This is a genomic window from Paenibacillus sp. 05T425, from assembly GCF_056396205.1.
The window spans coordinates 1-57,671 of the sequence record NZ_JBFTLA010000017.1; the positions used below are offsets into that span (position 1 = coordinate 1).

Consider the following 57,671-nt stretch of genomic DNA (forward strand, 5'->3'; position numbering starts at 1 on the left):
GGGAACGCATCATACCCGGATTCGGTATGCCGGAAGTCAAAAAGAAGCTTACTGAGATGTTCGAGAGACGCTATTCACAATCTAACGATTAACCAATAACTCCCAAATCTATGGTGGGGCTGACCCCCTACCTGTAAAAACGTCAGAACATTCAGACATAACAGTTACCCATCGTCTCGATGGATATTCCTACCTTCTTACACAAACTTCTTGACGCTACCTACTTCCTTACTTCTTTTCGCATTTTTATTTCTCATTTATATTTCTTATTTAGCATTTGGTATTTCATATTTCTTAATTCTTATTTCTTTTTTCTTATTTTGTGTTTCTTATTTCTTTTTTCTTATTTCGTGTTTCTCATTTCGCTCTTCAAGTATTTTTGTTTATTACTTGTATTCTGTTTTTGCATGCTCCTACGTCCCAGTGTTGCAAATAATAAGTTTCTAGTTTTATTGTTCCCTTTTCATTCCCCCTGCCCCCTGCTCGCTTAATTGCTTCTGTATTTTACGCCTTCTCTATTCCTCATCTCATTGCTTCCCAGCTTAACCGCTGCGATCCTTGTTCATTTTTTTTGCTGCGCACTGCAATTATCTTCTAGTGTTGTCCGTGCCCTTTCCTTAGGAAATAGATAAGTGAGCTGCTTCCGTTCCTGAGCTAAGGGGAGTGTGATAAAGGATTGAAAAGCATACATAGGATCGGCCCGTTTTTGATTTTGATTACCGCCAGAAGAGATTACCTTACGTCTCACCATTAGATAGGGCTTCATTCATTCCTGAGTTGTAGGGAGAGTGTGATAAAGGCAAAAAAACACCTAATATAGAACAGCTCATATTGATGGGCCGCTCTGTATTAGGTGTTACCACTTCTAATGGCTATGGCTAACAGGGATCTAACTGCGATTATAGAGATAACGCTATTTAAGTATAACCGTGCTGTATGGTGGGATGGATAGATTGTCGTTGGTCAGCGACGCAGTGGGATCAGTTTGGTGTGCGATTGTTGTGAATGAGCCGTATCGGTCCGATGGAGTTAGAATGGCTGACTGGAGCTCGCTTGATAAATTGTGAACGACGAGAACGCGCTCCTTCTGGGTGATTCGGACGTAAAGGCTTAGCTTCGGATTAGCGGACTCAAACGTATATTCGGCGATGGTTCCGTCGCGTAGCGCAGCCTCTTCATTGCGCCACTTAATAAGCTTGCGATAGTGGCTCAGCAACGATTGTTCATCTGTTTGCTGAGCTTGCACCGATATAGCTCCTGCAGAAGTGTTGTGCTCGGAAGTCTCCCAGGTTGTTTGGCCTTCACCACCTTGAGGATCGCTATACCATACCATTGGCTCACGAATCAATTCGTCTGGCTTCGCCCCCTTCATCCCAAGTTCTTCACCGTAATAAATATACGGATTGCCAGGGAGGGTTAATAGAATGGCCGCTGCCATCTTCGCCTGCGATACATTGCCGTTCAGGACACTCATCGGTCGATTCTGATCGTGGTTACTTAGGAACGGTGCATCCACGAAGCTGCCTCCCGATGATTTCTCGTAGACGCTATATGCTCTAGCTAACGAGAAGCCGAAGTCAGCATCTCGCTCATTGGCCGCCGCGCCTAGTATGCGTCCCGCTAGATCAAAGTGGAAGGCGGAGTTAAACGCCTTATCGAAGTAAGGCGCAATGACCGATAATGAATCCCATACTTCACCAATTAAATACGCATCAGCATTTACTTCGTTCAGACCCGAGCGGAACTGCTGCCACCAGGATTGATTAGCCGCCTGCACATCCGGCGTGCTCATCGTCGATGAGAAATCGCCGTATATATGCTTGGCCGCATCCAGCCGGAAGCCGTCAACTCCTTGCTCCAGCCAATACTGGCCAATCTTTATCATTTCCTCGCGCACTTTCGGCTCATCGAAATTCAGATCGGGCATGCCTCCCCAGAAGACGCCCAAATATTTGTCAGCTCCTGACTCATGCCAAGGGTTGCCGCCTACAGCGCCATCTGCTTTTACCTTCTCGTCCTTTGTCACGATCTGATACCAATTGCGGTAAGGGCTGGCTGGATCGGCAAGCGCATCCTTGAACCAAGGATGCTCGTTGCTCGTATGGTTCACGACCAGATCCGTAATGATGCTGATGTCGCGCTTGTGCGCTTCTGCTATTAGATTCTTCAAATCGTCAAGCGTACCGTAATCGGGATTAACAGCGTAATAATCGGTCGTATCATAACCGTGATAGCTTGGAGAAGCAGTGATCGGCATCAGCCATATGCCTCCGACACCAAGCTCTTGCAAGTAATCAAGCTTGGCGGTCACTCCATTCAAGTCTCCAATACCGTCACCATTCGTATCATAGAAGGAACGGACGAATATTTCGTAGAACACTTTCCCAGGCTGCTCATCGACTGCAAGCTCTGTCTGAACTGGCCGAGCAGTGGCAGGTACAGCAGTTTCGGAAACGTTATTCGAGGGGGAATTGCTTGAACAGCCTGTTGTTATCAAAACGGCAGTCAGCAAAAGAGCTGCGGCAAGCCGCAGCCCTCTTTTTATTGAAGCTACTCGTCTCATACCGTCACCCTTTCGAAGCGCCTGATGTAAGACCCTGAACGAGAAAGCGTTGCAGCAGCACGAACAGCAGTGTAATCGGAACAGCAATGAGCACAGCGCCGGCGGCAAACATGGTGAAGTTGCTATTTTGATAAGAATTGACTAGATCCCACATACCGACTGCCAGCGTCCACTTCTCCTTCGTACGAAGCACTAGATTGGCGAATATAAAATCCACCCATGCTCCGGCGAACGTAGTAAGTGCGACGTAGATCAGGATTGGGCGACCTAGCGGCAGCATAATGCGGTAAAAGATTTGCAAATGATTGGCCCCGTCGATACGCGCCGATTCGTCCAAACTACGCGGAATCGTATCAAAGAAACCTTTGATGACAAAACCGTTGAATAATACAGCACCTGCCGCGTATACGATAATGATCGCCGCATGTGTATCAAGCAGATTAAGCTGCAGCAAGAAGATGTAAACGGGAATAAGGCTCATGAAACCCGGGAACATACYGAGTACGAGTATGGTAGATAGAATCGTCTGTCTGCCTTTGAAGCGGAAACGCGACAATGCATACATGCTTACCGTGGACAGCAATGTAGAGAAGATCATCGACAACGTTGCAATCTTCAGTGTGTTCAGGTACCATCTGCCGTACTGAAAAACTTTGGAGTGGAACAGCTCGTAGTAATGATCAAACGTGATCGTTTTCGGAAAAAAGGTAGCGCTGTACAACGACGTGCCTGGTCTAACGGAAGAAACGAGAACCCAAAGAGCAGGATAAATGCAGCAGATCGCAATCACGATGAGAAACAAATAGCTAAGCGTCAAGCGTACGCCCTTAGTCATTGGATCATATCCTCCTCTTTAAATGATTTCGTCCGGCGGTAGTTGATGATCGAGAACGATGCAATAATGATGAAAATAATGATGCCGATCGCAGATGCCATATTGAACTGGCTGTTGTTGAGCGTCAATTTGTAGAGCCACGTGACGAGCAAGTCGGTACTGCCCGCATACTGATAATCGCCGTTAACCGGGTTACCGTTCGTCAGCAGGAAGATCAGATTAAAGTTGTTAATGTTGCCCGCGAACTGAGTAATAAGAATCGGTGCTGTCGTGAATAACACGAACGGCATCGTGACGATGCGGAACTTTTGGAATGCAGATGCGCCATCAACGTCGGCTGCTTCGTAGAGATCTTTCGGAATGGCCGTCAGTACTCCCATAATTAAAACCATCGATACCGGAATACCTACCCACATATTAACGACAATCGCAGTAACCTTCGCCCAGAACGGATCGGTCAGCCATGGCAGTCCGCCAAGACCGAAGCTAGACAAGTAATTATTGATCGGCCCGAATTCGCCGTTAAATAAATTTCTCATTATTAGCAGCGATATGAGCTGCGGAATGGCATAGGGAAGAATGAATATTGTCCGCCATAGCTTCTTGAACTTCATATCCTTCTGTTCAATGATTAGCGCAACGAACAGACCGCCGAAGTAGCAAGTAATCGTAGCTACGACCGCCCATATAATCGTCCAAGTAAATACGCCTAGAAATGTTCTGCTCCAGGTCTTGAGACTAAGCAAATCAATAAACGTCTGAAAACCGACCCAGTCAACCAGCTTGGCTGGCGGAATATGTTGAGGCATCGAGTAATTCGTAAACGAGAGCAGCACCATGAATATAATCGGCATAATGGTTAGAAACAGTACGCCGAGCCCAGGCACAGCCAACATTAACAGCGGAAACTTCCGATCTGTGATGTAGGCAATGGTTTGCCTGAAGGTAGCGGATTCCTCGCCATTGTCCCTCTGCTTTCCCGTACGATACGCGTCGCGAATGTTCATCATATAAATGATAAGAAATACGACCAAAAGAAAGATAGCTATAAGTCCGTCTATTAACAGAAATATGGAATGATCCCCTTTAATTGGCTCATACATCTTGCCGACTTTCACAAATCCGCCCGTCTTCTCGCCGAGCGTCACAATTCCCCAAATGGCTTGGGCCAAATTCGGTATGAAGTATCCGAGCGAGCCGGCGCAGGTGATCAGCAAAATAAGTCCCTTCCAATATTGCCGGTTATATAACTGTCCAAGTCCCATGAATAGTCCGGACAAAACGGCCGCGGTGTTGCGATGACGATTCATACCGCCTGGCTCCCTTCCATGATGTTCACCCGCCGAAGCATTCTTCGGCGGGCGAACGATCATTCCTGTTATTGTTTATTTCGTTGCGCCGGAGTTGGCATCTTTAATTTGTTGTACCGCATTGTCGAGCGATGTTTTTGGATCTGTGCCTTTGTCCCAAATGTCGGAGAGCGCTGCGCCAACTGGCGTCCAAACGTTACCCATCTCTGGAATCGAAGGCATAGCTTGCGAATTAATGAACTGTGCTGCGAATGCACTCGAGATCTCATCCGCCTTGAACGTTGGATCTTCCATCGCTTCCTTGTTAGCAGGAATAGCGCCTGTTGCTGCGAAGTCTTTCAGTTGATTCTCTTTGTTCGATACGAAACTTGCGAATAACTTCGCAGCGTTCGGATATTTCGTGAATGTGTTAACATACCAAGCTTTAACGCCGGAGAACGATACGGCAGGTTTGCCATTAATCGTTGGCAGTGGAGCTACGCCGAAGTTAATGCCTAGGTTTTTGAAGTCGCCTACTTTCCATGGACCAGTAATCGTCATTGCGAGCGATTTATCTTGGAATTTGCCTTGGATGATGTCGGCCGAAGCATCGCCGGAGTTGATCGGCAAAATTTGTTTCAATGCTTGGTAAGCTTTCAAACCTTCTACAGCACCGTCGTTGTTCAAACCGATGTCTGCTGCATCTTGACCATTGCTGCCGAATACATAACCGCCGTTGGAGGCGAAGAAGATATAGTTAAAATAGAAGTTTCCAAGTTCCCACATGAGCGTATACTTTTTGGCTGCTGCGTCATTGAAGGTTTTGGAGAACTCCATAAGCTCTTCGAATGAAGCCGGCGGCGTTTGAACAAGGTCCTTGTTGTAAAATAAGCCATATGTCTCAACGGAACGCGGGTAGCCGTACAAAATACCGTCAACCGTTACTGCATTAACAGCAGCTTCAGCGTTGTTCGCGATGGTTTGATCGCCGTAGAAGTCGTTCGGCATAACAAGACCGGCAGCAATCGCTTTACCTAGGTTGTCATGCGGGAACGTTACAACGTCAGCGCCGATATTAGCTGGACCATCCGTAGTCAGCTTGCCAACTTGGTCCGGCGACTCTACTTCTTCGATTTTCACTGGAATGTTGTATTGGGCAGTGAATTCTTTGGCGATTTCTTCAAGCACGGTGCGTTGGTTTTTGCTATCCCACACAAGAAGCGATGCACCTTCTTCTGGAACGATATCCGTCGATTCTTCTACTGCCGGTGGCGCTTCTGTTGCGGCACCTGCGTTATTCGCTTTGTTCTCTGTGTTAGTACCGCTGTTTGCATTCTCCGTATTGCCCCCGTTATTCGTGCCTCCACATGCAGATACGATAAACAAGGCAACGATTAATGACATCACAAACCACTTTTTCATACGTAAAGATCCCCTTCCATAATGTGTTGGCTGTACTCCTGAATTACACGCCCTACTTACTCGCCAATAATCCCCTTGCACGATTAGCGCAAACGTTTGTACAAGTTTCGAGAAAAAACGACGTAAATAAGCATATTTGCTGTTTTACATCGTTTAACTGGCGGTTATTAAGTAATGTAAGCGCTCTATTCGTGTCCTCATCATACAACGCGGATGTGTTTTTGTTAAAACGTTTGCACAGTTCATTCTATCGAGAAAATAAATTGATTTCTTCGATTTTCGTCGATTTGCTTGAATTCTATTAGTTTTTCACGGTTTTTGCAACGTTTACTTAAGATATATATTTACTTTTGAGCAACAATTGCATTAGGATGAAGCATATAGAACAAACGATTGCATGATGGGGGCAGAAGTCATTATGGTAACCATTAAAGATATTGCAAAAGTCGCCGGGGTATCCCCTTCCACAGTATCCAGGGTCGTCTCCAACCACCCTAGAATAAGCAAAGAAACTTCACAAAAGGTCAAACGAATTATGGAGGAAATGGGCTATCATCCTAATGTCATGGCCAAAAGCCTCGTTTCCAAGACGACGCAAACGCTTGCTATCGTGCTCCCCCGCCCTGCCGAAGAATTGTTCCAAGACTTCTTCTTTGGTGAATTGCTTCGCGGTATATTGACGCAATCCACGAGGGCCGGCTACGATATGCTGCTTACCGCCGCAACCTCTCCGCATGATGAAACGGAAACCGTGTCCCGGCTTGTGTTCGGCAGACGGGTTGACGGTATTATTTTGCTATCGTCTAGGGTTAACGATCCTCTGATCGATATGCTCGATAAGCATAAGTTCCCTACCGTCCTTATCGGCAGAACCGATGAGCATCCGAACATCCTGTCTGTGGACAATAACAATGAACAGGCTGCTTATGATGCAACACAGCATCTTATCGTGCAAGGACATGAACGTATTGGCTTCGTCAGCGGTCCGCCAACGCTAACCGTCGCTCGGGATCGGATGCAGGGCTACCAACGCGCGCTTCGCGAGGCGAGTCTTCCGTTCCGCTCCGAATGGGTCGTTGAGGGTGAGTTCCTGCAACAAAGCGGCTATCGCGCCATGTCATTCCTAATGGGTTTGCCCGAGCGACCAAGCGGCCTTGTCGTTATCGACGACGTTGTCGGCTTCGGTGTTCTACGCGGCTTAACTGAACTGGGCTACAAAGTACCGGATGATCTAAGCCTCGTCAGCTTCAACAATATTGCGCTGTCCGAGCTGGCCCAACCGCCGATCAGTTCCATCGATATTGGAACGTACCAGCTCGGCTATACCGCTTCGCAAATGTTAATTCGCCTTATCCAGGAAGAGAGTGTACATCAGCAACGGATGATTATCCCTCATCGGTTAGTCGTACGTCAATCATCTATCCATACCGTCCCAAAAAGGAGCTAAATTTATGAATACAAACAAGCCTTATCTTATCGACGCTATAATCGGCAATTCCAAAATGCTCGCTTCGCTTGGCCGTACGGGCAGACTGTACCGCCTCTGGTGGCCGAACATCGACATGCCTCAGCATGTCGATGCCATGCGTACCGGCATAAAGCTGCCGGACAATTCCTCCGTATCATGGTTCGACAGCGAGACAGACGGCTGGAAACACGAAATCGCTTATGTTCCAAAAACGAACATTGTTAGCATCGGAGCTCGTTCTGAGCAACAGCCGATACAAGTGGAAAGCTTGCACTTTGCCGTTCCAGAGCAAGATATGCTCGTGCGAGAATACCGCTTTACAAATACGAGTGAATCAGCTGTTTCATTTGAATTCATCGTGCATTCCTCCTTCCTAGTCAGTGAAAATCGTTTGTACAATACGACGACCTTCAACGCTACTGCTGACGCTTTAATTCATTTTAGACATACGTACTTTTTTGCGTTTTCGAGTGCAAACGTATGCACGAAGTTTCAAGCAGGACTAGGCTGGGATTCCGTTCAAGAGGGGCAACTTGCCGGCAACGTCATTGATATGCGCCCGGACGGTGCTCTATCATGGCGGATTGAGCAACTTAAAGCCGGTGATTCTGTAGTTATTCCGCTTTACATTGCGGCTGGACGCGATGAGGCTAGTTCACTTGCTCAACTGGAAATAGCGAAATCTAAGGACAGCTCAGAATGGGTTAACGAAACGTCTGACTATTGGCGTCAATATTTAGCCGCTGCTGCTCCCTCCCCGGTCGCTAATGAAGATATGACCGACTTATATGAACGATCCGTTCTTATGTTCAAGCTGATGGCTGATCATCAGACAGGAAGCATTATTGCGGCTCCCGAGTTCGACGAGACATTCTCCCGCTGCGGCGGCTACTCCTATTGCTGGGGAAGAGACGCAGCGTTCATTACGACCGCTCTCGACAAGGCGGGGCTTGGTGAGCTATCTGACCGTTTCTATGCTTGGACGCTTACTTCTCAATCGCCGGACGGCTCTTGGCAGCAGCGTCATTATCATGATGGCAGCCTCGCTCCTTCCTGGGGCTTGCAAATTGACGAAGGCGCATCTATTTTATGGGGCATGTGGCAGCATTACTTGGAGGGTCACAATATTGAATTCGCCAAGCAAGTATGGCCGGCTGTCCAGAAGGGCGCTAGCTTCCTAGCCAGCTTCCTCGATCCGGAATCAGGTTTGCCGAGACCTAGCATTGACCTGTGGGAGGAGCGCGAAGCTTCCCATACCTATTCTTCAGCAGCCGTATATGGCGGGCTGACCGCCGCTGCTAGCTTCGCCCACCTGCTGGGCAATAATGAGGCCGCAGAACAATGGTCTTCTGCCGCTAATCAGATTTCTGCCGCTATCCTTGAGAGCGGATGGAATGAGGAGCGCAACAGCTTTTATCGCGGCTTAAACATTTCGGTAKGTGCATCCGCATACGAGGAAGCAGTCGCATCAGGCAAGGATGCTTCCATCATCGAGCTCGACAAAGGTTATCGCAAATATACGCTGCGGCATGATCCGATGATTGACATCAGCCTTCTAGGCATATCGATTCCGTTCAACGCCGTACCTAAGGATCACGACTATATGCAGCGTACTGCCGATTCGATTGAAGCGGCGCTTACTGTGCCGGGTGTCGGCGGCATTAAGCGTTACGAAAACGATCATTACATCGGCGGGAATCCGTGGATTCTTACAACGCTTTGGCTGGCACACTATCGCATCCAAACTGGCAGCTTGGATAAGGCGAGGGAACTGCTGCGATGGTCAATTGAGCACCGCACCGAAACAGGCTTATTGCCTGAGCAGGTAGACAAGGAAACAGGCGCAACCGCTTGGGTCGTGCCGCTTACGTGGTCTCACGCCATGTACGTATTAGCGATCTTTATGCTGGCGGAAGCTGAAGAGAAAGAAGCAGCCGCCCAGCAATTGCAAGGAACTAACAAGCTATAAGTCAATTGATGCGAAAACGGAAGAGAGCTGCTCTCTTCCGTTTTTTTGTATGATATGCATTGACAATTCCCTTTTAGTTTGTAATAATTATAAATAAGGAATTGATCTAAATATTTATGATTGGTTAGTTATATTAGTCTGCATTAGCTAAATAGATGTATGGATTTCCCATTAGCTACAAACACTACTTTTCGGAAAGGATGATCGAAATGAGTACGATACAACAACATTTGAACCGTCAAATTGCCAACTGGAGCGTCCTGTACATTAAGCTGCACAATTACCATTGGTATGTGAAAGGCCCGCAATTTTTCACCTTGCATGAGAAATTCCAGCTCTTCTACGAAGAAGCCGCACTGCATGTTGACGAAATAGCTGAGCGCCTGCTTGCCGTGAAGGGCCAGCCGCTAGCGAGAATGAGCGACTACCTATCGGCCGCAAGCATTAAGGAAGCGTCCGGCGAAGAAACAGCCGAGCAAATGGTCGATCAATTGATCGCCGACTTCACCATAATTATTGGTGAACTAAAGGAAGGCATGGAAGCTGCTCAAGCGGCAGGCGACGAAACAACCGCCGATATGCTGCTCGCGATCCATACTACACTCGAGAAACATGTGTGGATGCTGAGCGCATTTAACGGAAGATAACTTGAATTGTAGTTGTGATACGATGAATCAGAAAAGCGGATGAGCTTAGGCTCATCCGCTTTTCTGATTCATTATTTAGACAAACTTGACTATGCAGCTCCCGAGTTTTTGTTCGCCCCAAAAACCTTCCAAAGTGTCGCCATCCGCCAGCGCGGCTACGCCAGCAGGAGTGCCGGTATAAATGATGTCCCCCGCTCCAAGGCCGTAGTTCGTTCCTATAAACTCAACGAGAGTAGCAATATCGAAGATCATATCGGCAGCTTGGCCTCGCTGTGCCTCTTGGCCGCTGCGAATGAGCGTAAAGGTTTGCTGTTCGATTGCGGCTTGACCAGGGTAATCGATCCACGCTCCGAGCGGCGCTGAACCTTTGAAGCCTTTGGCAGGAAGCCAAGGCTCGCCTTTCGCTTTAATCTTCGACTGCACATCTCGTAATGTCAGATCGAGTCCAAGCGTCATGCCGCTGATGATCTCGTCTGCATGGATGCCAGGCTCGTAGTCACGCCCGATTCGAAGAACAATCTCCAACTCAAAATGAATCTCGCCTACACCGCTCGGCAGTTCAACAATGTTGCCATTCATAGGAGCAAGCGCATGTGTCGGCTTTGTAAATACCATAGGGGATGTCGGAACAGCGTTCCCGAGCTCCAATGCGTGCAGCCGGTAATTGCGGCCAATGCAATAGATGTTGCGAATATCGTTAGCGCTCATGGTTGAGTGAGCCTCCCTTTATTTGTTCTGTGCGGCGATCTTCTCCGCCAATTCGTTCAGTTCCGTCCAGCGATCCATCAGTTGCTCCAGCTTCTCTTCCAATTGCTGCTGCTCGGCGGCCAGTTCCTGCAGACGCACCGAATCGCTGCTAGCAGCTTCCATATGCTCGGCAACCTTAGCTAGCTCTGCTTCAGCCGCTTCAATCCACCCGTCGATCTGCTCGTAATCCTTCTGCTCTTTGTACGACATCTTCAACGCCCGCTCCTTGCTGCCCTGCTTAGAGGTTTCCTCAGATTGCGGCGTTCCCGCTGCCTTCGATGACGATTTGGCTGATCCGGCAGCTGATCCGGCAGATGCGGCCGATCCAGCCCCGTCCCGCTTCGCGATCGTCTCCTGATAGTCCGAGTAATTGCCCGTGTGATGCGTAATAACGCCCTCACCCTCGAAGGCAATAATTTTGTCAACCGTCCGATCCAGGAAGTAGCGGTCATGGGAGACAACAAATACGACGCCCGGGAAATCGTCCAAATAGTCTTCGAGAACGGTCAGTGTCGCTATGTCGAGATCATTCGTCGGTTCGTCGAGAAGCAGCACGTTTGGTGCGTTCATCAGTACTCTCAGCAGCTGCAAGCGGCGTTTCTCGCCGCCGGACAGCTTCGCGATCGGCGTCCATTGCATTGTCGGCGAGAACAAGAAACGCTCCAGCATTTGCCCAGCGGAAATGAGCGAGCCGTCAGCCGTCTTTACCTGCTCGGCATCCTCACGAATGTATTCGATGACTCTTAATGACTCGTTCATTTCTTCATGCTCTTGTGAAAACCAGCCAAGCTTCACTGTCGGCCCGATATCAACGGTCCCTTCATCAGGCCTCAGCTTCCCGGCAATCAACTTCAGCAGCGTCGACTTGCCGCTGCCGTTGCGGCCAACGATGCCGACCCGATCCTCCGGTACGGCAATGTAGCTGAAGTCTCGAATCAACTTGCGACTGCCGTAGCTCTTCGCCACATCTTCGATCTCCACGATCTTACGTCCGAGTCTGGAGGATGCAACCGATACATCGAGCTTGCCCCCAGCTTGCTTCGGCGCATCTGCCTTCAGCGCCTCGAAGCGGTCGATACGCGCCTTCTGCTTCGTCGTCCGCGCCTTCGCGCCACGGCGAATCCAAGCGAGTTCATTGCGCAGCAAGTTCTGGCGCTTCGACTCGGAAGCGGCCTCCCGCTCCTCGCGCTCCAGCTTCAGTTCAAGGAAACGGCTGTAGTTGGCTTGGTAGAAATGCGCCTTTCCCTTATCTAATTCAATTACCCGATTGCTGACGCGATCGAGGAAATACCGATCATGCGTAATCATAAGCAGCGCGCCGCGCCGCTTCTGCAGCATGCCTTCCAGCCAAGCGACGGAATCGTTGTCGATATGGTTCGTCGGCTCGTCCAGAATGAGCACGTCGGACGGCTGCAGCAGCGCCGCAGCCATCGCGACCCGCTTGCGCTGTCCGCCGGAGAGCGTGCCGACCTTCGCTTCATAGTCGTAAATACCGAGCTTCGAGAGCGCGACCTTCGCGTCGTTCTCCAATTGCCAAGCATCCAGCTCATCCATCTTCTGATTCGCTGCGATCAACTGCTCCTGAAGCGCCGTGTCGTTCGGCTTCCGTTCAATAGCCTCCATCGCCGCGGCATAAGCCCGCACGGCGCGAAGCTGCGGCGACTGGCCGCCGAGCACGTGCTCCAGCGCCGTCTCCTCCGGTTCGAATGCCGGGTCCTGCGCCAGCATTCGAACCGTGACACGCCCGCCGATTGCCACAGAACCGGCATCGGCAGGCTCTATTCCGGCAATGACCTTCAGGAAGGTCGACTTGCCGGTACCGTTCACGCCGATAATGCCTACTTTATCGCCGTCTTCAAGTCCGAACGTCACGTCCTCGAATAACAGCTTCTCGCCATAGCTTTTCGTTATATGTTCAACCGATAATAAATGCATAAGACAAACCTACTTTTTTCGTTATTAGAAATAGGCTGCTGCTTGCTGTGCAACCATTCGTATCATACCATAATCGGACGCGATCTTCACTTCGAAACGGATGTTGGCGCTCCTATCATCGCCACTGCCCAAGATGCCGATATAATAGGTATATGAGAGGAGTGATTCTGCATGAATAACCCCTATCTGTTCATCTTCACCGGCACAAGCGGCTCTGGGCGCAAGACGTCCGCACACCGCGCGCTGCAAGGCAGCGGCATCGTTCATATCGCTTCCTTCACTGACCGCCCGCCGCGCAATAAAGAGCGCCCCGATGCCGACTACCGCTACGTAACCGAGCAGCAGTTCGATAGCTTGTACCATAATGATTTTTTCGCGGAATTTGTTCGCATCGATCATCACCGCTACGGCATCGGCAGACGCGACCTCGATCAAGCGATGAACAGCGGCAAGAGCGTCTACATTATCCTGAACAGCGAAGGCACTGAACGCATTCGCAGCCTGTATGGCGAACGCGCCGTACGCATCTTCATTTATACGGATAAGCAAACCGTGTCCGAACGTCTCGAGAGCAAAGGAACAAGCTTCGAGATCATGGACAACTATTTGAGCCACTACACGGAAGAAGTGACTTACCGCAAACATTGCGAGCACATTATCGAAAATATGACGATTGATCGAACCGTCGAGCAAATAAAAGCGATTGTGAGCCGTTATCTCGGCTCGAAATCGTGACGTTTGCCGAGCACGGTACGGACACAAGAAGCCGGGTGCAGACTCCTTATGGAGCAGTACCCGGCTTCTTTTTGTACAAGGCTATTCGTTAGCGCTTGCCAATCATATTCTCAGGACGAACGAATTCGTCGAATTGCTCAGACGTGAGCAGGCCGCTTGCAATAGCCGACTCCTTCAGCGTAAGGCCTTTCTTATGGGCATTCTTCGCAATTGCAGCCGCGTTCTCATAGCCGATATGCGGGTTGAGCGCGGTTACGAGCATTAGCGATTGATCCAGGTTGCGCTTGATAACCGCTTCGTTCGGCTCAATGCCGACCGCGCAGTTGTCGTTGAACGATACCATGGCATCAGCCATAAGCGCGACCGATTGCAGGAAGTTATAAATAATGACCGGCTTGAACACGTTGAGCTCGAAGTTGCCTTGGCTTGCCGCCATGCCGATCGCCGTATCGTTGCCGATAACTTGGCATACAGCCATTGTAATCGCTTCGCTTTGGGTTGGATTAACTTTGCCCGGCATGATGGAGCTGCCCGGCTCGTTCTCGGGAATAACGATTTCGCCGATGCCGCAACGCGGACCGCTTGCCAGCCAGCGAACATCGTTCGCAATCTTCATGAGGTCAGCCGAAAGCGCCTTGATCGCACCATGCGTGTACACGATTTGGTCATGGCTTGTAAGCGAGTGGAACTTGTTAGCTGCCGTAATGAAGGTTTTGCCTGTCAAAGCCGTCACTTCTTCGGCTACCGCTACCGCGTAGTCCGGATGTGCATTAAGGCCTGTACCTACTGCCGTGCCGCCGAGCGCCAGGTCGCGCATCGTTTCTACGCTTTGAACGAGCATTGCGCGCGTACGGTCAAGCATCGAATACCAGCCGCTAATTTCTTGGCCAAGCGTAATTGGCGTCGCGTCTTGCAGATGCGTACGGCCGATTTTCACCAAATCAGCGAACTTCTCCGACTTCGCGCGAAGCGTTCCGTTCAGGAGGTCAAGCGCGGGCAAGAGGCGATCTTCAAGCGCAATTACGCCGGCAATATGCATCGCTGCAGGGAATGTATCATTGGAGCTTTGGGAGCGGTTCACGTCGTCATTCGGGTGAATGCGAGCTTCGCTGCCTCTCTCCTGAAGAATTTGGTTGGCGCGGTTCGCAACAACCTCATTCACGTTCATGTTCGTTTGCGTGCCGCTGCCTGTCTGCCATACGACGAGAGGGAAATGCTCATCCCATTTGCCAGCCAATACTTCGTCAACCGCTTCGCCGATAACAGCCGCTTTCTCTGCATCGAGTACGCCTAGCTTATTGTTGGCAAACGCGGAAGCTTTCTTAATAATAGCCATCGCATAGACGACTTCGATCGGCATGCGCTCTCCGCTGATTTTAAAGTTTTGCAGGCTGCGTTGCGTTTGCGCGCCCCATAGCTTGTCTGCAGGAACTTTAATCTCACCCATTGTGTCCTTCTCAATCCGATAATCCATTCGCCTAACGACTCCTTCTGATCTATGATTGGTCTCTCTTAAACAGTCCTGTTTCTGTTATAACGCTATTCGCCGTCAGAAGCAAGCTTGCCAGCGCTGTTTAGCTCCGTTGCAGCCTGCCATCCCTCGTGGTCATGGGGATAAATACAGCCCTTTCCTCCGTCAGCTTGTTCGGAGCATGAATAGACAACATCAGTTGCCCCTCGAACGTGCGGAACAGCATGCCGTGACCGCCGTCCTCCGCGAATAAAGGCGTTTCGTCCTGCAGCCATGGCCCTTCAATCTTTCCCGACTCCGAACGGGCAATGCCAATCGCATAGCCGGTCTTCGAGCCGCTGGACCAAAGCATGTGCAGCTCCCCACTCTCCGTATGGTACAAGTATGGACCGTCCGTCACATAGTTCGAGGAGTCCTTGCCCGCGGCAGACCATGGCGCCTGCGAAGCCGTGAACAGCAAGATCGGTTCGCCGGCCGCCTCACGGAGATCGTCCGACAGAGGAATCGCGCACATTTTGCCATCCTGAACCTGAATCCATTCATGACAGAACACCATCCACGGTTTGTTGTCTGGGTCTACGTAAAGCGTCCCATCCAGACACTCCCAATCCTCCGGCGTGACCGGCTTGTCCGTTAACGTGCGGAACGGTCCAAGCGGATGCTCGGCGGCGAGCACCTGCGTGCCGCGGCAGCGATCCTCCGACTTGAAAGAAGCGAACATATAATAACAATCATTGTATGCATAGACCTCCGGCGCCCAAAAATTCCGATCCGCCCAAAAATCCGGCTCTGGACGAAACGCCTGGAAAGGCCCTTCCCAGTTATCCAGATCTCTGCTGCTATAGACGTCGAAGCCCGTACCCGGGCCGCCCCATGTATTGAGATCGGTCGAACCGTACATATAATACAAACCATCGTTTTGAATAGGCAATATAAAAGGGTCCCGAATTCGGATTTGCTCACGTTTCAGCATGACGTAATTCTCCTCTTCAACTATATATGTATACAAAAGCGCCATTCGGAGTTTGTTGCCCCTATGGCGCTTATTATTTCTATTTGCCGCTAAAGGCCTTTCGCTTCGCGATAAGCAGCGATATAGGCTGCTGCCTTCTTCTCGATCAGCGAGAAGTCGCCCGTCTTCACCGCATCCTTCGTCAAGTCGGAACCAATACCTACCGCAACTGCTCCGGCCTTGATCCAATCCTTCAGGTTATCAAGCGATACGCCGCCCGTAGGCATAATGTTCGCTTGCGGCAACGGTCCTTTGATGGATGGAATGACGCTTGGAGAGTAGAGGTTGCCCGGGAACAGCTTCACCACGTCAACGCCCAGCTCAAGCGCGCTTTGAATTTCGTGAATCGTCATTGTGCCCGGCATAACGGGAATCGCATAACGGTTGCAAAGCTTAATCGTGTCCGGGTTTAACGCCGGCGCAACCACATATTCGGCGCCTGCCAATATCGCTGCGCGAGCCGTCTCCGGATCAAGCACCGTGCCCACGCCAATAATAGCGAAGTTATCCGCATCAGGCGATACATCGCTCGAGTATTCCTTCGATAATTGCTCAATTGCGCGGAGCGCGAATGGAACGGTCATCGTAATCTCAATCGCTTTAATGCCGCCTTTGATTGCACGGCGCGCCATTTCTGCTACTTCCTCCGGGGAGTCTGCGCGCAATACGGCTACAACACCCGCTTCTGTAAGCTGCTGCAGCACCTTAAGCTTCTTCATCCTGTTAGCCCCTTTTCCCTTTGTGTTCCTATTTGTTCGAAAATGTTCGTTCTATTGCCCATTATAGGCGGTTTAGAGCAAATCTTCAATCTTTGTTCGGTTTCGTATAATCGATTTCCAAAAACTTCTCCACTTCCGTTGCCCAGCGTTCTTGAACGAATTGCTGGTGAAGCGGATGCTCGTTGTACGCCTCATAATCGGCCTGACTTGCGAACTCCATGGCGAAGCCGTAATCATAGTCGTTTTTCACACTAACCTGGTTATAGACGTGGAAGTTAGAAACTACCGGAATCGAAGTCAATATCCGTTCCCCATCCGCTAGAAACTTGCGTGCTGCCTCCGATCCTTTCTCATGCTTCAAACTAAAAATAACCGAATGCAATATCCACTGCTTATTCGTTTCCGACATCGATATCTCTCCTCTAATCTAGCTAATTTTATAGTTTTAAAATACCATAAATAGGCTGGCGAGAGCTAGCTTCGCACAGACTGAATATACAGCCACGCAACTTACGCAAATTTTCGAATAAACGCTGACAGACAGTTGTCAGGGTTCAGCGGTTATAATCAAGACTATACTAGTAAAATCCGAATCTTCAATTAGAGGTGATAGGCAATGAGGACACTCACTGAGCGAGAACTGAACCGCGCGCTGCTCGCGAGGCAGATGCTGCTGCAGCGGGAGAGCATCACTCCGCTCGAAGCGATCAAGCGGCTTGTCGCCATTCAAGCGCAGGCGCAAGACCCGCCGTATTACGCGCTATGGACGCGGCTTGAGAGCTTCAAGCAGGAGCAGCTGTCGCAATTGCTGCTCGACCGCCAAGTCGTGCGCATCGCGCTTCACCGCTCCACGATCCATCTCGTTACTGCGGAGGATTGCCTCTCCTTCCGTACCATTCTGCAGTCTATGCTGGAGCGCAGCCTTCACAGCCCGATGCGCAACAGCCTTACCGACTCGGAGCGTCGGGAGCTTCTCTCCTGCGCGCGTACGCTAACCGAAGAGAAGCCGCGAACGCTCGACGAGCTCGGCAAGCTCCTCGCCGAGAAGCTGCCCGGCTACGCCAATGCGGATCTGGCTAACGCCGCCCGCAATCTGCTTCCGCTCGTGCAGGTGACGCCGCGCGGCATTTGGGGCGCCGGCGGCCAAGCATACCACACGACTGCCGAAGCATGGCTTGGCAAGCCGCTTGCAACAGAAGCAGCGCCGGACGACATGCTCCGGCGCTACCTGGCTGCTTATGGCCCTGCCTCCATCAAGGATATGCAAGTATGGTCGGGCATGACCAAGCTCAAAGAAACGATGGAGCGCATGCGTCCCACCTTGCGCACCTTCCGCGACGAGCAAGGCGTGGAGTTGTTCGACGTGCCGGATGCGCCGCTGCCTGACGGAGACACGCCAGCTCCGCCGCGCTTTTTATCCGAATTCGACAACATGCTGCTCTCCTACGCCGACCGCAGCCGCATTATGGACGATTCGTACAAACCGCTCGTCTTCACGGTCAACGGCATTATCCGCTCCACCTTCCTCATCGACGGCTTCGTTCGAGGACTATGGAAGCTGGAGCAGCGCAAAGGCGAAGCTACCTTGAGCATCCAGCCATTCGAGCCGATCGGCTCGGAGGAGGAACGGTCCGAGCTCACCCTCGAAGGCGAAAAACTGCTCAAATTCGCAGTCGGGGACGATTGCTCGCACCGTATCCTTTTCCTATAATTGCACGCTCTGCTCCTGCTCGCCGCCAGCCGGTCTTCCTGCTGTTMGCGCTTTACCGCTGAGCGTCAAATATGTCCACATCCGCAGAACTCGCTCCAAAGGACCATTCTTGAGCCGCCGCAGCATGAAGCTCGTTGCGACTGCCTGCAAACTATAGATCAACAAAGCGAGCAGCAAGCCGCCCAGCACGCCGATATCGCCGAACCAGCCTAACCCATAACCATAAAATATCGTCGTGCAAATGACGGTCTGCATAATATAATTCGTCATCGACATCCGCCCAATGCCCTCGAAGGCTGATACGATGATATTGCCCTTAGCCAACGATCCGAGCACAGCCGCCATCGTAAAGATATACCCTAAGGCGAGTACCAGCCCGCCTACCATTATCAACGCGTAACTCCATGACGTTGACATCTGCCATACCGCGACCGTTTTCAATGCTAATCCAATCGGGACGAACAAGAGGGCACGCTTTGCATTCGCAATGCGCTCACGCAATGGGTTGTGGAACCATTGCTTACGAGCGGCAGCAATGCCGAATAAGAACATCGGCAGCAGCATGAGCGGCGTAATGACAACGGATACCAAGATGACGCCTAACGGCAATCCAAGCGGATCTTCATTTAGCCGAAACTCCATAATTTCCGCATGGCTGCCTCCCCCATATACGGAAATCGACCGCTCCACGTATTCGCTCATTCGGGCAATCCCTTCCGCCGTCTCTTCCTCCGGCACGAGACCCGTTAACAGCATCACCGAGCATAATGCAATTCCCCAGATGACAAGCGTCTTGACCTTACGATTCACGAACAGGAGCAAGACGAAGCCCGTAACGCCATAAGCGAGCAGAATGTCGCCTTCCCACAAAAACAGACTATGCAGCAACCCGAATCCGATCAGCAGCAGAAAACGTCTGACAAGCGGAGCCCCCGGCCGCAGCCCTCTCTGAACCAAGCCCTCTCTCAGCTTGAACAAGCTGTATCCGAACAGGAACATGAAGATCGGCATGAAGCTTCCTTCCACGAATACAGTCAACAGCTTATGCATCCCTATATCCAGACTTGATGGATCGAAGTGCTCCATTTCATCCTTGCCGTAAATCCCATACTGGAAAATAAGCATGTTCGAAATCAAGATTCCAAGTAAACTAAACCCGCGGATCGTATCGATTATTCGCACGCGATTTCCCGTTTCCAACCTATCGTTCATCCTCTCATCACCTCGATCCCATCGTAATCCTTCCCTCTGAACTTGAAACAAACAACACCGAAACATTACCTTAATTTTTCCAAAACCGTTCAACTCCCGTTAAGGTTTATATGCTAGCATGATGTTATACAGCTTATTAAAAGGCGGGATTTCCTTATGTACCATCATCGAATCGTAATCGTCGATGACGAGCTCTCCATTGTGAAAATGGTCCAGCTTGTGCTTCAAAAAGAAGGCTTCCAGCATATTCATACGGCCAGCAGCTGTGCGGAGGCGCTCAGTTCCATCGCCCGCCACGGAGCGGATATTGTGCTGCTCGACATTATGCTGCCGGATGGCAGCGGCCTTGAGCTTTGCTCGAAAATCCGAGCTTTCGGCAATCCTCATATTTTGTTCATGACGGCCAAAGCATCCGACCTTGATATATTAACAGGCTTCGCGATGGGTGGCGACGATTATATTACGAAACCTTTCAACCCGCTGGAGATTGCAGCCCGTATTAAAGCAAGGCTGCGACGGCTCGACGAAACGAACGGCTTCATCCCCTTGTCGAGAGAGCTGCCACTGCACACGCCGCACTCCACCGCTCCTCTTGTATATCGCTATGGTCGATTCCAATTAAGCGAAGCTGCCGGCGAGCTGCTTATCGACGGCACCTCGGTGCCCTGCCCCGCGCAGGAATTTCAACTGCTGCTGCACTTCTGCAAGCATCCGGGCATCGTTTTCTCGAAGGCGCAGCTCTATGAAACGGTTTGGGGAATGGACGGACTAGGGGACGACAACACCGTCATGGTCCATATCCGCCGCCTTCGCGAGCGCATTGAGCTTGATCCTAGCGTACCTACTCGTCTGCTAACCGTTCGCGGACTCGGCTACAAATTGTCAAAAGAGCAGGCAAACGTATGAAGGTCGGACGACGGATGGCCTTTCACTTTACCTATCAGCTGCTCATTAATTCAGTGTTCCTGCTCATAGCCGTGCTCGTCATTTTCATGATTCTATACAATCAGTTGTCCAACAACGAGATTAAACGCAACTTTCCTTCCGGCGCGCTTGATTCCATCGTCTCCGAAACCTATTACGAAGACGGCGTCGTGACGCTTCCGGCTCATTGGAAGAGCTTCATCACCGAGCATCAGGTTTGGCTGCAGGTCGTGGATGAGAACGGGAAAGTGGTTTATGCATGGAATACAGAGGCTCAGCAGCCTACCTCCTATTCAGCCGCTGAGCTGCTGACGATATCGGACACGGGGAGATATGATCATTTTGCGGTAGAGACCGAATTCGATCTTACTTATTCGTCTCCTATTCTGTTCCTGCTTGGCTACGAAACCGAACAGCTGGAGCTGTTGACGGGATGGTTCGACCGCTATCAGAAAGATGGGCTAGTCGCCGAAGAGCATCTGCCTGACATGCATGCCGAGCTGCTGCAATCCGGCAGCACCTTAACGATTATTGATCGTTTGGGCAAAATCATTCAAAAGATCGGCGCGTCTCGGACCGACTCCGGCGTCCAAAGCTATGCGCCGCTCGAAGTGCTCGCCATGCGCCAAGCGCCAGGCGAATACGACGCTGCGATTACCGTCTATCAACATGACGATCAATCGCCGACGTGGATTGTCCATGCCCCGATAGAGCCGGGAGTGCTCAAGCATCAGCCCGTCATGCAGGGTATTATTCGTTTATTGATTGGGATCGGCATCGCTTTTCTTTTACTCTCCATCGGTATTACGACGTGGCACGGCTACCGTTACGGCCAACCGCTCATAATGTTCAGCGGATGGTTCGAGCGCATGGAGCAAGGATACTACGAGGAAGTATTGACGAGTCGTGACCGGCGACGCGTATTCCGCAAGAACGGCAAGCTGCGAATGCGCTATCGTCTGTATAAAGAGGTCATCCGGTCCTTCTATCGAATGGCCGAGAAGCTGGCACAGACGGAGAAAGACCGTGCCGAGCTGGAGAGAACGCGCGAGGAATGGATGAGCGGCATATCCCATGACTTGCGTACGCCGCTTGCTACCATCCAAGGCTATGGCTACATACTGGAGAGCCCCTCCTCTGACTGGAATCAGGAGGAGCTGCGCGAGATGGGACGCATGATTCGCCAGAAAGGCGACTACATGCTGGAGCTTGTGACCGATTTCTCTCACGTATACCAGTTAAAGCATCACTCGGAAGCTGTGGAGCGGCATGAGTTGGAGCTTGGCGAGCTGATCCGCAGAGCCGTGCTTAAGTATGTCAACGACGCAACATTGACGGGATACGAGTTCATTTATGAAGACGACGAGCTGCCTATTCCGCTTATCAGTAATGCCACTTGGCTGAACCGCCTCTTGGATAACCTATTGTCGAATGCGGTGAAGCATAATCGTCCCGGCACAACGATCACCGTCACGACGGGAATGATCAATGACGAGCCCTTTATTAAAGTAGCGGACAATGGACAAGGGATGGACGAAGAAACGAGCCGCAAGCTGTTTGATCGTTATTATCGAGGCACGAATACCGATCAATCGTCCGCAGGCTCCGGTCTTGGCATGAGCATTGCGAAGATGATTGTAGAAGCCCATCACGGACGTATCGAGGTGCGGTCAGCGCCGGGCAGCGGCACGGAAATCAGCATTTTTTTCACGGTAGCAACGAAATAAGAGCCCTTTATAGGGCTCTTTACTTGTTATTAAAGGCTGACTATAGCTACAACCTATAAACAATATAACTTTTATATATTTCCACAAATATTGCTCCTTGTGTAGTATAAGGCATAACCATTACAAGGGAGGCATGAACATGAACCCTATCGTGAAACAGCAATTCGACGCCGTGGCGCAACAATATGACCAACAGAGGCGCCAGCTAATTCCGTGCTTCGACGACTTCTATGGAACCGCGGTTCAATGGCTAGAGCTTAATACACCGCAGCCGCGCATCATCGATCTCGGCGCAGGCACCGGCCTGCTGTCCGCCTTCATCCTCGCGAAGTACCCGCAGGCTCATGTGACCTTGATCGATTTCAGCGAGCACATGTTAGAACAGGCACGACGCAGACTCGCCGCCTATGAGAATATAACCTATATAGCGGCGGATTATTTGAACTACCCTTATGAGCAGGCCGGAAGCTATGATGCGGTCATATCCTCCCTGTCCATCCATCACTTGACCCATCCGGACAAAAGATCACTGTTCCAAACGATATACCACTTGCTGAAGGACGGAGGCCTCTTCGTTAACGCCGATCAAGCCGAAGGCTTGACCCCCTTCATCGATCAACGCTACATGGAGCTATGGAAGCAAGCCATTCACGCTACCGATCTTCCGATTGAAGCGATCGAAGCCTCTATCGAGCGGCGAAAACAAGACATCAATGCCAAGGCATCCGATCAGATCAGCTGGTTGCTTGCGGCAGGCTTCACGAATGTCGATGCCGTTTATCGTTATCATGAGTTTAATGTGTTTTTCGCGCAGAAGGCTTAACCGGTTCTGCTGCCAGGAAGCGGAAGCAGCTGAAGGCAACAACAACAAGGCTTGCAATGACGATAACGAGCGGCAATGCCGTATCGTTCCCGCCAATACCTACGAGCGGCGCTGCCAAGCCGCCGATAATGAAGCTAAGCATGCCAAGCAGTGCCGAGGCGCTCCCCGCGGATTGCCCTTGGCTTTGCAAGGCGAGCGAGGTCGTTGTCGTCGATACGAGCCCGACGCTTGAAACAAGCAGGAAGAAACCTGGAATAATCAAACTCAGACCAGCATTCGTCCATATGGCTAACAGCAGCAATACCGCGCCGGCCGCTGTCAATGTGAGTCCGCTTGCCAGCAGCTTGCGCGCAGCCACACGGCCAGCGAGCCTCCCCGCTACTTGGCTGGCGATAATAATGCCCGCGCCGTTCATTCCGAAGATGAGACTGTATGTGCGCGGCGACACGCCGAACAACTCCTGCAGCACGAAAGGCGAACCCGAGATATAAGCGAACATAGCCGCCATGACGAACCCTTGCGTTAGCGCATAACCCATAAACACGCGGTCGCCGGCTAGTCGGCGGAAGGTTGACAGCGTGCCCCGAATACCGCCGCTAGAGCGACGATTCACCGGCAGCGTTTCCTTGAGACCGAACACAACAGCTAATAGCATGAGCGTGCCAAGCACGCCTAGTATAGCGAATACACCTCTCCAAGACGTAAATACAAGTACCTCAGCCCCAACAATCGGCGCTAATATCGGTGCAGCACCATTGATAAGCATCAACAGCGCAAAAAACTTCGTTAGCTCTACGCCTGAATACAAATCACGTACACTCGCCCTTGATATCACGATGCCTGCCGCTCCTGCAAGTCCCTGAATGAACCGAAGGCCGACGAACACCCATATATTCGGTGCTAAGAAACAAAGAGCCGAGACGATTGCATATACGGCTATGCCTACAATTAGYGGAAAACGGCGGCCCCTAACATCGCTGATCGGCCCCGCGATTAACTGCCCCAGCGCAAGACCCAGCATACATGCGGTTAAGCTCAGCTGCGTCGCGGAAGTCGTCGAGCCAAGCTCCTCCGCAAGTGCCGGCAATGCCGGAAGATACATATCCAGCGACAACGGGCCTATCGCCGCTAAAGAGCCCAGCACAATGGCGATCCACAATCGGCTGCCGCGCTGCGCAGGCACTGCTATTAATTCGGTATGATTCATGAATTATTCCCCTCATTTCCCTGCCTTAAAAACTGTTATTCATGTTATCACTGAGGGCAAAACGATTCAACGAAAACTTTTTGTTAAATGACTTGCAACTCCTATAATTCCGAGTATAATACTAGGTAAAGATACATAACGATGATTGGAGCGGTTAACGATGGCGAATTCGGCGAAAGAAATAGCAACGAAATGGGTAGACGACTATCTAGATCTATATAACTTTGCAACCCAGATCGGCGACGCCGAATGGCAGCATGACATTCTTCAAGCGCTGCGCGCCAAAGACAACCATATCAATCTCGAGATCGAGCATGGCTTACGTGTTGACCTATGGCTTCGGTTCGATGCGATCAATCGCAAAATGTTAGATATATACGAGCAGCTTCGGAGAAATCAGGACGAGGCGCAGCAGCGTCAGCTTCGGGAGAAAGTGTGGGAGTTCAAGCTTCAACGCGTCATGATCGCCAGCAAGCTGAAAACCTTGAACGCATTTTAGCATCTAATTATGCGTAGAAATAAAAAAAAGCGTCGGCATGCAGCGGTCTGCTCTGCCAAACGATTCGCGGTTGTTGCACTTTCGTAACTTATGGCATGCGGATATCCGCTCTGCCGTTATGGATAGGTACTGCTTCGAGCTATGAATGGCCAGATTCATAGTTCGATATGATTACATCGATACTTGCTCCATATTGCGCATCATGTTCATCATCATCGTCGACATTTCGTCGCACTCTTGCATCTTCATCATCATCATGTTCATATCCATGCCGTCCATCATGTTCATTTCCATCATCATGTCCATCATCATCTTCATGGACTTCATCTTGCACATCATTTCGTCCATGCACATGTTCATCATCATTTGCATTGCCATTTTTTCCACCGTCTTTCACCTCCCTTATTTTTTCCACATATTGAAGATACTACAGTATCGCGAAAACCACAATACTTTTCCGAAAATTTCTGTTGCCTTGAATGATTCAAGTATGGTATAAATAAGTTTTGTGCTTTTAATCCATATTTCTCCGCTTGGATTTATGGCCTTGCTCGGGAAAGCTAATCTTTCCCGATGACATAACCGTTCAACTGAATATGAGCCTCGAACATTTCCTTCGTACTTGGCCTTTCCTCACGCGGCAACCACGTTTCGGCATCCCATACTTTGGAAAATTTCAGCGCGCGCGGACAATGAACAAAACACTCCTCAACTTCCACTTTAACGAGATATAATGGCGATCGGCCATTAATCTGCATGCTCTCCATCAACGCTTCATTGCGTATAATCGTTGCCTTCCCGTTAATCCGCAGCACCTCTTCCATCCCCGGCAATATACAAATCATGCCCAGTCTCGGATTCGCAAACAGATTGTGCATGGAATCGATCCGTCTATTCCCCAACCGCTCCGGAAATGCCAGCGTCTTCTCATCCAACACTTTAATGAAACCAGGCTCATCGCCTCGCGGCGACACATCGCATAATCCTTCTCCGCTCGCTGTCCCAAGGAAAAACAACGGACACTTCGCCAAATATCCTCGAATATGATCATCGATCACCGTTACTGTTTTTTTCACGACCGCCTCATGCGGCATGCCGACAATCTCCTGCAACTGCTCTAACGAATGGATAACCTCGTCCTCTAAAGGATTGTAGTTCATGCTGTCTTCTTCCTCTCTTCATCTACTCAAGTATACACAGTGTAACAAATCTATCTCCCGTACAAAAGCAGTACAAAAACCTCATACACTCTGCCAATCCTTTACAAATACTAAACGATTTCAAAATAATGGGATAATAATTGATTGCTATGATCCATATGAAATCGAATCAATAGTCGATTAGTCCCATACCACTTAACGATGAGAAAGGTGACCGATTCCATGCAAATGAAAAAAGTGCTGGCTGTCTCCATGCTGGCGGCAACTCTCGGCGCAACCGCCGTCAACCCTGTTTTTGCCCAAACTCCGGTCAAGCAGGAAGCTGTCCAATTCAGCCAAACGACATTCCTCGTGAATGCCAATCCAGCCGTTCTCCGTACGATTCAAGGCGCTTCAGGCACGACGCTCGTCTCCGTACGCGATTTCGCAAAGGCCATTGGCGCAGCTCTGCAACCGGCAGCCGGTTATGTAACACTCACACTGGAGGGCAAGTCGGTGTATGTTAACCCGGGCGCAGGAACCATTGCCGCTAGCAGCACGTCGCCTGCTCTTTCATCAGATGTGAAGACGGTCAACTACACGATATTCGCAGACCCATCTGCACTGGTTGAAGCACTTGGCGGTACATATGAAGCGGATGCCGATGCCCCTTCTATCGCAACGGTTGAGCAATTGACATTCGTTGAGCACGCGGTATGGGCCGGCGGTACACGCCTAATCGTATCGAACAGCTCCGACAACGGCCGTGAAGATTACCTCGTAAATGCGGCTAACGGCAAGTATGAGCTGCTGCTCTCCTCCGCTGGCACTTCGGATCTCGTTGTTTCGCCGAATGGTCAAAACGTGGCTTACACAGATGCCAATGGCGCTGTATATGTCATCGATCTGAACAGCAAGGAATCCAAGCAAGTAAGCACGGACAGCTCGATTAAGAACGAGCTGCAATGGTCACAAGACGGAACGGCTCTCTTCTTCCTGCAAGGCGACAAAAACTCGATCATTGCCAGAGTGAACTTGGCCGACGGAACTGTGTCCAAAGTGCTTGAAGATAAGGTCGATTATAAAGCGAACCTCGACGTGTCCGCGGACGGCACGAAATTCGCTTTCACCGTTAACAAGCAACCGAAAGTAACCGCAGACAGCAATGTCGATGTCGCTCTGGACGACGTGGCCATCGATGCTGCCGGAACGGAAGCGCAAATCTACTTCTATAACGCGGCAGCGGCAGACAACAAGCCGGTGCAACTGACGAAGGACACGGACGACAAAGTGTTCATCGAGCTTTCGGCTGACGGCTCCAAAGTGTACTACGTAAGCGTAACGGCTGACGATGCAAGTATCGGCAAAGCAGCATCCGTCTCCACTGCCGGAACAGACGCTGCTTCGACCAGCGTATTCGCGCAAAAGGATGTTTATCAGCTCGCACAAGGTGCTGACAGACTGTACCTGCTGACATCGAACGACGATTCATCGAATGCCATCTATGAGATTGATACATTAATCGGCGGAAACAAACTGATTGCAGCCGTATCGGATAACGTATCTGAAATCATCGTATCGCGTTACGGGCATCTTGCTGCTCTGATCGACGGCCAGCTTGCCGTATCGGTTAACGGCCAATGGAAGAACATTACTCAATAATTAATGGAGGGATATTTCAATGAAATGGTTTAAATCACTTACAATCGCCGTACTCGCAACCGTTATCGGCTTCAGTTCGCTAACAGCCGTGCACGCGGCTAGCAAGCTCAGCGGCAAGATCGTCATCAACGGCTCTTCCGCCCTGCTGCCTCTCACGCTTCAGGCGGCTAACGAATTCAAAAAGCTTCACCCGAAAGTGAAAATCTCGGCGTCGGCAGCCGGCTCCATTACTGGGCCGCAAGCAGTTCGCAAAGGAATCGCACAGATCGGCGCGGTAGACTGGGACGCTTCGAAGGACGTACCAGGCTTCAAGAAATTCGAAGGCCAAGTGGCACATAAAGTAGCTGTCATTCCTTTCGCAGCCGTCGTGAACAAAAACGTAACGGCAACGAACTTGACGACGAAGCAGCTGCAAGGCATTTTCTCCGGCAAAATCAAGAACTGGAAAGAAGTTGGCGGCAAGGACGCCGATATTATCGTCGTTAACCGTACGTTCGGCTCCGGCACGCGCGTTAACTTCCAGGATAAAGCGCTGCAAGGCACGGATTTCATGACTAAAGGCGACAATTATAAAGAAGTGAAAACAAGCGGCGATATGAAGACGGCTATCGAGACGACGCCTAATGCTATTGGTTACATGGACCTTGCTTATGTTACGGACAAAATGATCGCTGTAAAAATCAACGATATCGCGCCAACGGAAGCTAACGTCATCAACGGCAAATACAAAGTGTGGGGCTACGGCTACTACATGACAAAAGGCGAGCCTACTGGCGCTACGAAAGAATTCATTAAATACGTTCAAAGCACGAAGTTCCAGAACGGATCGCTTAAAAAGCTGAAGTTCATCCCGATCTCGGCTATGAAATAAGCATTATCTGAAGGAATGGAATGACACGAAGAGAGCGGCTGGCAGGCGCATGGAAGCGCCTCGCCCGCCGCTCTTTTAGAGAGAGGAGACCTTTATTATGCTAGATTCAACCCCTGTCGCCGGCAAAGCGCCGCTTCATGCCGAGCTTGGCCGTACGCTGCTAGCGGGCAGCGGCAAGAAGTTCGACCGCCGTTCGCGCTTGTTCGCGATGAACCGCATGTTCCGTTACCTATGTGTCGCTGCTGCTGCTTTCGTTTGTCTGATCCTATTTCTTATTCTATTTCTTATGCTTCGGACCGGCGTTCTTACGTTCAACCATATCTCGTTCGCCGACTTCTTCTTCTCTACCGATTGGACGCCCGAGAACGAGCAATATGGCGGACTTGTATTCATCTTCGGCACCTTCGCCTTAACGGCGCTTACGCTGCTGATCGCCGTTCCTCTTTCGCTGATGATCGCGATCTTCCTATCGGTATTCGTCCCGCCATGGCTGAAAAACGCGCTTCGCCCGATACTCGACCTGCTGGTCGGCATACCGTCGGTCGTCTATGGCTATCTCGGGTTAACCGTCCTTATTCCGCTTATCCGTACCGTAACAGGCACTGGCATGGGCGACGGACTGCTCGCCGCGGCACTCGTACTCACGATCATGGTGCTCCCGACCGTCAGCCGGATTAGCGACGACGCTATTAGCGCCGTACCTGCCAAATTCAGCGACGCCTCCTACGCTCTCGGCGCTACGAGATTCCAGACCGTTTGGAAGGTTTTGCTGCCTTCCGCGAAAAGCGGCATTATGTATGCCGTCATTCTCGGCATGGCTCGTGCCGTCGGCGAGACGATGGCTGTCGTGATGGTTATCGGCAATACGCCTCAGCTTGCAGACAGCTTACTGAAGCCGACCTCCGTCTTAACAAGCAATATCGTTATGCAAATATCGAACGTTCCTTTTGACTCCACCTGGAACTATGCTTTGTATCTGATGGGCTTCCTGCTGCTGCTTATTTCACTTCTGATGATCGTGGCCGTTCGCTGGCTGCAACGGAGAGGAGCTCGCATTTCATGAAAAACCATATGAGTGCCGGTGCCGGTGCGACCGCTGCCGCTAATCCGTTCCGCCGCAACAACAAAGGGCTTAACCGGATCAACGACCGTTTGTTCTCCGGCGTGATCTGGACCGCAGGCGTCCTTATTATCGCATTTATCTTCGGACTTCTGTATTTGATCCTCCAGGATGGTCTTCCGAAGCTGACGTGGGATTTCCTATTCGGCCTCCCAAGCGAGATCGATGAAGGCGGCGGTATTGGCCCTACGCTGCTCAATTCCTTTTACATTCTGTTCCTGTCGCTACTTATCTCCATCCCGCTCGGCATGGCCGCAGGCATCTACCTCGCCGAGTTCGCACCGGACAATAAGCTCATCGCTTTCGTACGCGTATGCGTGGAAGGCCTTGCATCGGTACCCTCGATCATATTCGGCTTGTTCGGCATCGCCTTGTTCGTCGAGATGTTCCAAATCGGACTCACGATACTCGGCGGTGCGATCAGCCTCGCCTTCCTCAATCTCCCGGTATTAACGCGAGTTACAGAGGAATCGATCCGCGCCGTGCCTGCGGACCAGAAGAGCGCCTCCTTCGCGCTTGGCGCAACGCATCTGCAGACGATAACTCGTGCGCTTATCCCGGCCGCGCTGAATGGCATCATCACCGGCATCTGCCTCGTCGCCGGCCGCGCCTTCGGCGAGAGCGCGGTTATTATCCTAACCGCTGGCGTCACTACATCCGGCGAGATGTGGGACTTCAGCCTGTTCTCTCCCGGCGAGACGCTTGCCGTCCACCTGTGGTACGTACAGTCGGAAGCGATTGTATCCGACGCGCAAGAAATTGCGCAGAAAGCAGCCGCCGTTCTCGTCTTCGTCGTCCTGCTCATTAATCTAGTATTCCGTATCCCCCTATGGTTGAATAGCCGCAAGACGCGAAGTTAGTGCGAGAATTCAATAAACGCAACAAGGGCTGCACCGTTTGGTCTGTTTCAGACCATTTGGCGCAGCCCTTGTTAACGTTAATACTCTACTAGAAAACGATTAACGATTCGTCTTTACACTCAAAGCAGTTGAAGAACCTTCATAAAGCCCCTCTTCTACTCTCAGTCTAAATTTGTAGCTCGTGTAGGGTGTTAGACCATCCACCGTAGCCGTTACGCTATCAGTCGATAATTCGATAGAAACAGCGTCAGCCCAATCTTGACCGTTACCCACATACTCAATATACACTTTTCCRGCCCCAGTTACAGGCTTCCATTTAAAGCTCGCGGTATTGGCTGTCTTGCCCGTAGAAGCAAAACCAGATATCGCAAGCGACTTCGTCCTTACTTCTACTTCATTCGATTTGCCGTCATTGCCCCCACCAGAAACGTTTAAGCGATAAGCATAACTTGTGTTCGGAGTCAGCCCTTTAATCGTTACAGACTTCGCGGATACCGAAAGCTTAATACCTGCTACAGGTTGCCATCCGCCTCCAACATTTTCCTGAAGTTCAATTGTAGTCGCCTTGGAGGCCGCATCCCAAGCCAACGTTACACTGTTTGTCGTCGAAGAGCTTTCTCTTAACGAATCGACTGGCACAATCTTTGTACTCTCTTCTGCAATGTTCGAATTACCAGCGTTCTGACCGCCAGTTATCGTAATACGGAAATCGTAATCCGTACCTGATGCAAGTCCCGTAACGACCGCGCTGCTGTCACCCGGCAATAAAGGCGACGCTACTTTTGCGGTCGTCCAAGACTTGCCGTTCAGCGATTGTTGAATAACTACCTTCTTAGCTCCGATTGCTGCCGTCCAGTTCAACGATACCTTGCTTCCCGTAGTCTCCCTTTCATCTACCGAAAGATCTGACAACGGCAATGGAATGGTTGTGACCATTACGCTATTGGACGGGCCTTCGTTTTGACCGCCGACAACATTCAAACGGAAATAATATTTCGTTGTCGGAGTCAGTTCTCTAACCGTTGCACTTGTTGCAATTGGATTAATGCTGTCTGTTATAGCCGTTGCCCAATCTTTGCCGTTAGTTGATTGTTCAATTGTCAATGAAGTCGCACCGACAGGCAGTGACCATTTGAATTCAGCCGATTCTGCCTTTAGATTCGTTCTGCCCGTGCTTGCAAAAGATTTCAAAGGAACCGGCTTCGTTACGCCCGCTGCCGTATTGGAAGTTCCCGCATTAGCTCCTTCAGCAACTTGAAGTCGGAATTGATACTCTGTATTAGGAAGCAAACCTTTTACGGTTGCCATCTTAGCGGTTCCGGACACTTTAAGCGCTTGTTCTTTCCAGCTTGTGCCGCCATTAGCCGAGTACTCGACGTAAATCGTTTTTGCCCTAACTGCAGCAGGCCATGCCAGAACAGCCGAATTAGATGTCGTGCTGCTTACTCTTAGCTCAGATACAGGAACAGACAACGTCGTCGAACTTGCAACATTGGAATTGCCCGCATTTCGTCCACCTGTTGCGACGACTCTGAATTTATATACGGTACCCGACAGCAACCCAGTTACTGTCGCGTTGCCTGCATTCGGAGCTAAAGCTCCCGTAACCGCATTTGTCCACGAGGTGCCGTTAAGCGATTGCTGCACGACAATGCTCGTCGCCCCTACAGCAGGCGTCCAAGTCAATGCCGTACTATTGCCAGTCGCTCCMGAAGCAGCCAAATCCGCGACACCCACTGGCGTAATCGGAACGCTTAAGATCGTCGAATATTGAGTCGATGTATAAGCCGTACCGCTCACACCTAATCGGAATTTATATGTTTTACCAGTTTCGAGATTGTTAACAGTAGCCGACGTACTTTCAGGCGTCAGACTTCCCGAAATCGAAGAAGTTAACCACGTTTTTCCGTTATCCAGAGACTGTTGGATAATTAGGTTATCAGGTACATCCGTTACGCTCCAATTGAATGTAGCAGTATCGTAGGTTTTAGATCCCAAAATAAAAGAGTTTATTTTGCCTGGCGTCAATTTTGTAGATACTATATTAGATAATCCTTCATTCTTGCCATCATTGACTGCTAAAGCAAAGTAGTAAGTTTTTCCCGTAGGAAGAGCTATCACAGTTACCGAGTTAAGATTCGGATTTGTAAGATCGCCAAGATCATACCATTCCGAATTATCGTAAGCTAAAAACAAACTAACCGAAGAAGCTCCGCTTACTGCCGTCCACTTTAATTGAACGGTATTTGCTGTTTGGGCCGCAACTCTCAAATCGCTAATCGGATCGCCCTCAATGCCTACCGCTGTCCATGCCTCCGAAATCGCTTTTTTGACCGTTTGACGTTGCGCAGTGGTTAAGCCGCTGACCGTTTCTGCCGCAAGCCAATAAGCATTCTTCATATCTCTGAAATCAGATGTTTCAAATAGAAAATATCGTAGCGATTCATAGGTGAGTTTGCCTAATAAATCTCTGCCTTTAAGCCCTAGCGCATTAAACTTCCCTGCCATCAAGTAAGCGGCACGGTTGGGAATTCCGCTATTAACATGAACGCCGCCCCAGTCTTCTTCTTCCGTATCCTCTAAGTCTGCATAATCATCCATATGTCCAGGCTGATTGTGGTTTTCCGGTTCTGCCATATCTCTAAGCGTCATGCCCGTATCTTCGCCAATGAACCAATCATCCTTATCGATTACGGAAGCCATTATATCGGAAATAGATTCATTCAAAGCGCCGGATTGAAAGCGGTACTCCAAGCCAGCCGTAAACTCCGTAACGCCATGCGTCAGCTCGTGAGCTACGACATCTAGTCCACATGATAAACAATCGAAGCCCCCACGGGATGAGCCCGATCCGTCCCCATAAAACATGGCTTCCCCGTTCCAATACGCATTGTCCATAATATAGGCGTTGCCCTCGTCATCAAACTCAGGCACATGAACAATAGAGTAAACATCCATCCCTGCACCGTCTATACTTTCACGACCGTAGTTGGATTTATAAAAGTCATACACGATATCCGCATTATAATGCGCGTCAACCCCATCTGCATTATATGGATTGTTGAATATATTATTCGAGCTGTATATATCATCAAAGTATAAATATTCATCATCCCAATCAATAAGGTCAAGCGTATAAATATCACCAATATGAGTTTGGTCCCACAAAATATATTGCCCGTTATATTGTGTAGTGTTTAGTTTTTTACTTTTCCCATCATTTCCGTACCCGGTTCCTGTGGCATGTTGAAGCTTATTGTACTTATCAATTACTTGGCCCGTATGCGCATCCACGTACCCAATCCAATTACCGGCCGTAGGGAACATGAATATTATATTGACCTTATAAGCCAAATAATTCTTTCCATTAAAAGGATAAATAATTGTAGAGGCGGTCGGTGCAGACACTTGGTAGGATCCTGCCTTCGTCTCCAACTGAATTTCACCGTTCAGCCCGCTTTCCAAATCCTTCTTGAATGCGCTAATAGCTTCATCCGCTGTAAGTGATGGTGAAGTATTCAGAGCAGATAGGCTCAAGCCATTATCGGATTTATCCTGAATGGCATAAATCTGATTTGCCTTATTTAAATTAATTTGCATATAGCGCCCATAAACTGGAACACCTCTAAAAGATTGTTGAAGAATGTAGTGATCCTGGTCCAGATTATCTGTATCCTTACGAGCGATTATAAATTGTTTGCTGCTCGCCGCAATCCCTTGTCCCTTGCCTTTGGAGCCCGCAAATTGCAGCACTTCTTGATCGCTATTTAGTGCACCTGACAAAATACCCTCTGTGAATGTAGTGCTAGGCAATGAAAGACTGCTGCTAGACGAGGCAATCTTTTTGCTGTCAAGCGATAGCTCCTCCATTTGGCCTTCAGCTGCGGCAAAAGCTTGTGATGCAGGGAAAACTAGTACCAAAACTAGCAATCCGGTCAACCAAGTTCGAAATCGTTTCATAACAAGCGGCTCCTCTACCAATAAATAAATGCTGTAGCGCTAGTTCTTCATTCCTAATCTATTTAAGTATATCGAAACTAAAGTCCAGGAATGATAGATAGCTTAACGAATATATCAAATAATGGATATAGATGTTGTCGAATGATGTCGGTTTAAAAAATGTTTAGAATCTATATATAACTTGCAGTAAGATATAGTTAATATTAAGATCCAAGAAAGGGATGGATTACCATAGAACAAAAACCTACTATCTCCCTCACCAAATCTAGCATGGAACGATGGATGGACTGGGTATGCATTTTAGTTCTGATGTTTTCTTTCTTATACATGCTTCTCAAATGGACCAATCTCCCAACCACAATCCCTATCCACTTCAACGCCCGAGGCGAGGCTGATGGTTGGGGAGATCGGGTAACGCTTATCATTTTGCCGATCATCGCCATTATGCTGTATGTCGGACTATCGCTGCTGCGGCGCATTCCCCATCATTTCAACTACATTGTGCCAATTACGGAACAGAACGCCGAAGCCCAGTATCGTCTATCGCTGTTGCTCCTGAGTTGGATCAAGCTCGAAATAGTGATCTTATTCGGTTACATTTCATGGTCATCCATTCAGAATGCGGTTGGATTATCGTCAGGACTAGGCATTTGGCTCCTTCCCGTATCGCTCATCATCTTGTTCGGAACAATTGCAGTAACGATGATTCGTATGAGAAAAGCCCGGTAGCTATTTTTAAGGTTAAAACAAAAAATCCCGCTCCTCCAGCAGCAATTCTGCGAGAAGGAGTCGGGATTTTTTAATGTTATAGTTGAATCACTTGCTCGGATTGCTCAGGCTGTTCCAACTGCTTCTCCTGCAGTCTTCGCACAAAAGCATACAGCAAGGAAAACCCGATAATACCAAGTACAGATAATGCGCCGCAGATGAAATACATCGACTGCGCTCCCGATTGCTCGAACATCAGGCCACCGATGAAGCCGGCTGCCATCCCCGACAACCCTCCCCAAGTGAGCGCGTACACCGCTTGGCCTGACGAGCGCAGCTCGGCAGGCACCAATAATACCGTCAATTGCGTCCCGATATAATAGAAGCCGCCGAACGTGACGCAGTGCAGCATTTGAATGAAGATGACCTGCATCGCGCTTGCCGCTCCCGCCATCAAGAACCATCTTAATGCGAACAGACAGCTAATAACAACGAGACAAAGCAGCATCGAGCGTATGTTACGCTTCAAATACCTGTCCAGCAGCAGGAAGATCGGAATCTCGAAGATCGACGAGAGAAAGGCCGACCATCCTACCAAGCTTTCTCCTCCGCCCAATTCCTTAATATATAAGGCGACGAATGTCGTATTCACGGAGTTCGGAATCGAGAGCACTAATCCGACGAACAGGAAGATGAAGAATGCCCGGCTTGCGAATAAGGAGCGATAATTTACTTTGCCCGCTTTTGCAGCCGAGTTCTTCGCCTCGCCGCGCGGCAGCGCGAAGGCGAAGACCAGCGAGAACAGCATCATAACGGTGTATATGATCCATAGACGTTCAATCCCAATCTGACCGATGACCGGCCCCGCCGCTAACGCCATAACGCCCCATCCGAGTGACCCCCATAATCGGAAAGCCCCGAAGCTTTGATTGGTGCCTTCAATACTGTTCAATATCAAGGTGTTGCTTTGCGAAAACAACGGCATTTGGAAAAAGAAGAAAAACAGCATCGACGTATAAATAAACGTATACGATTCGGATAGAAATACGAATTGCATGATAATCATGCTGCCTACTAACATCAAGATTAAAGTCAGACGCAAGTTCCTGAAGCGGTCGCTGACATATCCCCAGAACGGATTGGCAACAAGCGATACGATGGGACCTCCGGCCATTAGTGCCCCAATCTCAAGCGTAGACAACCCTATAGACTTCAAATATAGCGCAAAATAAGTGCTATAGATCGTTAAAGCGCCGTAAATGAAAAAGTTGAATCCTTTAATCACACTGTAGGATTGCTTAACCTTCGTTCCCATTCTTTATAATGGAACGGCGGTAGACCTGGAAGATGCAATCACTTCCTCCGCCGTCACTTCCCGACCTAGCCGGTCCGACAAATAGATGCCTTCGCTGATAAGCATCGTGCGCAGCGCAATATCAGCAGTCGGCAGCAAAGGAACTCTGCCTTGCAGCGCAGCAATCCAATGCGCCTGCGACGAATCGTAAGCATCCTCATTGTCCCGAATACGATGCCAGCGTACGTCCATCATATCCAGGTCAAGCGTGCTGTCCATATCCATATCGCACACCGTATTATGAAAGGTAATCGGCCTTGTCCCCCCGCCTGCTTGTTCGCTCGGCAAGCGGACGCCGCCCTTAGAGCCGGCGATGCTGCTGCCCTCGAAATCGCCCATATGCACGGCCCAAGCCTCGATAATATCCAGCGTCAGACCGTCAGCGAACCGAACGAAACCCGTACCGAGCTCTTCGACGTCGAACCCGCTTTTCTCTCTCCGCTCCTCTAGCATATCGGTTTCCTGATAAAGCTTGCCCGTAACCCGCTCTACCGCGGGATTGCCGAGAAGATATAGAATTTGCGCGATATGATATACGCCCATATCGAACAACGCGCCTCCTGCTGCCGTCTCCTTGCGAGTAAAATAAGGCGTGCCGTAACCGTCCACATAAGGACGGTTTCTCCGTCGGAAGCCGGTCGAACGCGCATGGTACAGCTTGCCAAGCATGCCGCCATCGATCAGCGTCTTAGCAGCTTTCGTCTCCTTCTGATACAACGTGAATAGTTGAATATGCAATTGCTTGCCGCTTGCTTCAGCCGCATCGACCATCGCCTTGCCGTCCGCATATGTTCCTGCGATCGGCTTCTCGCAATACACATGCTTGCCCGCTTCCAGCGCCGCTATCGTGACAGGGGCATGGAAGTTGTTGTGCAGACATACATCTACTGCATCTATGTCGTTACGTTGCAGCAGCTCACGGAAATCTGAATAAGCATGCGGAATACCGTAATGCTCGGCTACTCGGTTTGCCTCTGTCAGATTAACGTCACAGACCGCAACGAGCTCCGCACCGGGTATATGGCTATACTTCTCAATATGCTGCTTGCCGATTTGACCTACGCCGATAATACCGATACGTATGTTTGTCATCCTTATTTCACCCTCCACAGCTGTATTCTACGCTTCTGCCAGAAGCTTCTTCACGAGCCCGATCAAGCGCTCGATTTCCGCATACTGATTACCCGGCGCATTTTGTTCAATTCCCCAATATCCGGTGTAACCTGATGCTTCCATCATTCGAATCGTCTCAATAGCATTTTCTCTTACGGCAGTCGCCGCATCGAAATGAGTGTGGTAAGCCCATGGCGCTACCAACCGGTCGCCTTCCGCTTGATCGGCCTTCCAGCGGCCAAGATGAACGAGAAATCCGAACGCTGGATGGTCGACCGCTTCCGCGATCCGTTTCATTTCGCGCGGGAGAAGCGACGCGCCCATATGATTTTCCGGCCCAATCTTGAAACCATTGTCTGCTGCTACTTGAGAAAACTCTTTATAGCGCAAAACCGTATAGTCGAATTGTTCTTCGCTCATCGTTTCCCATTCCGTGTAACTGCCGCCTGTATCAATACGTACCGTCTCCGCGCCCATAATGATGGCTGCACGCAAATGCGTTAGCGCATTGTTATACAGCAGTTCGCGCATATGGGGATCAGGATCCCATAAATGGGCCCCGTCTACGGCGAAGTTAACGAGCCGCAACTCGCGCTCGTCCAAAGCCTCTTTTATTTTGCGAATATAGCTCTCGTCCGCGAGTTTCATAATCGGTTTGCCCTCGCGATCGATGAAGAAGCCGTTCCACAAATCCGCCGCGTCCAAGCCGTAGCGATATTTGACGGTCTCCAAATAACCGAATACATCCATCTTGCCTTCCAAATACGTGTTGTTGAATGAATAGCCGCCGATCGAAATGTTCATCGATAATTCACCCCGTCATTGATGGATAATGGATAAGTTGCCTACGCCTTCATTATAAACCTGCAGCGCATAGCCACTCGGTGCACGATCCTCTTTTGCAGGGGGAAATTTCTACTACTTAGAGCCTATCTTCTCGCCCATAATTTCAATATTACTGTATAGCGGCCTTTTCTGTTAAAATGGGAATCACGAGCATAGAACGGGGGACACATACTTTGGATTACATTATATTGGACATTGAATTTAACGGCCGCAAATTCGCGAGCGAGCTTCCTATGGAAGTGATCGAGATCGGCGCGGTACGTCTTGATGAGAACCTGCAGTTCAAGGATGAATTCTCATCGCTTATTAAGCCTGTCTACTTCTCCAAATTAAATAGCTTCATTAAGAAGAAGACCGGCATTCCGCAAGAGGACATCGACACGGCTGAGGGCTTCAAAGCCGTCATAACCAGATTCAACGACTGGTTGAAGCAGAGCGATGATCTGTTGCTGTTCACTTGGGGCGGAGAAGATATGAAACGAATCGTGCTTGATACTCGGATGCACAAGCTCGATGATAGTTTCTGGACAAGCCTCTATTATTACGACCTGCTTAAAGGCTACTTGCGCTTCCGAAATGTAACGAACGACGTCAGTGTCGAGACGGCGCTTCAAGAGCTGGAGATTACGGCGGAAGGCTCTGCCCACCGCGCGCTTGATGACGCAAGAATGACTGGCGAGGTGCTTCGCAAAATTTTTTCCCATTTGGATATGAATCTGAAGCAGCAATACAAGGATATGCACACGAACGCCAAGGAACGCCGGCTTGTAAAAAACGCGATCCGCTCGATGATTCAGCGCAAGGCGCCTACGGAATGGGAAGTGCTCATGGAGCATTTTCTGAAGGATAAGATCGTGCTGACAGACGAGAAGAAAGTCGCGGAGCTTCAGCTTTATTTTGCCGCTGAGGTGGAGAAGGCGAAGCAACCAAAGGCAAGCCAAAATGTGTAATGAACTTTAATAGAACAAGTGCTGCACTAGCAATAGCATCGGAGAATCGACTATCATGACTGACATCACACTAGCTAAACCAAACTCGCGCAACGCCATCTATGATCTGCTTTATATCGTTGGCATTATTGCCATATCGTTCTCATCTATATTTGTTCGGTGGTCAGAGGCGGACGTCGCGGTCATCGCGATGTACCGGCTGTACTTGACCAATCTGCTCATGCTCCCATTCGTCTGGAAGTACAGGCATGAATTCATGCGGCTTAGCACTCGGCAATGGCGCTTACTCGCCTTATCAGGCGTCATGCTTGGCGCTCATTTCCTGCTATGGATGGCTTCGCTTCGCCTTACAACCGTTGCCAGTTCCACCGTCTTGCTGACCCTTGAACCGCTGCTCGTCATGCTCGGCTCGTACTGGCTGTTCCGTACGAAGGCGAATCGAATGATGCTTTGGGGACTCGGGATCGCTTTAATTGGCTCGGTTCTCATTGGAGCAGGCGACTTCAGCCTCTCGGGCGACGCTTTGCTTGGCGATGTATTATCCATGCTTGGCGCCGCAGCAGTTGCTGTCCATATGCTCGTCGGCAAGCAGCTGCGGAATGAAATAAGCGCCTTCGTCTACAACTTCGCTGTCTTCTTTCTTGCCGCGACGTCGCTTGCTTTGTACAATGTCGTATTAGGCAACCCATTTACCGGTTACAGCGGACGCGAGTGGGGTTTGTTCCTGCTGCTGGCCATTGTACCAACCCTATTTGGTCACTATCTATTCAACTGGCTGCTCAAATATATGAACGCCGCAGCTGTATCCATGGCTGTACTCGGCGAACCGGTCATCTCCTCGCTGCTCGCTTGGTGGCTGTTGAAAGAATCGTTGTCGGCGTATCAGCTCGCTGCCGGCGTCTTCATTCTCTTCGGCGTGTGGATGTTCATCCGGCATGGCAAGGAGAAAACATAACGGCTTAATTATCCGAATGCTAGTAGATTGGCGTTTGTACACATCAGTAGGAGCCCCTTACATGAGCTATATAGGAAATAGAGCTGGATTCTAGCTCTATTTCACTTCATCACACCTGAACTTGGTGGAATAGCGCTAGTTTTTAGCTTTATTCTGACGGAAATACCGCCATATGTAGTCCATCCATAGATCTTTCGCTACAGAACAATAAAACCAACGCATTAGCTCGATTTCCTGAAGCTAAAGCAATGGTTTTAACTTTTACGAGCTGATACTGCCCTTTAGTTTAACGAAACGCCGCTATTGCATAATCGTCTTTATTTTACCGTCCATCTTATTTCCCTCTGCTGCTCCTCATCGCCGCTACGACCTTCAGCTCGCCGTTCTCATTCTCGATGTATTGCTGATACGCCTCCGACTCCTTCGGAATAAGCGCCAGCTTGCCGGCTCCGTCGAAATGAATGCCCCAGCCGTACTTCTTTGGCAGCATGGATGCACGCAGACAAGCCTGCGATTTGCCGAAAAAACCATCCCATAACTCCTGACGTCGTTCCTTAAGCTCCTCACCCGCTATCTGCTTATGCCGCACATACACTTCAAAGAGCAGCTCCTCTTGCGTATATTGATAAGGCTGCCCCGCTGCCAGCTCGTACTCCAGGCTGGGCTTTGTTCGGCCGTCCTTCTTATCCGGCGGGATGATCCCCGTCTCTACCGGGCAATCCGCTGCCACCGTTATGAACGTATTATAATAATTCATATTCATTTCAATAGCCCTCCGCTTATTCGATTAGCGCATGCTGCTTCTGTTCGATCGGCGTAACTTCAATAAGACAGATCATATGGCCGTCCGGATCGAACGCATCGAATAGACTATGATGATTCCACGGGGAGGTCCACTCTTCAAGCTCGGATACTTTGATTCCCTTAGCAATCAGCTCGCCATGCATCTCCTTCACATTCACCGAGTTCAGATTGAACGGCGGATGCTTCAGCACCTGTACGTGCTCGGACTCAACCAAGGTCAGAAGCGGGCAGCCGTCATGCTCCGGGCTGATGAAGAAAGTCGCGCCTCTACCTGGATTCCAGTCCTCAATGCCCCTCAGCCTCAGACCAAGCGCCTCATAGAACGGAATCGATCTCTCCAGATTCGTTACATGCACGAACACGCCTCCAAGCTCTTTAACCGCCATCGCTATCGCTCCTCTTATATCCCCATTATGGTTAGACCTACATGAAATAAACGTATGCCGATTCAAAAACCAAACAGAGCACCAAAAAATGACAATTGTATTTACCCCGTCACCATAAACCGGTTTCCATCCGGGTCAGTAAAGTGAAAATACATTTTGCCGCCAACAAGCTGAACATTGCTGACGAAAGCCTGCTGCTGTACCAGACCGCGATAGGAAAGACATATCGCCTTCGCATCCCTTCTTCGGAACGCTTCAACCAATGCCTCGAAGTCCAGCCGCCCGTATTCGGCTTGCTCAGCCTTCGTCCGCTCCAGGCCACTCCCGCTTCTATCGAAAGAAAACCGACTTGCCAGCTTCTTCAGTCTGGCTCGCGCACGGCCGAGCGTGACCTGCACCGCTCCTTCAGCTGCGCCGATCATCTCCCCCGTCTCCCTGGCCGTAAATCCGAATGCATCCATGAGCAGCAAAATAACGAGTGCGCGAGGGGACAGCCGATCAGCCAACGTCTCCAGAAGCTCTCGCGTCTCCAGCCGCATATCCGGCTCGCCTCTATCAAGCCCAGCAGCTTCAAGAGCCTCTAGCCGAGTCGAACCTTGCTTACGCTTCTTATCCCGCCATGCGTTAAGGGCGATTCGATACATATATGCATTCGTAATCTCGCGAGATGGCTGGTTCTCCACAGCCTTGTAGAGCTTAAGCAGGACCTCCTGTCTCAAGTCCTCAGCCTCCCAGGTATCCCCCGTTATACGCACACAATATCGATAGATTCGATCTTGCAATTGCCGAGCATTCAAGCTGCTGAATCCAAGCCTCTCCTCCAATTGCGACTCTCTCCTCATTTCCATTATTACCAATTAGTATAGTATAAACTCAACGCAAGCAGCAATAAAGCCGGAATGCTCTTAATGAGATCATTCCGGCTTCTTAACGAATTCAATCTATTTCAGCAGCTTACGCAGCCATTTCATTTTATCCTTATAGGGCGGGTAAGGCAGTTCAATGCTGATCCTCGTGCTTTTCTTCAAAATGCTTTTTTTGTGCGAGAACAAGTCGAAGCTATACTTACCGTGATAACCGCCGATGCCCGAATGACCGATGCCTCCGAACGGCATATAAGCGCTCGATACATGCATAACCGTGTCATTCACGCAGCCGCCGCCGAACGATACGCGCTCAAGCACCTCGCGCTCTACCGCTTTGCTCTCCGTGAATAGATAAAGCGAAAGCGGCTTCGGACGGTCAATAATTTGCGTGATCGCTTCTTCCAGCTGCCGGAAAGGCAATATAGGCAGAATCGGTCCGAAGATTTCTTCCGACATCGCCGCATCGTCCCATGACTTTGCCGCCAGCAAAGTAGGTTCGATATAGAGATCAGCCTTGTCTACCCTGCCGCCTGCAACGACATTCGCGCGATCCTGATCGATTATTGCAGCCAAGCGGTGAAAATGCCGCTCGTTCACGATGCGTCCAAAGTCAGGGCTTAATCCCGGATTCGCGCCATAGAATGCGGCTATCGTTTCTTTCATTTTGATAATAAGCGTATCTTTAACATCCTCATGGACGAGCACATAATCGGGCGCAATGCAGGTCTGCCCCGCGTTAAGCAGCTTGCCCCAAACAATACGTTTGGCCGCAACGTTCAGATTGGCCGATGAATCAACGATAACCGGGCTTTTGCCGCCCAGCTCAAGCGTTACCGGAATCAACTGCTTAGCGGCCGCTTCCATGACGATTTTGCCGACAGGCACGCTGCCTGTGAAAAAAATATAATCGAAGGACGCCGCCAGCAAAGCGCTCGTAACCTCGCGCTCCCCCTCGACGATGCGCACATACGACTCATCGAATGTCTCGGTAACGATACGTCGAAGCGCCGCCGATACGTTCGGTGTCATCTCTGACGGCTTAAGCACGACGCAGTTGCCTGCGGCAATGGCTCCGATCATCGGTTCGATGCACAAGTATACCGGATAGTTATAAGGGCTTATAATCAGTACCGTACCGTAGGGCTCACTTAATATCCGGCTCGTGGACGGCATGAGAAACAGCGGCGTCTTCACCTTCTGAGGCTTCGCCCAGCGCTTCAGATTGTTCATCGTATAGCGAATACTATCGAGAACTAAGCCAATCTCTGTCGCGTAGGCTTCCATCTCGCTTTTGCGAAGATCCTTATGCAACGCATCGAATAGCAGCTTCTCATTTCGAACGATCGCATCCTTCAGACGCCCCAGCTGCTCCAGCCGAAAAGTAACGCTCCTCGTAGTTCCACTATGAAAAAAACGGCGATGCTCCTGGACGATTCGGTCCGTATCCAATTCCACAACGGTATTGCTCTGCTCCATACGACAATCCTCCTATTCCGAACCTGTTCTGTTAGCTTCATCATACTACAAGTGTCTGCTAGACTAAAGCGATTTCAGCGCTACTTATGTTACACTAGACATAGCTACAATCGCACGGTAAGGAGCGCACTCATAATGAAGCTTATATCTTGGAATGTTAACGGYCTACGGGCTTGCGTAGGCAAAGGATTCATCGATTACTTCAACGAAACGGATGCAGATCTGTTCTGCATTCAAGAAACGAAACTGCAAGAAGGGCAAATTAAACTGGAGATCGGCGAGCATTATCACCAGTTCTGGAACTATGCCGAGAAGAAGGGCTACTCGGGAACAGCCATTTTCTCCAAGCTGAAGCCGCTCTCCGTCCGCTACGGACTGGAAGAGGACGAGGAGTTCGAAGGACGCGTCATTACGCTTGAATTCGAGCATTTCTACTTAGTTAATGTGTATACGCCTAATGCAAGACGGGACTTGTCCAGGCTTGATTACAGGCTGGAGTGGGAAGAGCGCTTCCGCACATACTTGAAGCAGCTTGACGAGTTAAAGCCCGTCATCGTATGCGGCGACTTGAACGTTGCCCATCAAGAGATTGATCTGAAGCATCCGAAGCCGAATATGGGCAACTCCGGCTTCACGGCCGAGGAACGCGGCAAGATGACGACGCTGCTAGGCAGCGGCTTCGTTGATACGTTCAGACATTTCTACCCCGATCTTAGCGACGTCTACAGCTGGTGGTCCTATATGCCGAAAGTACGGGAGCGGAATGTGGGCTGGCGTATCGACTATTTCCTTGCTTCAACAAAACTTGCTCCACAGCTTGTGGATGCACAGATTGACTGCCACATTATGGGCAGCGATCATTGTCCGGTTGTGCTGCAGGTTAATGGACTGGAACAATAAAAATAGGCCGAGTGAAGCAAGGACGCTAATGTCCGCTTCGCTCGGCCTATTCTCTTTTACAGCTCATTCGTCATGTACTGCTCTTGATAGAAGTTTAAAGCGGAACGCATTTTGTCGAGATAGGCTTCCTCTCCGCCAGTACACATGAATCTTACGCTGCCGTTTCCATGTCTCTCCGCTATGCCGAACCGATTCATAAGCGCCGTTAGCCGCTTAATCGTCCCTACATTGCCATCCACGATCTGAATATGAGGCGGAAGCACCTGTCTTAGGATAGAGCGGTAGAACGGATAATGCGTGCAGCCCAGCACGATAATGCCGTATTGGTTCAAATCGTAACCTGCCAGCTTGCCACGGAAATACTCGCGCATCAGTTCCGTATCGAACTGTAAGCTTTCGCAATAGCCGACGAGCTCAGGCAGCGGCAAAGAATCGACAATGCCCTCTTCGTCTACACGGGACACGAGCGCATAATATTTAGGCATCTGCAGCGTGAGCGGCGTCGCGAATACGAGTACCCGCTTGCCCGTAGCCCGGTTCATCTCAACCGCAGGCTTAACAGCCGGCTCCATTCCTACGATGGGGAATGAATATTTCTCGCGAAGCTCCGCTACCGCAATGCTTGTCGCCGTGTTGCATGCAATGACAAGAGCATCAATCCCTACAGCTACCATCGACTCGATCGCATCAACAATATAGGTTCTTACCTCTTCCATCGGCTTCGTGCCGTAAGGAACGTGAAGCGTATCCGCCATATACAAATAATCGTTGGCGGGAAGGCGCCGCAGCGCCTCCGATAATACCGTTAACCCGCCAATACCCGAATCAAAAAAACCAATCGTCATAGGTTATCTATTCCTAACGTATGTAGTGAGAAAAGCATCTACAATCTAGTATCCCTCTCAGCATAGCGCGACTTGCCTCAGTAGGCAAGAACAGAGTCTTCCAGCAAGACTCACGCGCTAATAGCCCGACTATACTTTTACTTGTGAGATCGCCTCTCTCATGCGCGATGTATTGCTTTTCAGCTCGATGGAATCGTCATATACCTTCTTAATCATTTCCAGCTGCAGCTCCGTCAGCTCTTGAATTTGCTTGGTCTGATCCGATACGCCTCCGGCCACACTGGCCATAGTGCTTACGGTAGCCGCCACCTCTTCCGAGCCTGCGGACATTTGCTCTACCGTCGAAGATACTTCCATAATTTGATCGGTCACGAGATGGAACGCCGAGACGGCATGAATGAAGGCCTGCTCCGCCTCCTGCGACAAGCGCGCCCCCGCCCCAATCTCCGAGGCGGCTCGATCCATCTGTTCACTGATTCGCCCCGTCTCCTTGCTGATATTACCGAGCAGCCCTGTCACTTGCCGTACCGTTACATCCGACGCCTCGGCAAGCTTCCTGACTTCCGCCGCAACAACGGTAAAGCCGCGCCCATGCTCGCCTGCTCTCGCTGCCTCGATCGATGCGTTAAGCGCGAGCAGCTTCGTCTGATTGGCGAATTCACTAATTGCGCCTAACGAGCCCTCGATCTCGCTCGTGTATTGCTGTAGAGATTTCGCAATAGTCAACGTCTCTTGCGCCGTCTCGGAAATGCTAAGCATTTGCCTGTTCATTTCATTAATGGTCGTCTGACCGGATTGCGCCGTATGCAGCGCCTGTACCGCGGCATCCGATACGGTTGCCGACGACTCCGATATACGAATAATACCTTGTGTCATTTCCTCCATGGCGACGGCATTGTCCTGCGCGCTCTGCGTTTGGGCATAAGCGCCTTCATGAATATGACGAATGGATCCGCTCACACTCTCGCCCATCGTTAAGATTTGGTCCGCATGGCTGGAGAAGGTTTCGGAAGAATAGGCGACAACATCCGATGTGTGTGCGATTTTGGAAACGATGTCGCCGATCTTATCGTTCAGATGACCCGACATGAGCAGCATCGCTTCGTACGCACTGCCAATCTCATCGATTGACTTCACGGGATGTGCCAGCAGCATCCGATTCGCTTCCGCAAGATCGCCCGTCGCCATCTTGTTCGCGCTCGCCGTAATCGTTTGAAGCGGCCGGAGCGTTCTCGCGATGAACCACATAATGACGCCAAGCGCCGCTAGAGCAAGGAGCAGCATGGCCGCATATAACGGTATGCTGTCCTTCGTTACTTCGTTCGTAAGCTGATGCAGAACCGAAGCATCGGTATCGATGCCAAGCGCTCCAATGAACGTACCGTCTGCAGCCAGCATGGGTACGAATGCAGATATGTAAGTCCCGTATTCAGGATTGTCGATAAGATCAGAGCTGGCAGCTTGTCCATCCAGCACGAGCTTAATAGCCGATGCCGGCATATCGGTCACTTCATTAATTGGCGATGCAAGCGGATCGCCCTTCGGTCTTCCGTCTATAAGCAGCAGCGGATCCTTATCCGCCTCCACCTTCACGAAATAGACGTAACGCGCGCCAATGGACAGACGGAATCGATCAAGCTCCTCACGGAGCTTCCAATACAATTCATTTTCCTGTGGATCCTGGATAAAATCGGCGTAGCTGTCGACATCAATCTGCGTCACGTAATTTTGCGCGATATTCATGTTGTAGGTACTAATCGCACCTTCTACCGCCGTGCCTGTGTTGTGCAGTTGAATGGCGCTATTGCCTGCAACGATGAGTACAATAACTGCCGCCATTACGACCAAAATCCGGCCAATCAGCTTTCTGCGAAACCAGTTAATCATGCTGTTTTCCCTCTCCTGCTCTTAAGTACGATAGTGGGTTTGTTTTCTCCAAATAGAAATTCATTCGATGAATTTCGACAAATGGCATAAAAACCCTCTTTTTATCGAGCAGATTATTCCATAGCAACTGTAGCAGCCTTAGCCGTCTTGATCCGATTCGCAATCGCCCAGCGTACTTTATGCTCATCAAGCATCGGATAGTCGTACAATAGACCTTCGTAAACAGCTTCCATATCGATGTGCTGACGGAAGTCATCAGGCGTCACTGTCCTGGATGGACGCTCCCATAGCTCGAGACCGCCTCTATTCAACGCTTCAGCCACGAATTGCGAGCAGAAATACGCATGCTGGGGATTATAATCAACCTTTAGCAAAATACTGATAACACCAAGCAGATTATAATGGTAATCATCCTTATTCTGAGCAATACTAGAAACAAATTGCTTTATCTGTGAATACTGCTTATCAGTCACGCGCAAGCGGAGCAGCGTGCAGCTAGTCCCTGGATGACTGCGATAAACGCCATCGTACACATTCTCTTTAACGAAACCCGCCAGCAGCGGACTGTTCGGCTTCTTGCGTCCGAAGCTGTATACTTCGTTAAGCTCCGAGTCGAACGCTAACGATGCATGATTATAGGGAGCGCCGGTAAAAGCCTTAATGAGTCTCGTGAACAGCGTACCCGTATTCGTCAACAGCACATAAATATTTTTATTCGGACCCTGGCATTGTTCCACGGCGCTCGCCTCTTCTCATTCATAGGATGAAGTGCGCCGGTTCTTGCCTCCTGCGCTCTATTTGCTATGAATATACCAGTGCCCTCCCCGCGCGAATAGTACCAACTATGTGTAGTACCTTGTAAGGACATAGCAAAAGAACAGAACGAAGCAGCGCCTATGAGCTGTTTGTCCTGTTCTCTTTTTTTCAGCCGCTAATGCTAAGCCGTCTTGCTATTTTGCTTCCGTTCCAAGCTGTAACTGATCGCCGTTAGGGCAAGTCCGCCTATCGTCACGATCGCCGCGATCCACGGCACATGATGAAGGCCAATCCCGTTCACGGCAAGGCCGCCTATAATGGCTCCTCCCGCATTGCCGAGGTTGAAGGCCGATTGGTTAGCCGTAGATGCCATCGTCGGAGCGTCCTTCGCCATATCCATAATACGCATTTGCAAGCCGGGCACGATCAGAAACGAAGCTATGCCCCATATAAATATCGTAATGACCGACATCGCTTTGTTGTCCACCGCGAAGAAGAAGATGAACAGCATGACGGCTAGAAACCCGAGACAGGCCATCAAAGCCGGCATTAACCGCCAATCGGCCAGCTTGCCGCCAATCAAATTACCGACCGTCATCCCGATCCCGAATAAAATAAGGATCCCCGTGACATATTGTTCACTGAAGCCGGTAATTTCCTGCAACAGCGGATCGATATAAGTGAATGCCGTGAATACGCCGCCGAATCCGAATACCGTTACGAAAAAAGCAAGCAGCACCTGTTTATTCCCGAATATTCTCAATTCCTTGCCGATGCTTACTTTGCGGTTATGCGGCACTTTCGGCACGAATAGAAGAATTCCCGCTACAACTAGGAATCCAAGAACGGACACGATCCCGAAGGTCGAATGCCAGCCGAATTGCTGGCCGATATAAGTGCCAAGCGGAACGCCAATAATATTAGCAACCGTAAGTCCCATGTACATTAACGCGATAGCGCTGGCCCGCTTCTCCGGGCTTACTAGCCCAGCTGCGATTACCGAGCTGACGCCGAAGAACGTGCCATGAGCAAGCGACGTAAGCACTCTTGCCAGCATAAGCACCGAGTAGCTAGGCGCGAGTGCCGCAAGCGCGTTGCCGGCAATGAAAATAACGAGCAAGGCGCAGAGCAGCTGCTTGCGCGGCATGCGAAGCGTAAACACGGTCATAATCGGACCGCCGATTGCTACGCCCAGCGCATAACCGGTAATCAGCTGACCGGCGCTGGCGATCGAAATATTCAAGTCCTGCGCAACATTGGTCAACAAGCCCATAATGACGAACTCGGTCATTCCGAACGCGAAGGTGCCGAGGGTTAGCGATAACACTGCGGCCATGATTGATCCCGCAGGTTTTGTTCCCTGCTGGACAGTATGATTCATCTGCATATCCATATCCGTTTGCTTCTCTCTCTTTTCTGTTATCTGATATAAGTAGTCGTTATTGCACCTCTATCTTTTTAAGCACAACTTGACTATGATAGCCTACAACTTGTTATTTTGGCAACTAAACATTGGACTGTAATAATATAAAAAAATAGCCCGGTATCCCGGACTATCCCCAACCTATCCTTATTGCTTGCGATTCCTTCTCACCCACATAATCATTACCGCGGCAATGAGCAGCACCGAAGCAGCTATTAACATATAGTTGATTGAACCTGAACTCGTACGAGCAGAAGCTGCATCGTCATCTGCCGCCGTATCTGGCGGTGCTGCGCCATCTGCGCTTAACGGCACCTCGGTTTCTTCGTTCTTTTCCCTCTTAACGTTCATCGCAATCGGCTGCGGCTGCTTCCCTTCTCCAAGCGCCTTAAGCTCCTCGCCTGCCGCAGACACTGGCTTCGTCATATTGCAAATGGTCGTATGAAGCGCGCCTTCGTTGTCATAAGCCGATACGACGTATTCCGCTCCTTCTACGAAATTCTCAATGCCGCAGCTCGCCGAGCTAAGCGCCGTATACACTGCCGTACGCTCCTGAACGTCGCCTTTCCACACCTCGGATACCTCGAATTGAACCTCAACCGGATCAGCGGATGACATGACTTCCTTTTCTGGAGGCTGCGTCACAGTTAGTACTTTACCTGCGAAAACCGCGCTGCTCCGCTCCAATTCATCCTTTACTTGCTCCTCTGCGGATTGCGCCATTGCGCACGAGCAAGCGAATACTTTTGCCGGCTTCAAGACCCCTATGCAAAATAATACGGCTACAGCAACAATGACCGCCGTTAGCTTCTTGTTCAATCCAATCACCTCAAACTATCAGACGGCGCATTTCCCTTATTTGTTTCACGCTAATCTCTGCGATACCCTGATGATTATGTTAAAATAATAAAACATGAAAAGTGCTTGACCTTTATAGCCGAGAGGAGATTAACGATGAAATCCAACATAACGATTCGCCTGCATCAAGACTGGCTGGACACGGTAAGAGAAATCTTCCGCGGATCAGGACATCCGCTGCCCGAAGAACTCAGCGACCATGAAGTCACGGTCGCTTATTACAGACAAACCGCTTCATCCGACGAAGCAGCGGAGCAGCAAAGCATCGCCAACACGGAGCGTCTGAAGGAAATCGAACAGACGATTGTCGCGAACTTCGAGAGCATCATCCTGCCGGATATTAGAAGCCGTACTGGCTATACGGGCGATGAGTTCACCTTCCGCTGGATCTACCAACAGGGCGAGCATATCATCGAGGAGTATTCTGAATATCGCATTCCTCTTTAACCGATTGCCATATTATCGGTATATATTCCTGTTATTTCGTTCAAGAAAATAAAACGCCGGCCTCTCCACGATCGGAGCAGGCCGGCGTTCTTTTATAACGGCTTATTACTCGGCAACAAACGGTTTATCCTGGGATACTGCGACCTGGTACAAATACAAATCCGTTCCGTCGCCGATCGCATAGTTGAGTACGCGTTTGTTGACAGGCACGAGCACCGATCTGTACAGCGTCGGGAATACCGGAATTTCTTCTACCATTAATTTCTGCCACTCTTTATAAATGTCTTGGCGTACTTTGACGTCGAACGCTTCCTTCGACAAGCCCTTCTTAAGCAGTTCATCCTGCTTGTCGCTCGCATAACGAGGGAAGTTGTAGATCGCTTCGCGTCCGTACAAGCCTGAAGGATCGACGTCGATGCCAACCGCCCATGCGCCTTGGTAGACGTCTACCTTCGGATCGTCCTCGCCGTTAGCGCCGACACGGTCATAGAACGTGTTGAACTCGACCATCTCCAGGTTCACATTAAGCCCGATTGCCTTCCACGATTGCACATAATATTGTGCAAGCGGCTCAGCAATGTCGCCGCCAGTCATGGAGATGAAGTTAATGACCAATTCGCTTCCGTCTGGATTCGTGCGGAAATCGCCGTTTTTCTTATAACCGGCATCGTCCAATATTTTGTTAGCCAAATCCACATCGTACGCTAAGCCCGCATTCGACGAATCATGATACTCCGGATGCGACGGCGGAATAAGCGTTGTTGCGTTCCAGCGCAAGCCGTGGTAGAACTGCTTGCCGACCTGATCGTTGTCGACCGCATGCCACATCGCCTTGCGGAGATTAATATCAGCCATCTTCGCTTTCGGATTAGGCACAACCTTGCCGCCCTCCGCGTCCCATGTGCCAAGCTTGAAGCCGATATACGTATAGGCGCGGTCAACATTGCCAAGGAACTCTACATTCGACATGCCTGCATTGTCAGGGTATTGATCAACAGGGAACGAGTCGACGAGATCTACGCCACCGCTCTCGAGCTGCTGTACGATTGTCGTTGGATTAATGACTTTAAGCGTAACCTTCTCGAGTCCAGGTTCGCCGCGCCAGTAGTCCGCGTTTTTCGTATACACGACCGATTCGCCTGGAACGATGCTTTCCACCTTGTACGGACCGAAGCCGATCGGCTTCTCGCGCACCTCAGGCGATGCAGACATCTTATCGACAGGAATGCTTTGGAAAATATGCTTAGGCAGCGGAGACGTCCATATCCCGCCCGTCAGCAAGGACGGTGTTGATTCGATATAAGTAATCTTGAGCTGCTTGTCGTTAATGACTTCGATGCCGGAAATCTTATCAGCCTTGCCTTCGTGATACTCGTTCATGCCGACAATATTCGTAAACGTGGAATCGTAGCGGGGTCCGTCGTACTTCGGATCGCCGATGACGAGATGCGCGAACTCCCAATCCCCAGCCGTTACCGGCTTGCCGTCATGCCAATTCACGTTGTCACGGATCGTGAACGTGAATGTACGGCCATCCTCCGACACCTCGTACGTGGCTGCGCCGTCGTTCGTGAAGACGTAGCTTTCGTCCCAAGTCAGCATCGACTCATCGAACCAAGCAAGCACTTGCGAATCGGGATCACCCGAGTAAAAGACCGGATTAAGAGTGCCTTCGAACGGCGTATCGGATACAAGGCCGAATGTCAGCGAGCCGTTCTCGATCGCCGTGCCTTCGTTTTTCTTCACGTTGCTGAAATCCTCTATGGAGTATAGACCGTCATCGGGCTCCGGCGTTGCTTCCTTCACTTCCTCCGTAGGGGACGGCTTGTTGCTGCTATCCGCCGGAGTCGGCTCGTTCTTCTCGTTCCCGTTGCCGGATGAACAGGCTGCAACAAATACCAACAGCGCGAGCAGCATCGGAAGCAATGTCAACCTTGTAGATCGTAACCTCTTCTTCATAACAATTTCTCCTCCTCGTCATCCTTTTCTTTGTCTTGCGTCCGTCGCCCGCTTAAGCGCTTGACCGACGTTATTTATACACAACATCAGAACCAATATGAGGAACGATGCGGGTAACCATATCCACCATCTCGACTCCAGCGTCTGCGGATCTCGCGCATAGCTAACGAGCGTTCCGAGACTCGGCGTACTCTCGGGAAATCCGAAACCGAGGAATGACAAGCCGGATTCGAGTCCGATATTGGCTGCCAAGTTAAGGGTCATCGTCACGATGATGATCGAGCTTAAGTTGGGCAGCACTTGCGTAATCATAATTTTCATATGAGAGGAGCCAAGCGTTTTGGACGCTTGCACGTAATCCAGCTCTCTCTCCTGCAGCACCTTGGAGCGTATGAGCCTTGCAATACCCATCCATAGAAAAGCGGTCATAATAAGCGAGAAGGAAATAATGCTGTACTTGGGCACTGCCGTTACGAACGCAATAACGATCATAAGCGTGGGCAGAATCATGAAAAAATCGACGAAGCGCATGAAAATGTTATCGACAGTGCCGCCGAAGTAACCGGATATAAGACCAATCAGTACACCGATTAACCCCGTGAGCAGCGTCACGATAATGCCGATCGACAACGAATTGCGAGTGCCGATAATGAGCTGGCCGAATACATCGCGCCCGCCGTAATCGGTACCTAGCCAATGCTCGGCCGAGGGCGGCTTCTTAAGCGCGAACAGATCGATGGATACGATCTGCTCTTGATCAAGCACGAATGAAATCCCATAGACAAGCGTGATCACCAGCACTAGGAAGAGCAGCGATACGAACGCCATTCGGTCCCGAACGAGCTCGCGCCACACAATATTCCAGCTCGAGGGGCTTCTGTTCTCCAAGCTTGCATGCGATATATTGGCGTATGTCTTCCTCAAAAGGCCCACCCCTATGCACGTTGGCTGTTATTTGATCCGAATGCGCGGATCAACGACACTTAATGTGATGTCAGATAGTAATGCACCGATGATCGACGCAGCCCCGTACAGCAGCACAAGCGCGGTAACGACGCTGAAGTCGCGCAGCGAGATCGAGCTGAGGAACAACTCCCCCATGCCCGGATAGCTGTAGATGCTCTCTATGAATACGGTGCCGCCGATCAGTCCCGTAATCTCGTATCCGAAGAATGCGGCGATAGGCAATAATGAATTTCGCAATATATGCCGGTTATACACGCGCGACTCCGACGCGCCCTTCGCTCTTGCCGTTACAATGAAGTCCTTCTGCTTCGTGTCGATAATCTCGCTCCGCAGCAGCTGTACCGTCGTGACCGTCGTAATAAGCGCCATAGACAAGGCCGGCAGCAGCAAATGATAGAACTTGCTCAGCACGTATTCCAGCGTCCCCGGCTTCATGCCTGGCTCGACGCTCCCGCCGGTCGGAAACCATCCGAAATGAAACCCGAATACCCATAGCATTAACAAGGCGAATATGAATAGCGGCGCTGCGAAGCCCAAGTACGTATAACCCGTTATGAAGCGATCCGCCCATGTATCGTTATAGCGGCCGCTCGTAATGCCAAGCGGAATCGCGATCAAATAAGTTAGAATCAGCGTGACAATCGATAGCCAAATCGTATTCATCATCCGCTGCCCAATCAGATCGGAGACGGGCATCTTGAAGCGGAACGATTGGCCAAAATCGCCTTGGAACGCTTTCGTAATCCAATCCCAGTATTGAACCTGCCAAGGATTATTAAGCCCGAGCCTCTCTCTCTGCGCCTCCATCGCCGCCGGATCAATGCTCGGATCGATCAACCCCGTCAAAGCGTCCCCCGGCATCGCCTTGGCCATTAAAAATACGAGAATGCTCAGCAAGATGATTTGGGGAACCATAATAATCATTCTTCGCGCAACTGTCCTCCACATCGCTCTCAACCTCTCTCAGGCAACGCCGCTAGATGTGTTTGCGTAATCGGCTGCAAGGGCAAGGCAAGTCCCTCATGGTCAAAATAGGTGTCGTACGCTTTCTCGTATTCCTCCCTAACCGCCTCGCGATAAATATGCTGCTTGTCTCGTTGCGTAGGATCAATGTTCGGAATAGCCGTAATAAGACGTTTCGTATAAATATGCTGCGGGTTGTCGAAAATATCGGCCGTCGTTCCCTGCTCGACGTAACGGCCCTTGTACATAATGCCGATATGATTGCACATATGACGAATAATGCCGAGATCATGGCTAATGAGCAAATAAGTGAGCTTCATTTCCTGCTGAATATCCTTCATGAAGTTCAGCACTTGAGCCTGCACCGACACATCGAGCGCCGACACCGGCTCATCGGCAATAACAAGCTTTGGTTTCAGAGCAACCGCTCTCGCAATGCCGATCCGCTGCCGCTGGCCGCCCGAGAACTCATGCGGATATTTGTAGATCATCTCCGGGCTCATGCCGACCTGCTCCAGCAATTGCTCGACGCGGAGCTTCTCTTCCTTCGGCGACAGCCTCTCGAAGTTTCGCAGCGGCTCGGCAATAATATCAAGCACCCGTTTCTTCGGATTCAAGGACGAATACGGATCTTGGAAAATCATTTGAATATCTCGACGAACATCGATATGGCTTCTCCGGCCGCCTTTCGCCAGATCATAACCCTCGAACAACACGTTGCCCGACGTGATCGGATTAAGCCCGATGATCGCCCTGCCGGTCGTCGTCTTGCCGGAGCCGGATTCACCGACGAGCCCGTAGGTTTGACCTTGCTCGATCGTTAGGTTAATCCCATCGACGGCCCGCACAAGCGGAATCCGCTTGTTAAGAATGCCGCCACGGCTCGGAAAATGTACTTTAAGATCTTTCACTTCAAGAAAGGACATGCGTATCGTTCGCCTCCTTCTGATTAGGGAAGTGAAACGACTTATGGCAGGTGCATCTGACGTAATGCCCGGGAGCAATTTCGTGCATGGTTGGATCGTCTTCATGCGCGGATGCATCGATCCACGGAATGCGTGAGCGGAAGCGGCAGCCTTGCCGCGGAAGATTTTGCAGGGAAGGCACGATGCCTTGAATGACATGCAGTCTGGATTGCGCTTCTTTGGAAGTAGGAATCGATTGGAGTAAAGACCTGGTGTAGGGGTGCTTGGCCCCGGATAGGAGTGTGTAGATATCTGCGATTTCGACGATTTGGCCAGCATACATAACGGCCACGCGATCGGCCATCTCGGCGACGACGCCAAGATCATGCGTAATTAATAAAATGCCGGCTTCGCTTTCATTCTTCAGCTTCTTGATTAATTCGAGGATTTGCAATTGAATCGTAACGTCAAGCGCAGTCGTGGGCTCGTCGGCGATGAGCAACTGGGGTTCATTGGCGACCGCTATGGCAATAACCACCCTCTGCCTCATTCCGCCCGACAGCTCATGAGGAAACTGTCCGTAGGTATGTTCGGGTCTAGGTATCCCGACTCTCCTTAACAGCTCCATTACCTTTATTCGCCGTTCGTTCCGGGAGAGCTTCGGTTGATGGAGCAACAGCGCTTCTTCGATCTGAGCGCCTATGATCATAAGCGGATTGAGTGCGGACAGCGGATCCTGGAAGATCATCCCGAACGCCTTGCCTCGAAGCCGATTCAGCTTGGCCGGAGGCAATTTGGCGATATCTTGCCCCTTATACTTAATGCTGCCGTCAATCCTCGCTCTCGTATGCAGTCCCATGATAGAGAAAGCGAGAGCACTCTTGCCTGAGCCGGATTCTCCGACTATAGCAACGATCTCGTTTTTGCCGATCGTAAGCGACACGTCGTCAACGGCTGCATAATATTCGTCGGCAATGCGGAATGAGGTAGTGAGATTTTCAATGGCTAGCAACGTATCACTCAATGGAATCCTCCTATCGACGAGTTGCCTTGTTCTAAATATTCTGATTATTCAGATAATATTTAATAACATTAAATATCGTTATTGCCGTCAACATAATGTCCCTCTTATTTGCACCATATGTTAATACTTGGTTAATAAGTTGTCAAGACTTTATTAAGCCAAGTTAATGTTAGTACGATATGCTGCTTAACTCTATGATTATTTATTAAACCTTAATTAATATAAACCCAATTAATGATTACTCTATCATTCCGCTGCCGATTATGGCAGATGGCTTTTTACCTAAATAAGCAATAGGGATGCAGACCCTTGATCAAGGTTCCATCCCTATCCTTGCGCTTGTTATTCACCGCGCTTCGAAGGCGCGTATGCCAATACTTCCATCTCTATTAAATAGGGTCCAAGACCGCTGAATACCGTGATTCGGGCGGGATGCGGCGCCGCTATCATATCCTCGTATACCGCATTATAAGCATCTTGGTCTTCCGTTCTTGCCAAATGCGTCGTCACCTTGACGATATGATCCAGCGTTAATCCCGCCTCCTGCAATATCGCTTCAATGTTCCGTATGCATTGCGCTGTCTGCTGCCGTATGTCCCCGAGCGGCTCTAGCGTCTGCGGATTAACACCGACCTGTCCTGCCACGTAGACAAGGTCACCTGCGCGCACCGCATGCGAGAATGGCAGCGTGAATTTTGGCGCCTTGTCCGATGTAATGATCGTCGTCATATTTTATTTCCTCCTTGTTATGAG

General features: G+C 50.3%; 51 protein-coding genes. 18 read left to right on the forward strand and 33 right to left on the reverse strand.

Annotation, left to right across the window (positions count from 1 at the left end):
- Window positions 1–913: 913 nt before the first annotated feature.
- The 4 genes from AC1DF0_RS27785 to AC1DF0_RS27800 form a co-directional block, all read right to left on the reverse strand.
- Window positions 914–2,563 (reverse strand): alpha-amylase family glycosyl hydrolase, encoded by a 1,650-nt coding sequence (locus AC1DF0_RS27785; RefSeq protein WP_477576576.1) that lies wholly within the window; start codon window positions 2,561–2,563, stop codon window positions 914–916.
- Window positions 2,564–2,567: 4 nt separating this feature from the next.
- Entirely contained in the window at window positions 2,568–3,398 is an 831-nt protein-coding gene (locus tag AC1DF0_RS27790) for a sugar ABC transporter permease (protein ID WP_477576578.1), read from the reverse strand.
- The gene (locus tag AC1DF0_RS27795) at window positions 3,395–4,708 is read right to left on the reverse strand and encodes a carbohydrate ABC transporter permease (RefSeq protein WP_477576580.1); all 1,314 of its coding nucleotides are present in this window, start codon (window positions 4,706–4,708) and stop codon (window positions 3,395–3,397) included. The genes AC1DF0_RS27790 and AC1DF0_RS27795 overlap by 4 nt, the downstream gene beginning before the upstream one ends.
- Window positions 4,709–4,783: 75 nt before the next feature.
- A complete protein-coding gene (locus AC1DF0_RS27800; protein WP_477576582.1) occupies window positions 4,784–6,109 on the reverse strand; it encodes a sugar ABC transporter substrate-binding protein in 1,326 nt (441 codons plus the stop codon).
- Window positions 6,110–6,527: 418 nt separating this feature from the next.
- Here AC1DF0_RS27800 and AC1DF0_RS27805 point away from each other — a divergent pair, with 418 nt between their 5' ends.
- The 3 genes from AC1DF0_RS27805 (at window position 6,528) to AC1DF0_RS27815 (ending at window position 10,193) form a co-directional block, all read left to right on the forward strand.
- Window positions 6,528–7,556, forward strand: a complete 1,029-nt coding sequence (locus AC1DF0_RS27805; RefSeq protein WP_477576584.1) for a LacI family DNA-binding transcriptional regulator — start codon at window positions 6,528–6,530, stop codon at window positions 7,554–7,556.
- A 4-nt stretch (window positions 7,557–7,560) separates the two neighbouring features.
- Window positions 7,561–9,546: a glycoside hydrolase family 15 protein gene (locus tag AC1DF0_RS27810; RefSeq protein WP_477576586.1), complete on the forward strand. Its 1,986-nt coding sequence runs from the start codon at window positions 7,561–7,563 to the stop codon at window positions 9,544–9,546.
- A gap of 209 nt (window positions 9,547–9,755) precedes the next feature.
- A complete protein-coding gene (locus AC1DF0_RS27815) occupies window positions 9,756–10,193 on the forward strand; it encodes a Dps family protein (protein ID WP_477576588.1) in 438 nt (145 codons plus the stop codon).
- 75 nt (window positions 10,194–10,268) lie between these two features.
- On the opposite strand, the gene AC1DF0_RS27820 is transcribed toward AC1DF0_RS27815, so the two are convergent.
- Together AC1DF0_RS27820 and AC1DF0_RS27825 are read right to left on the reverse strand one after the other, a co-directional pair.
- Window positions 10,269–10,901, reverse strand: coding sequence for a fumarylacetoacetate hydrolase family protein (locus tag AC1DF0_RS27820; protein ID WP_477576590.1), 633 nt, complete (start codon window positions 10,899–10,901; stop codon window positions 10,269–10,271).
- 18 nt (window positions 10,902–10,919) lie between these two features.
- On the reverse strand, window positions 10,920–12,875 hold the full coding sequence (locus AC1DF0_RS27825) for an ABC-F family ATP-binding cassette domain-containing protein (RefSeq protein ID WP_477576592.1): 1,956 nt from the start codon (window positions 12,873–12,875) through the stop codon (window positions 10,920–10,922).
- A 171-nt stretch (window positions 12,876–13,046) separates the two neighbouring features.
- On the opposite strand from AC1DF0_RS27825, the gene AC1DF0_RS27830 reads away from it, so the two are divergent.
- Entirely contained in the window at window positions 13,047–13,610 is a 564-nt protein-coding gene (locus AC1DF0_RS27830) for a guanylate kinase (protein ID WP_477576594.1), read from the forward strand.
- A gap of 88 nt (window positions 13,611–13,698) precedes the next feature.
- Here the strand turns inward: AC1DF0_RS27830 and fumC are convergent, their stop codons facing one another.
- The 4 genes from fumC to AC1DF0_RS27850 form a co-directional block, all read right to left on the reverse strand.
- The gene (gene fumC / locus AC1DF0_RS27835; protein WP_337100263.1) at window positions 13,699–15,084 is read right to left on the reverse strand and encodes a class II fumarate hydratase; all 1,386 of its coding nucleotides are present in this window, start codon (window positions 15,082–15,084) and stop codon (window positions 13,699–13,701) included.
- Between the two features lie 100 nt (window positions 15,085–15,184).
- On the reverse strand, window positions 15,185–16,054 hold the full coding sequence (locus AC1DF0_RS27840) for a glycoside hydrolase family 43 protein (protein ID WP_477576596.1): 870 nt from the start codon (window positions 16,052–16,054) through the stop codon (window positions 15,185–15,187).
- An 89-nt stretch (window positions 16,055–16,143) separates the two neighbouring features.
- Complete coding sequence (locus AC1DF0_RS27845) at window positions 16,144–16,812, reverse strand: bifunctional 2-keto-4-hydroxyglutarate aldolase/2-keto-3-deoxy-6-phosphogluconate aldolase (protein WP_307475582.1); 669 nt, start codon at window positions 16,810–16,812, stop codon at window positions 16,144–16,146.
- Window positions 16,813–16,897: 85 nt separating this feature from the next.
- Complete coding sequence (locus AC1DF0_RS27850; RefSeq protein WP_477576599.1) at window positions 16,898–17,221, reverse strand: Dabb family protein; 324 nt, start codon at window positions 17,219–17,221, stop codon at window positions 16,898–16,900.
- 207 nt (window positions 17,222–17,428) lie between these two features.
- Here AC1DF0_RS27850 and AC1DF0_RS27855 point away from each other — a divergent pair, with 207 nt between their 5' ends.
- A complete protein-coding gene (locus AC1DF0_RS27855; RefSeq protein WP_477576601.1) occupies window positions 17,429–18,523 on the forward strand; it encodes a winged helix DNA-binding domain-containing protein in 1,095 nt (364 codons plus the stop codon).
- Here AC1DF0_RS27855 and AC1DF0_RS27860 read toward each other — a convergent pair.
- A complete protein-coding gene (locus AC1DF0_RS27860) occupies window positions 18,518–19,735 on the reverse strand; it encodes a DUF418 domain-containing protein (protein ID WP_477576603.1) in 1,218 nt (405 codons plus the stop codon). The genes AC1DF0_RS27855 and AC1DF0_RS27860 overlap by 6 nt on opposite strands.
- Before the next feature lie 156 nt (window positions 19,736–19,891).
- Here AC1DF0_RS27860 and AC1DF0_RS27865 point away from each other — a divergent pair, with 156 nt between their 5' ends.
- From AC1DF0_RS27865 to AC1DF0_RS27875, 3 genes are all read left to right on the forward strand, one after another.
- Complete coding sequence (locus AC1DF0_RS27865; RefSeq protein ID WP_477576605.1) at window positions 19,892–20,641, forward strand: response regulator transcription factor; 750 nt, start codon at window positions 19,892–19,894, stop codon at window positions 20,639–20,641.
- Entirely contained in the window at window positions 20,638–22,386 is a 1,749-nt protein-coding gene (locus tag AC1DF0_RS27870) for a sensor histidine kinase (protein WP_477576607.1), read from the forward strand. The genes AC1DF0_RS27865 and AC1DF0_RS27870 overlap by 4 nt, the downstream gene beginning before the upstream one ends.
- A 139-nt stretch (window positions 22,387–22,525) precedes the next feature.
- Entirely contained in the window at window positions 22,526–23,209 is a 684-nt protein-coding gene (locus AC1DF0_RS27875) for a class I SAM-dependent methyltransferase (RefSeq protein ID WP_477576609.1), read from the forward strand.
- Here the strand turns inward: AC1DF0_RS27875 and AC1DF0_RS27880 are convergent.
- On the reverse strand, window positions 23,181–24,416 hold the full coding sequence (locus AC1DF0_RS27880) for a multidrug effflux MFS transporter (RefSeq protein ID WP_477576611.1): 1,236 nt from the start codon (window positions 24,414–24,416) through the stop codon (window positions 23,181–23,183). The two genes, AC1DF0_RS27875 and AC1DF0_RS27880, sit on opposite strands and share 29 nt — an antisense overlap.
- A gap of 160 nt (window positions 24,417–24,576) precedes the next feature.
- On the opposite strand from AC1DF0_RS27880, the gene AC1DF0_RS27885 reads away from it, so the two are divergent.
- Window positions 24,577–24,915: a hypothetical protein gene (locus tag AC1DF0_RS27885; RefSeq protein WP_442049618.1), complete on the forward strand. Its 339-nt coding sequence runs from the start codon at window positions 24,577–24,579 to the stop codon at window positions 24,913–24,915.
- A 171-nt stretch (window positions 24,916–25,086) separates the two neighbouring features.
- Here AC1DF0_RS27885 and AC1DF0_RS27890 read toward each other — a convergent pair whose 3' ends face one another.
- Together AC1DF0_RS27890 and AC1DF0_RS27895 are read right to left on the reverse strand one after the other, a co-directional pair.
- Window positions 25,087–25,302 carry a hypothetical protein gene (locus AC1DF0_RS27890; protein WP_337100273.1) on the reverse strand — a complete coding sequence of 72 codons (216 nt, stop codon included), beginning with the start codon at window positions 25,300–25,302 and terminating at the stop codon, window positions 25,087–25,089.
- 173 nt (window positions 25,303–25,475) lie between these two features.
- On the reverse strand, window positions 25,476–26,075 hold the full coding sequence (locus tag AC1DF0_RS27895) for a pyridoxamine 5'-phosphate oxidase family protein (protein ID WP_477576614.1): 600 nt from the start codon (window positions 26,073–26,075) through the stop codon (window positions 25,476–25,478).
- A gap of 222 nt (window positions 26,076–26,297) precedes the next feature.
- Here AC1DF0_RS27895 and AC1DF0_RS27900 point away from each other — a divergent pair, with 222 nt between their 5' ends.
- The 4 genes from AC1DF0_RS27900 to pstA all read left to right on the forward strand — a co-directional run bounded on the left by AC1DF0_RS27900 (window position 26,298) and on the right by pstA (window position 30,567).
- Window positions 26,298–27,716, forward strand: coding sequence for a stalk domain-containing protein (locus tag AC1DF0_RS27900; RefSeq protein WP_477576616.1), 1,419 nt, complete (start codon window positions 26,298–26,300; stop codon window positions 27,714–27,716).
- Between the two features lie 19 nt (window positions 27,717–27,735).
- Window positions 27,736–28,587, forward strand: coding sequence for a phosphate ABC transporter substrate-binding protein (locus tag AC1DF0_RS27905; protein WP_442049622.1), 852 nt, complete (start codon window positions 27,736–27,738; stop codon window positions 28,585–28,587).
- Window positions 28,588–28,684: 97 nt separating this feature from the next.
- Window positions 28,685–29,650: a phosphate ABC transporter permease subunit PstC gene (gene pstC / locus AC1DF0_RS27910; RefSeq protein WP_442049623.1), complete on the forward strand. Its 966-nt coding sequence runs from the start codon at window positions 28,685–28,687 to the stop codon at window positions 29,648–29,650.
- On the forward strand, window positions 29,647–30,567 hold the full coding sequence (gene pstA / locus AC1DF0_RS27915) for a phosphate ABC transporter permease PstA (RefSeq protein ID WP_477576619.1): 921 nt from the start codon (window positions 29,647–29,649) through the stop codon (window positions 30,565–30,567). Before pstC ends, pstA begins: the two co-directional genes overlap by 4 nt.
- Before the next feature lie 99 nt (window positions 30,568–30,666).
- Here the strand turns inward: pstA and AC1DF0_RS27920 are convergent, their stop codons facing one another.
- Window positions 30,667–34,527 (reverse strand): fibronectin type III domain-containing protein, encoded by a 3,861-nt coding sequence (locus AC1DF0_RS27920; RefSeq protein ID WP_477576621.1) that lies wholly within the window; start codon window positions 34,525–34,527, stop codon window positions 30,667–30,669.
- Between the two features lie 282 nt (window positions 34,528–34,809).
- Between AC1DF0_RS27920 and AC1DF0_RS27925 the strand changes: the two genes are divergently transcribed.
- Window positions 34,810–35,256: a DUF1648 domain-containing protein gene (locus tag AC1DF0_RS27925; protein WP_477576623.1), complete on the forward strand. Its 447-nt coding sequence runs from the start codon at window positions 34,810–34,812 to the stop codon at window positions 35,254–35,256.
- A gap of 76 nt (window positions 35,257–35,332) precedes the next feature.
- Here AC1DF0_RS27925 and AC1DF0_RS27930 read toward each other — a convergent pair whose 3' ends face one another.
- Genes AC1DF0_RS27930 through AC1DF0_RS27940 form a run of 3 tightly spaced genes read right to left on the reverse strand, consistent with a single transcriptional unit; the run spans window position 35,333 to window position 38,506 of the window.
- Window positions 35,333–36,520, reverse strand: coding sequence for an MFS transporter (locus tag AC1DF0_RS27930; RefSeq protein ID WP_477576625.1), 1,188 nt, complete (start codon window positions 36,518–36,520; stop codon window positions 35,333–35,335).
- A gap of 33 nt (window positions 36,521–36,553) precedes the next feature.
- Window positions 36,554–37,681 carry a Gfo/Idh/MocA family protein gene (locus AC1DF0_RS27935; protein ID WP_477576627.1) on the reverse strand — a complete coding sequence of 376 codons (1,128 nt, stop codon included), beginning with the start codon at window positions 37,679–37,681 and terminating at the stop codon, window positions 36,554–36,556.
- Window positions 37,682–37,708: 27 nt separating this feature from the next.
- Window positions 37,709–38,506, reverse strand: a complete 798-nt coding sequence (locus tag AC1DF0_RS27940) for a sugar phosphate isomerase/epimerase family protein (protein WP_477576629.1) — start codon at window positions 38,504–38,506, stop codon at window positions 37,709–37,711.
- Between the two features lie 215 nt (window positions 38,507–38,721).
- Between AC1DF0_RS27940 and AC1DF0_RS27945 the strand changes: the two genes are divergently transcribed.
- Window positions 38,722–39,498, forward strand: a complete 777-nt coding sequence (locus AC1DF0_RS27945) for a 3'-5' exonuclease (RefSeq protein ID WP_477576631.1) — start codon at window positions 38,722–38,724, stop codon at window positions 39,496–39,498.
- Between the two features lie 55 nt (window positions 39,499–39,553).
- Window positions 39,554–40,453: a DMT family transporter gene (locus tag AC1DF0_RS27950; protein ID WP_477576633.1), complete on the forward strand. Its 900-nt coding sequence runs from the start codon at window positions 39,554–39,556 to the stop codon at window positions 40,451–40,453.
- Window positions 40,454–40,787: 334 nt separating this feature from the next.
- On the opposite strand, the gene AC1DF0_RS27955 is transcribed toward AC1DF0_RS27950, so the two are convergent.
- From AC1DF0_RS27955 to AC1DF0_RS27970, 4 genes are all read right to left on the reverse strand, one after another.
- A complete protein-coding gene (locus tag AC1DF0_RS27955) occupies window positions 40,788–41,216 on the reverse strand; it encodes a DUF6157 family protein (protein WP_477576635.1) in 429 nt (142 codons plus the stop codon).
- 16 nt (window positions 41,217–41,232) lie between these two features.
- Window positions 41,233–41,643 (reverse strand): VOC family protein, encoded by a 411-nt coding sequence (locus AC1DF0_RS27960; protein ID WP_477576637.1) that lies wholly within the window; start codon window positions 41,641–41,643, stop codon window positions 41,233–41,235.
- 101 nt (window positions 41,644–41,744) lie between these two features.
- Window positions 41,745–42,491, reverse strand: a complete 747-nt coding sequence (locus AC1DF0_RS27965; RefSeq protein WP_477576639.1) for an RNA polymerase sigma factor — start codon at window positions 42,489–42,491, stop codon at window positions 41,745–41,747.
- A 93-nt stretch (window positions 42,492–42,584) separates the two neighbouring features.
- Complete coding sequence (locus AC1DF0_RS27970) at window positions 42,585–43,985, reverse strand: aldehyde dehydrogenase (protein WP_477576641.1); 1,401 nt, start codon at window positions 43,983–43,985, stop codon at window positions 42,585–42,587.
- A gap of 135 nt (window positions 43,986–44,120) precedes the next feature.
- Here AC1DF0_RS27970 and AC1DF0_RS27975 point away from each other — a divergent pair, with 135 nt between their 5' ends.
- Complete coding sequence (locus AC1DF0_RS27975; RefSeq protein ID WP_477576643.1) at window positions 44,121–44,885, forward strand: exodeoxyribonuclease III; 765 nt, start codon at window positions 44,121–44,123, stop codon at window positions 44,883–44,885.
- Between the two features lie 56 nt (window positions 44,886–44,941).
- On the opposite strand, the gene murI is transcribed toward AC1DF0_RS27975, so the two are convergent.
- From murI to AC1DF0_RS28000, 5 genes are all read right to left on the reverse strand, one after another.
- Window positions 44,942–45,730, reverse strand: a complete 789-nt coding sequence (gene murI / locus AC1DF0_RS27980) for a glutamate racemase (RefSeq protein ID WP_477576645.1) — start codon at window positions 45,728–45,730, stop codon at window positions 44,942–44,944.
- Window positions 45,731–45,859: 129 nt separating this feature from the next.
- Complete coding sequence (locus AC1DF0_RS27985) at window positions 45,860–47,617, reverse strand: methyl-accepting chemotaxis protein (protein ID WP_477576647.1); 1,758 nt, start codon at window positions 47,615–47,617, stop codon at window positions 45,860–45,862.
- Between the two features lie 113 nt (window positions 47,618–47,730).
- Window positions 47,731–48,354 carry a C40 family peptidase gene (locus AC1DF0_RS27990; RefSeq protein WP_477576649.1) on the reverse strand — a complete coding sequence of 208 codons (624 nt, stop codon included), beginning with the start codon at window positions 48,352–48,354 and terminating at the stop codon, window positions 47,731–47,733.
- Between the two features lie 200 nt (window positions 48,355–48,554).
- Window positions 48,555–49,760 carry an MFS transporter gene (locus tag AC1DF0_RS27995; RefSeq protein WP_477576733.1) on the reverse strand — a complete coding sequence of 402 codons (1,206 nt, stop codon included), beginning with the start codon at window positions 49,758–49,760 and terminating at the stop codon, window positions 48,555–48,557.
- Window positions 49,761–49,943: 183 nt separating this feature from the next.
- Complete coding sequence (locus AC1DF0_RS28000; RefSeq protein ID WP_477576651.1) at window positions 49,944–50,615, reverse strand: hypothetical protein; 672 nt, start codon at window positions 50,613–50,615, stop codon at window positions 49,944–49,946.
- Between the two features lie 135 nt (window positions 50,616–50,750).
- On the opposite strand from AC1DF0_RS28000, the gene AC1DF0_RS28005 reads away from it, so the two are divergent.
- On the forward strand, window positions 50,751–51,101 hold the full coding sequence (locus AC1DF0_RS28005) for a hypothetical protein (RefSeq protein ID WP_477576653.1): 351 nt from the start codon (window positions 50,751–50,753) through the stop codon (window positions 51,099–51,101).
- A gap of 105 nt (window positions 51,102–51,206) precedes the next feature.
- Here the strand turns inward: AC1DF0_RS28005 and AC1DF0_RS28010 are convergent, their stop codons facing one another.
- The 6 genes from AC1DF0_RS28010 to AC1DF0_RS28035 all read right to left on the reverse strand — a co-directional run bounded on the left by AC1DF0_RS28010 (window position 51,207) and on the right by AC1DF0_RS28035 (window position 57,647).
- Window positions 51,207–53,060 carry an oligopeptide ABC transporter substrate-binding protein gene (locus tag AC1DF0_RS28010; protein ID WP_477576655.1) on the reverse strand — a complete coding sequence of 618 codons (1,854 nt, stop codon included), beginning with the start codon at window positions 53,058–53,060 and terminating at the stop codon, window positions 51,207–51,209.
- Between the two features lie 18 nt (window positions 53,061–53,078).
- Window positions 53,079–53,963: an ABC transporter permease gene (locus AC1DF0_RS28015; protein WP_477576735.1), complete on the reverse strand. Its 885-nt coding sequence runs from the start codon at window positions 53,961–53,963 to the stop codon at window positions 53,079–53,081.
- Between the two features lie 48 nt (window positions 53,964–54,011).
- Window positions 54,012–54,974, reverse strand: a complete 963-nt coding sequence (gene opp4B, locus AC1DF0_RS28020; RefSeq protein ID WP_337100300.1) for an oligopeptide ABC transporter permease — start codon at window positions 54,972–54,974, stop codon at window positions 54,012–54,014.
- A gap of 5 nt (window positions 54,975–54,979) precedes the next feature.
- Window positions 54,980–55,915: an ABC transporter ATP-binding protein gene (locus AC1DF0_RS28025; protein ID WP_442049645.1), complete on the reverse strand. Its 936-nt coding sequence runs from the start codon at window positions 55,913–55,915 to the stop codon at window positions 54,980–54,982.
- Window positions 55,902–56,918 carry an ABC transporter ATP-binding protein gene (locus AC1DF0_RS28030; RefSeq protein ID WP_477576658.1) on the reverse strand — a complete coding sequence of 339 codons (1,017 nt, stop codon included), beginning with the start codon at window positions 56,916–56,918 and terminating at the stop codon, window positions 55,902–55,904. The genes AC1DF0_RS28025 and AC1DF0_RS28030 overlap by 14 nt, the downstream gene beginning before the upstream one ends.
- Before the next feature lie 342 nt (window positions 56,919–57,260).
- On the reverse strand, window positions 57,261–57,647 hold the full coding sequence (locus AC1DF0_RS28035; RefSeq protein ID WP_477576660.1) for a RidA family protein: 387 nt from the start codon (window positions 57,645–57,647) through the stop codon (window positions 57,261–57,263).
- Between the last annotated feature and the right edge of the window lie 24 nt (window positions 57,648–57,671).

Excerpts from the sequence above, each read along its gene's own strand:
- AC1DF0_RS27785 (WP_477576576.1), bottom strand. The coding sequence starts at position 2,563 with ATGAGACGAGTAGCTTCAATAAAAAGAGGGCTGCGGCTTGCCGCAGCT.
- AC1DF0_RS27795 (WP_477576580.1), bottom strand. The coding sequence starts at position 4,708 with ATGAATCGTCATCGCAACACCGCGGCCGTTTTGTCCGGACTATTCATG.
- AC1DF0_RS27800 (WP_477576582.1), bottom strand. The coding sequence starts at position 6,109 with ATGAAAAAGTGGTTTGTGATGTCATTAATCGTTGCCTTGTTTATCGTA.
- AC1DF0_RS27805 (WP_477576584.1), top strand. The coding sequence starts at position 6,528 with ATGGTAACCATTAAAGATATTGCAAAAGTCGCCGGGGTATCCCCTTCC.
- AC1DF0_RS27815 (WP_477576588.1), top strand. The coding sequence starts at position 9,756 with ATGAGTACGATACAACAACATTTGAACCGTCAAATTGCCAACTGGAGC.
- AC1DF0_RS27820 (WP_477576590.1), bottom strand. The coding sequence starts at position 10,901 with ATGAGCGCTAACGATATTCGCAACATCTATTGCATTGGCCGCAATTAC.
- AC1DF0_RS27825 (WP_477576592.1), bottom strand. The coding sequence starts at position 12,875 with ATGCATTTATTATCGGTTGAACATATAACGAAAAGCTATGGCGAGAAG.
- AC1DF0_RS27830 (WP_477576594.1), top strand. The coding sequence starts at position 13,047 with ATGAATAACCCCTATCTGTTCATCTTCACCGGCACAAGCGGCTCTGGG.
- fumC (WP_337100263.1), bottom strand. The coding sequence starts at position 15,084 with ATGGATTATCGGATTGAGAAGGACACAATGGGTGAGATTAAAGTTCCT.
- AC1DF0_RS27840 (WP_477576596.1), bottom strand. The coding sequence starts at position 16,054 with ATGCTGAAACGTGAGCAAATCCGAATTCGGGACCCTTTTATATTGCCT.
- AC1DF0_RS27845 (WP_307475582.1), bottom strand. The coding sequence starts at position 16,812 with ATGAAGAAGCTTAAGGTGCTGCAGCAGCTTACAGAAGCGGGTGTTGTA.
- AC1DF0_RS27850 (WP_477576599.1), bottom strand. The coding sequence starts at position 17,221 with ATGTCGGAAACGAATAAGCAGTGGATATTGCATTCGGTTATTTTTAGT.
- AC1DF0_RS27855 (WP_477576601.1), top strand. The coding sequence starts at position 17,429 with ATGAGGACACTCACTGAGCGAGAACTGAACCGCGCGCTGCTCGCGAGG.
- AC1DF0_RS27865 (WP_477576605.1), top strand. The coding sequence starts at position 19,892 with ATGTACCATCATCGAATCGTAATCGTCGATGACGAGCTCTCCATTGTG.
- AC1DF0_RS27870 (WP_477576607.1), top strand. The coding sequence starts at position 20,638 with ATGAAGGTCGGACGACGGATGGCCTTTCACTTTACCTATCAGCTGCTC.
- AC1DF0_RS27875 (WP_477576609.1), top strand. The coding sequence starts at position 22,526 with ATGAACCCTATCGTGAAACAGCAATTCGACGCCGTGGCGCAACAATAT.
- AC1DF0_RS27885 (WP_442049618.1), top strand. The coding sequence starts at position 24,577 with ATGGCGAATTCGGCGAAAGAAATAGCAACGAAATGGGTAGACGACTAT.
- AC1DF0_RS27895 (WP_477576614.1), bottom strand. The coding sequence starts at position 26,075 with ATGAACTACAATCCTTTAGAGGACGAGGTTATCCATTCGTTAGAGCAG.
- AC1DF0_RS27900 (WP_477576616.1), top strand. The coding sequence starts at position 26,298 with ATGCAAATGAAAAAAGTGCTGGCTGTCTCCATGCTGGCGGCAACTCTC.
- AC1DF0_RS27905 (WP_442049622.1), top strand. The coding sequence starts at position 27,736 with ATGAAATGGTTTAAATCACTTACAATCGCCGTACTCGCAACCGTTATC.
- pstC (WP_442049623.1), top strand. The coding sequence starts at position 28,685 with ATGCTAGATTCAACCCCTGTCGCCGGCAAAGCGCCGCTTCATGCCGAG.
- pstA (WP_477576619.1), top strand. The coding sequence starts at position 29,647 with ATGAAAAACCATATGAGTGCCGGTGCCGGTGCGACCGCTGCCGCTAAT.
- AC1DF0_RS27925 (WP_477576623.1), top strand. The coding sequence starts at position 34,810 with ATGGACTGGGTATGCATTTTAGTTCTGATGTTTTCTTTCTTATACATG.
- AC1DF0_RS27935 (WP_477576627.1), bottom strand. The coding sequence starts at position 37,681 with ATGACAAACATACGTATCGGTATTATCGGCGTAGGTCAAATCGGCAAG.
- AC1DF0_RS27940 (WP_477576629.1), bottom strand. The coding sequence starts at position 38,506 with ATGAACATTTCGATCGGCGGCTATTCATTCAACAACACGTATTTGGAA.
- AC1DF0_RS27950 (WP_477576633.1), top strand. The coding sequence starts at position 39,554 with ATGACTGACATCACACTAGCTAAACCAAACTCGCGCAACGCCATCTAT.
- AC1DF0_RS27955 (WP_477576635.1), bottom strand. The coding sequence starts at position 41,216 with ATGAATATGAATTATTATAATACGTTCATAACGGTGGCAGCGGATTGC.
- AC1DF0_RS27960 (WP_477576637.1), bottom strand. The coding sequence starts at position 41,643 with ATGGCGGTTAAAGAGCTTGGAGGCGTGTTCGTGCATGTAACGAATCTG.
- AC1DF0_RS27965 (WP_477576639.1), bottom strand. The coding sequence starts at position 42,491 with ATGGAAATGAGGAGAGAGTCGCAATTGGAGGAGAGGCTTGGATTCAGC.
- AC1DF0_RS27970 (WP_477576641.1), bottom strand. The coding sequence starts at position 43,985 with ATGGAGCAGAGCAATACCGTTGTGGAATTGGATACGGACCGAATCGTC.
- murI (WP_477576645.1), bottom strand. The coding sequence starts at position 45,730 with ATGACGATTGGTTTTTTTGATTCGGGTATTGGCGGGTTAACGGTATTA.
- AC1DF0_RS27985 (WP_477576647.1), bottom strand. The coding sequence starts at position 47,617 with ATGATTAACTGGTTTCGCAGAAAGCTGATTGGCCGGATTTTGGTCGTA.
- AC1DF0_RS27995 (WP_477576733.1), bottom strand. The coding sequence starts at position 49,760 with ATGCAGATGAATCATACTGTCCAGCAGGGAACAAAACCTGCGGGATCA.
- AC1DF0_RS28005 (WP_477576653.1), top strand. The coding sequence starts at position 50,751 with ATGAAATCCAACATAACGATTCGCCTGCATCAAGACTGGCTGGACACG.
- AC1DF0_RS28010 (WP_477576655.1), bottom strand. The coding sequence starts at position 53,060 with ATGAAGAAGAGGTTACGATCTACAAGGTTGACATTGCTTCCGATGCTG.
- opp4B (WP_337100300.1), bottom strand. The coding sequence starts at position 54,974 with ATGTGGAGGACAGTTGCGCGAAGAATGATTATTATGGTTCCCCAAATC.
- AC1DF0_RS28025 (WP_442049645.1), bottom strand. The coding sequence starts at position 55,915 with ATGTCCTTTCTTGAAGTGAAAGATCTTAAAGTACATTTTCCGAGCCGT.
- AC1DF0_RS28035 (WP_477576660.1), bottom strand. The coding sequence starts at position 57,647 with ATGACGACGATCATTACATCGGACAAGGCGCCAAAATTCACGCTGCCA.